Origin of the sequence: Vibrio sp. HI00D65 (assembly GCF_001635455.1) — a bacterium.
Taxonomy (GTDB): Bacteria; Pseudomonadota; Gammaproteobacteria; order Enterobacterales; family Vibrionaceae; genus Vibrio.
Map to the genome: position 1 here is coordinate 1 of NZ_LWEH01000144.1, position 57,671 is coordinate 57,671.

General features: G+C 42.8%; 58 protein-coding genes, 2 tRNA genes and 3 pseudogenes (1 of these 63 running past the window's edge). 17 read left to right on the forward strand and 46 right to left on the reverse strand.

Annotated elements, in window-relative coordinates:
• Positions 1-226: 226 nt before the first annotated feature.
• From A3712_RS12230 to A3712_RS12250, 5 genes are all read right to left on the reverse strand, one after another.
• A complete protein-coding gene (locus tag A3712_RS12230) occupies positions 227-1,222 on the reverse strand; it encodes a hypothetical protein (protein ID WP_063523721.1) in 996 nt (331 codons plus the stop codon).
• 238 nt (positions 1,223-1,460) lie between these two features.
• Complete coding sequence (locus A3712_RS12235; protein WP_063523659.1) at positions 1,461-3,170, reverse strand: methyl-accepting chemotaxis protein; 1,710 nt, start codon at positions 3,168-3,170, stop codon at positions 1,461-1,463.
• A 566-nt stretch (positions 3,171-3,736) separates the two neighbouring features.
• Entirely contained in the window at positions 3,737-4,153 is a 417-nt protein-coding gene (locus A3712_RS12240; RefSeq protein ID WP_063523660.1) for a MarR family winged helix-turn-helix transcriptional regulator, read from the reverse strand.
• Positions 4,131-5,105, reverse strand: a complete 975-nt coding sequence (gene dmeF, locus A3712_RS12245) for a CDF family Co(II)/Ni(II) efflux transporter DmeF (protein ID WP_063523661.1) — start codon at positions 5,103-5,105, stop codon at positions 4,131-4,133. Before dmeF ends, A3712_RS12240 begins: the two co-directional genes overlap by 23 nt.
• 221 nt (positions 5,106-5,326) lie before the next feature.
• Positions 5,327-6,244 (reverse strand): LysR family transcriptional regulator, encoded by a 918-nt coding sequence (locus tag A3712_RS12250; protein WP_063523662.1) that lies wholly within the window; start codon positions 6,242-6,244, stop codon positions 5,327-5,329.
• A 204-nt stretch (positions 6,245-6,448) separates the two neighbouring features.
• Here A3712_RS12250 and A3712_RS12255 point away from each other — a divergent pair, with 204 nt between their 5' ends.
• Positions 6,449-7,708: an adenylosuccinate synthase gene (locus A3712_RS12255; protein WP_063523663.1), complete on the forward strand. Its 1,260-nt coding sequence runs from the start codon at positions 6,449-6,451 to the stop codon at positions 7,706-7,708.
• A gap of 75 nt (positions 7,709-7,783) precedes the next feature.
• Here the strand turns inward: A3712_RS12255 and A3712_RS12260 are convergent, their stop codons facing one another.
• The 15 genes from A3712_RS12260 to A3712_RS12330 all read right to left on the reverse strand — a co-directional run bounded on the left by A3712_RS12260 (position 7,784) and on the right by A3712_RS12330 (position 20,594).
• A complete protein-coding gene (locus tag A3712_RS12260) occupies positions 7,784-8,725 on the reverse strand; it encodes a sensor domain-containing diguanylate cyclase (protein ID WP_063523664.1) in 942 nt (313 codons plus the stop codon).
• A gap of 198 nt (positions 8,726-8,923) precedes the next feature.
• On the reverse strand, positions 8,924-9,553 hold the full coding sequence (locus A3712_RS12265; protein ID WP_063523665.1) for an OmpA family protein: 630 nt from the start codon (positions 9,551-9,553) through the stop codon (positions 8,924-8,926).
• A gap of 8 nt (positions 9,554-9,561) precedes the next feature.
• Positions 9,562-11,100: a TadE/TadG family type IV pilus assembly protein gene (locus A3712_RS12270; RefSeq protein WP_063523666.1), complete on the reverse strand. Its 1,539-nt coding sequence runs from the start codon at positions 11,098-11,100 to the stop codon at positions 9,562-9,564.
• Positions 11,101-11,104: 4 nt separating this feature from the next.
• Positions 11,105-11,662, reverse strand: a complete 558-nt coding sequence (gene tadF / locus A3712_RS12275) for a tight adherence pilus pseudopilin TadF (RefSeq protein ID WP_063523667.1) — start codon at positions 11,660-11,662, stop codon at positions 11,105-11,107.
• A complete protein-coding gene (locus A3712_RS12280; RefSeq protein ID WP_063523668.1) occupies positions 11,652-12,134 on the reverse strand; it encodes a TadE/TadG family type IV pilus assembly protein in 483 nt (160 codons plus the stop codon). The genes tadF and A3712_RS12280 overlap by 11 nt, the downstream gene beginning before the upstream one ends.
• A complete protein-coding gene (locus A3712_RS12285; protein ID WP_063523669.1) occupies positions 12,121-12,858 on the reverse strand; it encodes a tetratricopeptide repeat protein in 738 nt (245 codons plus the stop codon). The genes A3712_RS12280 and A3712_RS12285 overlap by 14 nt, the downstream gene beginning before the upstream one ends.
• 11 nt (positions 12,859-12,869) lie before the next feature.
• The gene (locus A3712_RS12290) at positions 12,870-13,712 is read right to left on the reverse strand and encodes a type II secretion system F family protein (protein WP_063523670.1); all 843 of its coding nucleotides are present in this window, start codon (positions 13,710-13,712) and stop codon (positions 12,870-12,872) included.
• Complete coding sequence (locus A3712_RS12295) at positions 13,709-14,611, reverse strand: type II secretion system F family protein (RefSeq protein ID WP_063523671.1); 903 nt, start codon at positions 14,609-14,611, stop codon at positions 13,709-13,711. The genes A3712_RS12290 and A3712_RS12295 overlap by 4 nt, the downstream gene beginning before the upstream one ends.
• Before the next feature lies 1 nt (position 14,612).
• Positions 14,613-15,884, reverse strand: coding sequence for a CpaF family protein (locus A3712_RS12300; protein ID WP_063523672.1), 1,272 nt, complete (start codon positions 15,882-15,884; stop codon positions 14,613-14,615).
• Positions 15,881-17,122 (reverse strand): AAA family ATPase, encoded by a 1,242-nt coding sequence (locus tag A3712_RS12305; RefSeq protein ID WP_063523673.1) that lies wholly within the window; start codon positions 17,120-17,122, stop codon positions 15,881-15,883. The genes A3712_RS12300 and A3712_RS12305 overlap by 4 nt, the downstream gene beginning before the upstream one ends.
• Positions 17,122-17,601, reverse strand: a complete 480-nt coding sequence (locus tag A3712_RS12310) for a hypothetical protein (RefSeq protein WP_063523674.1) — start codon at positions 17,599-17,601, stop codon at positions 17,122-17,124. The genes A3712_RS12305 and A3712_RS12310 overlap by 1 nt, the downstream gene beginning before the upstream one ends.
• On the reverse strand, positions 17,598-18,968 hold the full coding sequence (locus A3712_RS12315; RefSeq protein ID WP_063523675.1) for a type II and III secretion system protein family protein: 1,371 nt from the start codon (positions 18,966-18,968) through the stop codon (positions 17,598-17,600). Before A3712_RS12315 ends, A3712_RS12310 begins: the two co-directional genes overlap by 4 nt.
• Positions 18,968-19,792, reverse strand: coding sequence for a Flp pilus assembly protein CpaB (cpaB, locus tag A3712_RS12320; protein WP_063523676.1), 825 nt, complete (start codon positions 19,790-19,792; stop codon positions 18,968-18,970). The genes A3712_RS12315 and cpaB overlap by 1 nt, the downstream gene beginning before the upstream one ends.
• A 21-nt stretch (positions 19,793-19,813) precedes the next feature.
• On the reverse strand, positions 19,814-20,239 hold the full coding sequence (locus tag A3712_RS12325) for an A24 family peptidase (protein WP_063523677.1): 426 nt from the start codon (positions 20,237-20,239) through the stop codon (positions 19,814-19,816).
• 148 nt (positions 20,240-20,387) lie between these two features.
• A complete protein-coding gene (locus A3712_RS12330) occupies positions 20,388-20,594 on the reverse strand; it encodes a Flp family type IVb pilin (RefSeq protein ID WP_063523678.1) in 207 nt (68 codons plus the stop codon).
• A gap of 405 nt (positions 20,595-20,999) precedes the next feature.
• Here A3712_RS12330 and A3712_RS12335 point away from each other — a divergent pair, with 405 nt between their 5' ends.
• Entirely contained in the window at positions 21,000-21,893 is an 894-nt protein-coding gene (locus A3712_RS12335; protein WP_063523679.1) for a LysR family transcriptional regulator, read from the forward strand.
• Between the two features lie 616 nt (positions 21,894-22,509).
• On the opposite strand, the gene A3712_RS12340 is transcribed toward A3712_RS12335, so the two are convergent.
• The 3 genes from A3712_RS12340 to A3712_RS12350 all read right to left on the reverse strand — a co-directional run bounded on the left by A3712_RS12340 (position 22,510) and on the right by A3712_RS12350 (position 23,570).
• Positions 22,510-22,586, reverse strand: a tRNA-Val gene (locus tag A3712_RS12340).
• Between the two features lie 77 nt (positions 22,587-22,663).
• Positions 22,664-22,740, reverse strand: a tRNA-Val gene (locus tag A3712_RS12345).
• A gap of 167 nt (positions 22,741-22,907) precedes the next feature.
• Positions 22,908-23,570 carry a DUF2726 domain-containing protein gene (locus A3712_RS12350; RefSeq protein ID WP_063523680.1) on the reverse strand — a complete coding sequence of 221 codons (663 nt, stop codon included), beginning with the start codon at positions 23,568-23,570 and terminating at the stop codon, positions 22,908-22,910.
• Between the two features lie 519 nt (positions 23,571-24,089).
• Here A3712_RS12350 and A3712_RS12355 point away from each other — a divergent pair.
• Positions 24,090-25,196, forward strand: coding sequence for a M20/M25/M40 family metallo-hydrolase (locus A3712_RS12355; protein WP_063523681.1), 1,107 nt, complete (start codon positions 24,090-24,092; stop codon positions 25,194-25,196).
• Between the two features lie 106 nt (positions 25,197-25,302).
• On the opposite strand, the gene A3712_RS12360 is transcribed toward A3712_RS12355, so the two are convergent.
• Both A3712_RS12360 and A3712_RS12365 read right to left on the reverse strand, forming a co-directional pair.
• Complete coding sequence (locus A3712_RS12360; RefSeq protein WP_063523682.1) at positions 25,303-25,725, reverse strand: DUF3859 domain-containing protein; 423 nt, start codon at positions 25,723-25,725, stop codon at positions 25,303-25,305.
• A gap of 78 nt (positions 25,726-25,803) precedes the next feature.
• Positions 25,804-26,172 carry an AAA family ATPase gene (locus tag A3712_RS12365; RefSeq protein ID WP_063523683.1) on the reverse strand — a complete coding sequence of 123 codons (369 nt, stop codon included), beginning with the start codon at positions 26,170-26,172 and terminating at the stop codon, positions 25,804-25,806.
• Between the two features lie 264 nt (positions 26,173-26,436).
• Between A3712_RS12365 and metA the strand changes: the two genes are divergently transcribed.
• Positions 26,437-27,378: a homoserine O-acetyltransferase MetA gene (gene metA, locus A3712_RS12370; RefSeq protein ID WP_063523684.1), complete on the forward strand. Its 942-nt coding sequence runs from the start codon at positions 26,437-26,439 to the stop codon at positions 27,376-27,378.
• 181 nt (positions 27,379-27,559) lie between these two features.
• The gene (gene pilW / locus A3712_RS12375; protein WP_063523685.1) at positions 27,560-28,300 is read left to right on the forward strand and encodes a type IV pilus biogenesis/stability protein PilW; all 741 of its coding nucleotides are present in this window, start codon (positions 27,560-27,562) and stop codon (positions 28,298-28,300) included.
• Between the two features lie 92 nt (positions 28,301-28,392).
• Here the strand turns inward: pilW and rlmF are convergent, their stop codons facing one another.
• Positions 28,393-29,640, reverse strand: coding sequence for a 23S rRNA (adenine(1618)-N(6))-methyltransferase RlmF (gene rlmF / locus A3712_RS12380; RefSeq protein ID WP_063523686.1), 1,248 nt, complete (start codon positions 29,638-29,640; stop codon positions 28,393-28,395).
• A gap of 4 nt (positions 29,641-29,644) precedes the next feature.
• Positions 29,645-30,142, reverse strand: a complete 498-nt coding sequence (locus A3712_RS12385; RefSeq protein ID WP_063523687.1) for a M48 metallopeptidase family protein — start codon at positions 30,140-30,142, stop codon at positions 29,645-29,647.
• Positions 30,143-30,294: 152 nt separating this feature from the next.
• Here A3712_RS12385 and A3712_RS12390 point away from each other — a divergent pair, with 152 nt between their 5' ends.
• On the forward strand, positions 30,295-30,531 hold the full coding sequence (locus A3712_RS12390; protein ID WP_004741645.1) for a glutaredoxin family protein: 237 nt from the start codon (positions 30,295-30,297) through the stop codon (positions 30,529-30,531).
• 488 nt (positions 30,532-31,019) lie between these two features.
• Here A3712_RS12390 and A3712_RS12395 read toward each other — a convergent pair whose 3' ends face one another.
• Positions 31,020-31,892 (reverse strand): LysR family transcriptional regulator, encoded by an 873-nt coding sequence (locus A3712_RS12395; protein ID WP_063523688.1) that lies wholly within the window; start codon positions 31,890-31,892, stop codon positions 31,020-31,022.
• 110 nt (positions 31,893-32,002) lie between these two features.
• Between A3712_RS12395 and A3712_RS12400 the strand changes: the two genes are divergently transcribed.
• Together A3712_RS12400 and A3712_RS12405 are read left to right on the forward strand one after the other, a co-directional pair.
• A complete protein-coding gene (locus A3712_RS12400) occupies positions 32,003-33,202 on the forward strand; it encodes an MFS transporter (protein ID WP_063523689.1) in 1,200 nt (399 codons plus the stop codon).
• A gap of 85 nt (positions 33,203-33,287) precedes the next feature.
• Positions 33,288-33,854 carry a DUF1415 domain-containing protein gene (locus A3712_RS12405; protein WP_063523690.1) on the forward strand — a complete coding sequence of 189 codons (567 nt, stop codon included), beginning with the start codon at positions 33,288-33,290 and terminating at the stop codon, positions 33,852-33,854.
• Positions 33,855-33,871: 17 nt separating this feature from the next.
• Here A3712_RS12405 and A3712_RS12410 read toward each other — a convergent pair.
• Positions 33,872-34,289 (reverse strand): annotated as a pseudogene (locus A3712_RS12410) (GGDEF domain-containing protein); the annotation flags it as partial.
• Between the two features lie 196 nt (positions 34,290-34,485).
• Here A3712_RS12410 and A3712_RS12415 point away from each other — a divergent pair.
• Entirely contained in the window at positions 34,486-35,061 is a 576-nt protein-coding gene (locus A3712_RS12415) for a nucleoside triphosphate pyrophosphohydrolase family protein (RefSeq protein WP_063523691.1), read from the forward strand.
• Between the two features lie 100 nt (positions 35,062-35,161).
• On the opposite strand, the gene A3712_RS12420 is transcribed toward A3712_RS12415, so the two are convergent.
• The 5 genes and pseudogenes from A3712_RS12420 to A3712_RS12430 all read right to left on the reverse strand — a co-directional run bounded on the left by A3712_RS12420 (position 35,162) and on the right by A3712_RS12430 (position 39,287).
• Positions 35,162-35,650, reverse strand: a complete 489-nt coding sequence (locus tag A3712_RS12420; protein ID WP_008217559.1) for a GNAT family N-acetyltransferase — start codon at positions 35,648-35,650, stop codon at positions 35,162-35,164.
• 291 nt (positions 35,651-35,941) lie between these two features.
• Entirely contained in the window at positions 35,942-36,115 is a 174-nt protein-coding gene (locus A3712_RS27790) for a hypothetical protein (RefSeq protein ID WP_197465820.1), read from the reverse strand.
• A 184-nt stretch (positions 36,116-36,299) separates the two neighbouring features.
• A pseudogene (locus A3712_RS27380) lies at positions 36,300-36,404 on the reverse strand (lytic polysaccharide monooxygenase); the annotation flags it as partial.
• A 65-nt stretch (positions 36,405-36,469) separates the two neighbouring features.
• On the reverse strand, positions 36,470-38,281 hold the full coding sequence (locus A3712_RS12425; RefSeq protein ID WP_231891800.1) for a hypothetical protein: 1,812 nt from the start codon (positions 38,279-38,281) through the stop codon (positions 36,470-36,472).
• 775 nt (positions 38,282-39,056) lie between these two features.
• Positions 39,057-39,287: a hexameric tyrosine-coordinated heme protein gene (locus A3712_RS12430; protein WP_082856232.1), complete on the reverse strand. Its 231-nt coding sequence runs from the start codon at positions 39,285-39,287 to the stop codon at positions 39,057-39,059.
• Positions 39,288-39,806: 519 nt separating this feature from the next.
• Between A3712_RS12430 and A3712_RS12435 the strand changes: the two genes are divergently transcribed.
• The gene (locus A3712_RS12435; protein ID WP_063523693.1) at positions 39,807-40,271 is read left to right on the forward strand and encodes a hypothetical protein; all 465 of its coding nucleotides are present in this window, start codon (positions 39,807-39,809) and stop codon (positions 40,269-40,271) included.
• A gap of 538 nt (positions 40,272-40,809) precedes the next feature.
• Here the strand turns inward: A3712_RS12435 and A3712_RS12440 are convergent.
• The 3 genes from A3712_RS12440 to A3712_RS28290 form a co-directional block, all read right to left on the reverse strand.
• Complete coding sequence (locus A3712_RS12440) at positions 40,810-41,850, reverse strand: BspA family leucine-rich repeat surface protein (protein ID WP_063523694.1); 1,041 nt, start codon at positions 41,848-41,850, stop codon at positions 40,810-40,812.
• 26 nt (positions 41,851-41,876) lie between these two features.
• Positions 41,877-42,314 carry a BspA family leucine-rich repeat surface protein gene (locus A3712_RS12445; RefSeq protein WP_063523695.1) on the reverse strand — a complete coding sequence of 146 codons (438 nt, stop codon included), beginning with the start codon at positions 42,312-42,314 and terminating at the stop codon, positions 41,877-41,879.
• Between the two features lie 388 nt (positions 42,315-42,702).
• A complete protein-coding gene (locus tag A3712_RS28290; protein WP_063523696.1) occupies positions 42,703-42,930 on the reverse strand; it encodes a hypothetical protein in 228 nt (75 codons plus the stop codon).
• 165 nt (positions 42,931-43,095) lie between these two features.
• On the opposite strand from A3712_RS28290, the pseudogene A3712_RS28850 reads away from it, so the two are divergent.
• The 3 genes and pseudogenes from A3712_RS28850 to A3712_RS28860 all read left to right on the forward strand — a co-directional run.
• Positions 43,096-43,182: pseudogene (locus A3712_RS28850) on the forward strand (IS6 family transposase); the annotation flags it as partial.
• A 156-nt stretch (positions 43,183-43,338) separates the two neighbouring features.
• On the forward strand, positions 43,339-43,623 hold the full coding sequence (locus A3712_RS28855) for a hypothetical protein (RefSeq protein WP_443083593.1): 285 nt from the start codon (positions 43,339-43,341) through the stop codon (positions 43,621-43,623).
• Positions 43,571-43,831 (forward strand): tyrosine-type recombinase/integrase, encoded by a 261-nt coding sequence (locus A3712_RS28860; protein WP_063523697.1) that lies wholly within the window; start codon positions 43,571-43,573, stop codon positions 43,829-43,831. The genes A3712_RS28855 and A3712_RS28860 overlap by 53 nt, the downstream gene beginning before the upstream one ends.
• A gap of 160 nt (positions 43,832-43,991) precedes the next feature.
• On the opposite strand, the gene btuD is transcribed toward A3712_RS28860, so the two are convergent.
• The 9 genes from btuD to A3712_RS12500 all read right to left on the reverse strand — a co-directional run bounded on the left by btuD (position 43,992) and on the right by A3712_RS12500 (position 52,850).
• Positions 43,992-44,750 carry a vitamin B12 ABC transporter ATP-binding protein BtuD gene (gene btuD / locus A3712_RS12460; protein WP_063523698.1) on the reverse strand — a complete coding sequence of 253 codons (759 nt, stop codon included), beginning with the start codon at positions 44,748-44,750 and terminating at the stop codon, positions 43,992-43,994.
• Positions 44,737-45,732, reverse strand: a complete 996-nt coding sequence (btuC, locus tag A3712_RS12465; protein WP_063523699.1) for a vitamin B12 ABC transporter permease BtuC — start codon at positions 45,730-45,732, stop codon at positions 44,737-44,739. Before btuC ends, btuD begins: the two co-directional genes overlap by 14 nt.
• A 134-nt stretch (positions 45,733-45,866) precedes the next feature.
• Entirely contained in the window at positions 45,867-46,895 is a 1,029-nt protein-coding gene (locus A3712_RS12470; protein ID WP_063523700.1) for a succinylglutamate desuccinylase, read from the reverse strand.
• A 264-nt stretch (positions 46,896-47,159) separates the two neighbouring features.
• Positions 47,160-48,956 carry a M3 family oligoendopeptidase gene (locus A3712_RS12475; protein WP_063523701.1) on the reverse strand — a complete coding sequence of 599 codons (1,797 nt, stop codon included), beginning with the start codon at positions 48,954-48,956 and terminating at the stop codon, positions 47,160-47,162.
• Between the two features lie 129 nt (positions 48,957-49,085).
• Positions 49,086-49,703 carry an alpha-ribazole phosphatase family protein gene (gene cobC / locus A3712_RS12480; RefSeq protein WP_063523702.1) on the reverse strand — a complete coding sequence of 206 codons (618 nt, stop codon included), beginning with the start codon at positions 49,701-49,703 and terminating at the stop codon, positions 49,086-49,088.
• Positions 49,704-49,712: 9 nt separating this feature from the next.
• Positions 49,713-50,306, reverse strand: coding sequence for a bifunctional adenosylcobinamide kinase/adenosylcobinamide-phosphate guanylyltransferase (cobU, locus tag A3712_RS12485; protein WP_063523703.1), 594 nt, complete (start codon positions 50,304-50,306; stop codon positions 49,713-49,715).
• Positions 50,307-50,332: 26 nt separating this feature from the next.
• Positions 50,333-51,139, reverse strand: coding sequence for an adenosylcobinamide-GDP ribazoletransferase (locus A3712_RS12490; protein ID WP_063523704.1), 807 nt, complete (start codon positions 51,137-51,139; stop codon positions 50,333-50,335).
• Complete coding sequence (gene cobT / locus A3712_RS12495) at positions 51,139-52,167, reverse strand: nicotinate-nucleotide--dimethylbenzimidazole phosphoribosyltransferase (RefSeq protein ID WP_063523705.1); 1,029 nt, start codon at positions 52,165-52,167, stop codon at positions 51,139-51,141. Before cobT ends, A3712_RS12490 begins: the two co-directional genes overlap by 1 nt.
• Before the next feature lie 71 nt (positions 52,168-52,238).
• Complete coding sequence (locus tag A3712_RS12500) at positions 52,239-52,850, reverse strand: flavin reductase family protein (RefSeq protein WP_063523706.1); 612 nt, start codon at positions 52,848-52,850, stop codon at positions 52,239-52,241.
• A 643-nt stretch (positions 52,851-53,493) separates the two neighbouring features.
• On the opposite strand from A3712_RS12500, the gene A3712_RS12505 reads away from it, so the two are divergent.
• From A3712_RS12505 to A3712_RS12520, 4 genes are all read left to right on the forward strand, one after another.
• Positions 53,494-54,189 (forward strand): NAD-dependent epimerase/dehydratase family protein, encoded by a 696-nt coding sequence (locus A3712_RS12505; protein ID WP_063523707.1) that lies wholly within the window; start codon positions 53,494-53,496, stop codon positions 54,187-54,189.
• 185 nt (positions 54,190-54,374) lie between these two features.
• Complete coding sequence (locus tag A3712_RS12510; protein ID WP_063523708.1) at positions 54,375-55,748, forward strand: L-cystine transporter; 1,374 nt, start codon at positions 54,375-54,377, stop codon at positions 55,746-55,748.
• 213 nt (positions 55,749-55,961) lie between these two features.
• A complete protein-coding gene (locus A3712_RS12515) occupies positions 55,962-56,723 on the forward strand; it encodes a YdcF family protein (RefSeq protein ID WP_063523709.1) in 762 nt (253 codons plus the stop codon).
• Between the two features lie 409 nt (positions 56,724-57,132).
• Positions 57,133-57,671: the 5' end (the start) of an aerolysin family beta-barrel pore-forming toxin gene (locus A3712_RS12520; protein WP_063523710.1), read on the forward strand. The gene runs 934 nt beyond the window's last position; the window shows 539 of its 1,473 coding nt (coding positions 1-539); its start codon is at positions 57,133-57,135; its stop codon lies off the right edge, out of view.

Sequence of the window (57,671 nt, forward strand, 5' to 3'; positions counted from 1 at the left end):
AATATATTAAGCACCGTTAATTCACGAGTAAAATTAAGAATTATATACGGATGAAATATCTTTAATTGAACTGAATAAAAGCTCTAAAGATTATGATATTTAAGGTTTTTTATTTTGCGAGTGATATCACCAAAACCTGAAAATAGCTTAATTGGAGATACAAAGCCAATTAAATCCTACATATAAATTTCCATACTGATAAATAAACAAAAATATAACATCGTAATTATTTCGAATGGTCTGAATAATAGCTCTCTACTCGTTCAATCAGACTCAGCTTGTCTACTTCTTTAAGCGAATTTATTCCGGCAGCGGCTTTCCTTCCGCCCCCAGTATCAAAACTCGAACAAATTTCATCTGCGCCAACTCTGTTTGATAAAGGCGCTCGTAAACTCACAGTGTAAGACTGACCATCTGCATTTCTCGTTAACACCGCTTGTGCTCGAGCTGGGTCTTGATTCACTATTTCATTGCTAAACACACCACTGATTCGTCTTGCCCAAGTCTCTGCAGGCAATTCGAACACGCGCGCGACTTCACTCTCATAGATCGGAGTAAGGTCTGATAATTGTTGTTTGTCAGTTTTGTAAGCGGCGCGAAGTTGATAAAACACGGATTCTTTATCACCCAAGAGATCGAATGGGTTAGAATATTGATACAGCGCCCGGTAAAGCTCAGTCGGTGAAAAGTGCAGATCACTCAGTGACGCGCCATAGCCGTTATAATTGACTAGGGTGCCTAGCTCTTCCAAAAATTTAGTTTGATATTGATCAAAACCATTTGTTAGCGCTAACCGAGCAGCCACCGCTTTTAAATTATCACCAAACGCTGCTGCTATTGCCCACGCCACATATTCTCCCTTGAGTTTTTGGTTGATCAAAAGACTAGTGCAACATTCCGGCGCTGTATTAATGAGAGTCTCAAGGTACTCAGACTTGGGGATGTCCCCTATAAGATGGTGATCGCAGTAAAAGACATTAATCTCATCAGCAAGCAGTGATTGTAATGCGGGTAGATTTTTCTCCATCGACACGTCTAAAACAGTCACCGATGTAACATCACTTTGGGGATTCTGTTCCGCTAGCTGGGTAACAACCTGCGAGACCAGCTTGATATCGCGTTTCACCCCCGTAATTAAAGTGCTCTGTTTAGGCTCATGTAAGCGTAGTTGAAGCAATGCGATGATGCCATCTGCATCTCCGTTGAATACGTCGTAATGCATTTTGTTCCTCTTCATGTGAGATTCAGCCATTCACGATAAAGTAATGTGTCCAGATTGTGTCGTGAAGGTATAACTAAGCTTAATAGACGATGATTATTTTAACCCTATTTCATAGATACTTAAGTCCGATTTGGAATGCCTTATTCTTAATCCTCTACCTTCGTATTTGTCCATACCTTTCAAAAACAAAAAGGCGCAGATAGTCTGCGCCTTTGGTTTAAGTTATTTTGGTACTTGATTAGGACGTTTTGAACTGTGCGACTGCGTTATCCATCTCATGAGCTTGTTCAGCCACTTTGTCTACTTCGACTAAACAGTGCTGTGCTGAGGCATTGTTATCGTGTGAGATGGCATTGAGTTCCGTGATGGAGTCACTCACTTGTGCCATCACAGCACCCTGCTCTTCTATTGCAGACGCAATGCGTTCAGAGTTACCTTGAATGCTCTGCATGTCGCTTAAGATAAGCTGCAGGCTAGCATCCAGCTCTTCCGAATCTTTGAGCGTTAACTGACCTTGCTGGTTACACTCACCAATTTCAGTCATCGATGCCTGCATCTGGCTTTGAATTGCACTTACCACAGAGGTTATTTCTGTCGTCGACTGGTGTGTTCTGCTTGCTAGTGCGCGTACTTCATCTGCTACAACGGCAAAGCCACGCCCTTGCTCACCGGCACGTGCAGCTTCAATTGCAGCGTTCAATGCTAGTAGATTGGTTTGTTCAGCAATGCCTTGGATGATGTTGACTGCATCACCGATTTGATCTACATGATGGTTCAGTGAGCTGATTGAATCTTGGCTGCTTGATAGACGTTCAGACAACTGAGTAATGTTATTGATAGTATCGACCACTACTTCACGCCCCTTGTCTGCATTCACTTTCGCTTGTTGAACGCCTTCTGCAGCAACAGAGGTGCTTTCTGAAATTTCACCAATCGTTAATACCATCTCTTGAACAGATGTAGTCATGGTTGATGTGTGGTTAGCTTGAACTTCAAACTGTTTTATTACCGACTCAAGCTCGTCGTGCATGTTAGACGTACTTTGAGTCAGTTGTAGAGACTTAGATTGAGAGGCAGAAATCAAGCCTTCAAGCTGATCAAGCAACTGATTGAAGTATTGACCTAGCGTGCTTAACTCGTCTTTACCATCAAGGTGTGAACGAATCGACACATCGTTGGAATCGACAATATTGCGGATCACCGAAAGCAGTGATTCAATTTTGCCAATGATAGAGCGAACAATTAACCAGCTGAACAAAATGATCGATACAAGCAATGTAACGCAAAGGATGTTGTTAATCAGCGATAGTTTATTCATCTCCTTTTGAGTTTCTTGGTCAAGCACTGCAGAGAACTCTTTAAACTGCGTCTCTATCACGTGAGAACCTGAACGCGCTTTGCCCATTAAGCCTTCATTATGCTTCAAACCAATGAGTTGCTTTTGTTCGACCACCAGCTTTGCTGTTTGAAGCAAAGCGCTAGTACTTGATGAAAGCATGCTCGGATCAAAGGTACCCTTTTCAATCAGGTCATTAAAAAGATAAAGCTCAACTTTTTGCTCTGGGCTTGCGTTAGCACTCATGCTATCTAGTACTTCATGAAACTGCCCTAATAAACCTTTGTCCCTTGCCAGTCCATAGACTTCCGTCGCCTTGACCAGCTCTACAAAACTCGTGTGGTAAGTTTCAATGTCTTCACGTAAGTGTGTGCTGTTTACTAAACCTAAATCGTTCAGAACCACATTGAGTTGGGATTCGGAAGCCAAAAACTTGTTGTAGTTTATGTCGAACTTATCAAGGTACTTCATATCATTTCGCAACAAGAAGTCTTTCTCATTACGGCGGAGATTGAGCAGGCGCACCTCTAGTTCTTTAGTGATTTGTTTCGCTTCGCTCATTTGAGCAGTCGTATCTGCGAATTGCGAGGTGGTAAATAGCAATGAACTCATGCCGAAAATGGAAAATATTCCCAATGAATAGAGTTTTTTCTTTATATTCATAGATGTGACTCGTCTTTACTAAAGTTAGGTATCTAAGGCTGGGCAATTAACTACGTTATATAGCCCATGCTATTCCGTGATTTTTATCGTATTTACCAATAATGCGTACATTACAAGGAGAATGGCTCCTCTAAATCTCACCATTTCGCATTCATATAATCTGCCAATGGGGGGAACCCACTAAGGTTAGAATTATCAATAGCACAAATTGGGGCAATGCACATTAGCAAGATGATAGAATTGGGATACAAAGGTTGCTCATGTTTGATACAAACGTTAAAAACAACCCAGACACCTTTAAAATAAAGGGGTCTGTAGGTTTTCTAATCGGCCCTTTTGTTTAGATGAGTTCCAAGTGATAAGTGCTTCATTTAAATAAATAAATCACTAATCAATGAGCGTCGTAACCGCTCACTAAATAACAAAAAGCCGACATCAACTGTCGGCTTTGTAGATTCATCTCGTGACACACAAATTGTCCTACCCTTGGATAGGAGCTGATAACCTGCAACGTGTTAAAAAGCTTTCACCATTTTAGTTAAGCACTTCAATAGCACCGCTTTATCTTGTTCTTCTATGCCTTGGGTTAGCTCATTGACGAGATTTAGGTGAAGCTGGTTATGGTGAACATGGATCTTTTGCCCTTCATCAGTCAAAGCAACCACAATTGCTCGGCGATCGGTTGGGTGTTGATGGCGTTCAATCAACTCTGCTTTAACTAACTTCTCAATTTGAACAGTAAGTGTGCCTGTTGTGATACCAAGCTTTTCGGCAAGCTCTTTCATTCGCAATGCGCCATGCATGCCCAACACTTCAATCGTATGGACCTGTGCGAGTGAGTAACCCGTTTCTTTAACAACGGATTGTTCCCACGAAGACATTTTGTCGTAGAACTCAGTCAATATTTGGTTAAGCTGTTCTATATTTTGCATGGCCGTTTGAGTGCACTTCAAGAGTAAGATGATTTATCTTATCAAACTTGGCGAGCATTTGTTTATATTCAGAAATAGATTTATCACTGATTGATTCAAGAGTAATCGCTGCTGAATAATGATGCCCACTCACCTTCCACATGTGAAAATCTGTCACTGCTGCATGAGGCGATAACATTTCGATCACCGAATCACGGTATTCCTGGTGAATATTTTCATCGAGTAAGATTGGGCTCGTCTGCTTCATGAGATTCATAGTCCACTTGGCGATGACTAGCGCGCCGACCATCCCCATCACTGCATCTAACCAGTTCCAACCATAAAACTTACCAAACAGCAGCGCGACAATCGCTAGTAACGACGTAAACGTATCCGCTAGAACATGCATATACGCTGCGCGCAAATTGTGATCATGATGTTGCCCAGTGTGACTATGATGATGCGTATCTTCATGGCTATGGGAGTGACCATGCGAATGCCCGTGAGCGTGTCCATGATCATGGTCGTGATGATGATCTCCCAACAAAAACATGCTGACAACATTCACTGTAAGACCAATACAAGCGACGATAATCGCTTCATTAAATTGAATGGCTTGGGGGTTAAACAAACGATGTACCGATTCCACCAGCATCAACAGAGCCACAATACCCAAAGCAATAGCACTGGTGTAGCCCCCTAACACACTCACTTTACCTGTACCAAAAGAGAAACGAGCACTATCGGCATGTTTCCTTGCATAGCGATATGCAAACAAAGTAATGCCAAACGCTGCTGCGTGCGTCCCCATGTGCCAACCATCTGCAAGCAATGCCATCGAGCCATAAACAGTGCCTGCGATTATTTCGATAAACATCGTCGTTACAGTCAGTAGCAGAACATAAAAAGTGCGCTTTTCACCTTGGCTGTTATGTGAAGAGAAGTTGTGTTGGTGATAGGTTGTAAAGCTCAAAATGGTATCCTTAGTCTTATGCTCAAAGTTGATATAACTGATTATCCAAACTAATTTGACGAACAAGTAGTTTGACAATCAAATCAATATTGCTAAACTTAGTTTGATTATCAAACATTGTCAATGTGGTATTTCCTGTGACGTATATTGCAGCGACAAAAAGCCCACATACAGTGGGCTCAGATTCGGTTATTGCTGGTTATGGGAGTTTTCTACAGACGCTAGTCAACGCTTTTTTGAAGTAATGTAATCTCATCATTCACCCAACCCAATAGTTGCTTTGTGGCTTTCGATAACACCTGGTTCTGCCTGACAATGTAACCAAGACTGGTGCTAGAGAAGTTAAGTAGTGGCGTGACTTTCGATTTTAAGTGTGACTTGGTTAATATAGCGAACTCGGGAATGATGGCAACGCCAAATCCCGCTTCAGCCCAGTCAATTTGTGCATCAACACTGCCAACCTCCATCACTCTGTAATTAGGAAGATTAAGGCTAGGAAGTCCTTCGTCGATAAAGTCTCGAGTTCTTGTATCGTGACCTAGTAGGATCAAGGTCAGTTCAGGCTCGGCTTCATCATTCTTATGACCATTATCCTTCCAATTATCAGTGCCTTGAGGCTCTAAACCATCTCCTAAAGCACACCATGATAGTTCTTGTAGCTCAGTAAAATATAGAGACTCATTGTGCTGCTCTTTCGCAATAACAAAACCAAGATCTGCCTTGGCATTCTTTACCAAACTGGATGCTTGAGATGAGGTGGTGTTAAGCAAGGTGAGATCGATGCCCGGGTACTGCGCTTTAAATTTCTGGAAAGGGCGAATCAATAAAAATCTTGAGATAATGTCACTAACCGCAATGGTTAGCGTACCGATTTTTAGGTCATTAATCGCATTAAGATCAGCCTGACATACCTGTAACTCTAGCAAGGTTTTTTTGCTCGTTTCTAATAGCCTTTCGCCCGCTTGAGTTAGCTGAAATGGGCTTCTTTCTATTAGTTTGATGCGTGTTAGCTGTTCAAGTTGCTTTAGATGCAAGCTCACATTTGGCTGTGTCATGTGCAGAGCACTGGCCGACTTACCGAAATGTTTGTGTTCAGCTAATGTCACAAACGTGTTCAACAAATTGATATCAAGCATCATGTTCTCTCATGTGTTACTTCCATCTAGTAGTTATACCCCACTTCGTCATTCACTACAGTGAGGGAAGAACGTGATAGGGAATCTCGCTTATGGTTAGGACTTTAGAGTTATATGGAATCCTTATCAAGATAATAAAGATAATTAATTTCTCTTATCTAAAATTCAGCACTAACATGATTTCTCAATCAGTCAGGAGATAAACTTATGCCATCTATCGTTGTTGTGGGTGCAAACTGGGGTGATGAAGGCAAAGGCCGCATCGTCGACTTTTTAGCAGCAGAAGCATCTGCAAGCATTCGTTTCCAAGGCGGAAACAATGCAGGCCATACCGTAGTTAACGACTTCGGTACATTCAAACTGCACCAACTTCCAAGTGGCATTTTTAACCCTGACTGTACGGCTGTACTTGGCCCTGGCATGGTGATTAGCCCAGCTGCATTAAGCGAAGAGATCGCAGAAGTTCAAGCAGCAAATGTTGACGTTAAACTTGCTATTTCTGATCGTGCAACACTGTGTCTACCTATACACGCTCTTGAAGATACGCTTGAAGAAGAACGTTTAGGCGATGCTGCTTACGGCTCGACTCGACAAGGTATTGCGCCGGCATACGGCGATCGCGTGATGAAAAAAGGCATCCTTGTGGGTTGGCTTAATCAACCAGAGGTTCTAGAGCAGCGCATTCAATTCATGCTTGATTGGAAAATGCCTCAACTAAAAGCCCTTTACCCTAGATGTGACTTTACTCAGACCGCTTCAGAAATGACTGAATGGCTACTTGAAGTGACGAAAGCTTGGCGCCCGTTCATTTGTAACGTGACTGAGCCTCTTAAGGCACTTCAAGTACAAGACGAAAACCTACTGTTTGAAGCTCAACTCGGTGCAGGTCGCGACTTGATTTACGGTGAATACCCTTGGACAACATCATCAAATGTGACTGCAGCTTACGCGGGTATTGGTAGTGGCTTACCTGCCCTTCGCCCTGAGCGCGTTATTGCAGTGGCTAAGGCATTCAGCTCATCAGTTGGTACAGGTACTCTGGTTACAGCAATGGAAGAACAAGATAGCTTCCGTGAGAGCTCTAACGAATACGGTGCTACTACAGGTCGCCCACGTGATATGGGTTACTTTGATGCTGTAGCAACGCGCAACGGTGTTGAACTGCAAGCAGCGACAGAAATCGCTCTAACTAAGATTGATTGCCTGTCTGGCTTGGCTGAGTTGAAGATCTGTACTGCATACGCAGGTGAGCACAGCGAAAACCCAATTTGGCCACAAACGGCTGAGCTGAAACCAGTTTATGAAGACATGGCGGGTTGGGATGAAGACATCACAGGTTGTCGCACTTTTGAAAGCCTCCCTCAAGCTGCACAGGATTATGTTACTCGTATTGAAGAACTGATGGGCGTGCCAATTGTAATGGTATCGGTTGGTCCAGAACGCGACCAAATGATCATTCGAGCTTAGACAAGTCAAATAAGCAAAAAGCCCTCACTAGTGGGCTTTTTCGTACCTGTTACCGGCATATAAAAGCGGTATAACCTACAACTTATTTTTCTTGTTACGATACATGTTTTCGTCTGACGACTTGATCAAATTTATGATGTTCAAACTTTGAAAATCAGAAGTTCCACACCCATAGGAAAACCCTAATGAAACATCATCATCGCCACGAAACCCTTCAATGAAATCATGAAAATCTGAACGAATTTTACGAACTAATTCACAAGCATATCCGGGCTCTTCTGAATGAATAACAACAATGAACTCATCACCACCGACTCTCGCCGGTATCATGTTGTATTTGATGTTGTTTCTTATGCACGAAGCAAAGCCAGAAATATAGTCGTCGCCTTTAAAGTGCCCATAAGTATCATTGATGTACTTTAAATTATCCAAGTCAAAATACAGACAAACGATCTCTCCCTCATCAATGTTTGCTTTGTTGAACTCATGAAAGAACCCTCTTCGATTTAGCAACATCGTCATGATATCGAAGTGGCTGTTTTTATATAAAATCCGGCTCTCTTCTTTCAAGAGGATTTCAGAGCGTAGCAAGGTTGAAATGTTCTCAATCAGGTTCACTTGGCTTTCCGTATACTCGGTTGGATTCAAGTCAAACACAAACAGGATGGCAAACACTTCTCCATCTGTGCCGCTGATGGGGACGCCACAAAATGATTTATAGTCGTCAGGCTCCTTCTCGACAGTTGCCTCACCACAAGCACATCCACTCAAATAAACCGTGCGGTTCTCTTTGTATGCATACTCACAAAAACAACTGATCTTACTTTTGTGCTGCTCACATAGTTTGGTTGACGAACATAAAACGCTCTCAAAACCTAAACGAGTAAAATCGGAGATCGTGATGATCCCCGCATTCGATGCGTCCATAATGTCGCATATGTTGTCCAATATAGATATCCAAGTATCTACGTCGATATTTTGTTCCATCCCTTCAGAAGAGACTCTGTCAAATAGCATCAATTATTCTTTAGTATCAGATAGTTAATTTTAATTGAATATTCATTAGCATCCGTTATAACAAAAATTCTAAGCAAGATAATATTGAGTGGGGTTCCGACAGATTGATGGCTAAGACTTTTTCTTAGCCACATCAAAAGCCACTGACTCCATTAACTATTTATATTGATTGAACGCTAAGATATGCTCTTAGTTCACTCATTCCGTGGCATCATACATCGACGTCCAGATCTCGGCTCGTCTGTTCTTTGCTCGACCTTCACTCGTTTCATTAGAAGCGATAGGCTTACTTTCACCAAAAGAACGAATAACCAAGCGATTCTTCTCTACACCATCAGCAACCAAAGCATTCGAAGTAGTGAGTGCTCTTTGTAACCCCAAAGCTTGGTTGTAGCCTTTATCACCAGTGCTATCTGTGTGCCCATCAACAGTGACCGAGTTGCCACTCGCCTGCAATTCGCTAGCTAATTGAGTTAAGGCTTTGCTAGCCATTGGTGTTAAGTTGTGTTGATCGAACCCAAAGTGAAGACGAGCCAATAGCCCGTGACGGTCTTGGTTACTAATCCAAGTCTTACATCCTGATTGATTCATACCTATGTTGGACTGACTGGCTAAGGCTTGCTTCAATTCAGTACTATCAGATCGCTGCTCGATCTGTAAAACGCCCTGTCTGTGCTGGGCAATACCCACCACATCATCAACCCTAACGCTATATTGATATTCACTGAATGCCGTGTCGCAATAAACACTGACACCTTGTTCCGCATTAGCGATAACGCTAAATTGCAATGTCGATAGAACAATGGAACCTATCATTAACTTTTTCATAATTTCCTCTAATACAACTTAGTGATTCCGCTTGTTTTCGAGCCTTTACGGATGAGTTCTTCTATTTTTGCAATCAATTCATCTAGGTTAGATACGTCGATAATGTCTTCATTCGGATCAACAACGCAGTCTTGGAAACCACTTTGCTGAGAGGCACGAAAATCGATACCAATGACTCCTATGTATAAGCCCGGTATTTCCTCTCTTGCTTTGTTACACATACCTCTGTCGACTAGCCCTTTTAGAATCCCGTTATTAGGGCTTTCCTGCCCATCACTCAAAATAAGCAACATCTTAATTTTCTTGTTATACGCTTGCTGTTCTTCATCATCAGAGCTGTTTGGATCACCGTCATGGAGAATCTGTGCCCCTCTCAATATGCCTTGAAAAGCCGCGGTGCCCCCATCTGCCCACATTGAGTTGATAGGGTTCAAATCAGCCAACCTGTTCGACAACCGAATGTTTTTAAACTGGGAAGAGTTTGAGGAACCATGCGCGTTGAATAGCTTTGCTCCACTAACACCATAGAAATCAGACTGCAATCCCGACTTGTCCGTGAACATCGTCGACACTGATTTCGGTAAATCTACATAGTTATAAACATCGGCAACGGCGTATCCATCTGCATTGATGACATCCTTTATACGTTTGGCATACTTTTGATTATCCGATTTGGGATTTGAACAATATGACTGCCAACGGGCGCAATTAAGAACCTGGTTCTGTGAATAGTAACGCCAGTAATCCCAGTTAACATCATTGTACGAATACGGTGACACATTAGGCTTGTAGTTATCTTTGTAACTCAGCTGGCTGGTTGCATTTGCTCTACCACCCGAGACGATTTCTCTTGTACGCACGTTAAAAGGCACAAAGCCAACTCGGTTAAGCAGTTTGTCTCCAGTCGTGTCTTCACCGGGTTCGTCACACACCTCTTTCCACTCGCCATCGACATAGTCTTGTTTAGTTCTAGTACACAGGATCTTGCTAGAAATTTGATCGATAGCTGTTTTCAAATCGTCTATTTTTATGTGTCGACTTGAGCCCCACCGATCATTCATTGAGCCGGAAAAGTCCGAAACGAAAACGATATCTATGTTGTTATCGCCAAGGTAGACCGGGTACTTTCGCGCTAATGAGCGACCCGCGAGATCTTGTTGCTCATCAAACGAAGGAATAAAGCTACTCGCGAACCAAGAGTCGTGAGTCGTCTTTGCATTAACCGTATACTGAATATATTCAAGAATGCCGGCCCCTTCATCTTCTGCTTGGTGAAATCTTTGAGCAGTAAGGTTGGTGGATTTAATATCCCTCACGTAGTTCTCGACATATTGAGTCGCTAGATTACGAGCTAGGTCGGGTTGATCTTCTATGGTTACCGCTATCGCCGCTGCCTCAGCGGAATCTCTGAGTCGACTGGTTTCTTGTACATAACGTGTCCCTTCCACGGCCCAGAAAGTCACACCCATGATAGGAACAAGTAATAGACCCATCCATACTGCTGCCACTCCTTCTTGGCGTCGGAGGCTTGAACACTGCATTTTCATTTCGTTACCTCCCAGGCATGATTGAAGACGAAGCGATCTTAACGGAGGTACTGGTGCCACCATTAAAGAAAGGCTTAAACCAAGAACTTTCTTCTTCGCAAAGGCTTACCCGATACAAGGGATAAACAACGCCTTTATCAACCGGTGCTAATTCAGCGTGGTCAACAATCGAATCAGTGTCGCAATTTAAGCTTCTGAACTTGCTGCTAGTAAATTCAGCAACACTACTTTTATTCGTAAGTGACTCTATCTTGATTGCCACATTGTCTACGGGCGTATTGAGCATTCGGCTGGCTACCTTCGTCATTTCTTGCAACTCGCGATTAGTGACAGATAGGTTTTGTCCCGCAAGCACATCCGCTTCAAAATAACGAGTGCGCTCTTTGATAACGTTCACCAGAGCAAAGCTTGATCTATCTAGCTTTGCTCGCGTGAGCAGTTGATAGCTCAAATCAGCAGCAAAAAGATAAACACCCCATAGCGCGACTAAGATAAACAGCAATTCAACGGTAAATGAGCCCTGTTGACGAAACGAAGAACAGGCACGTTGTTTAGAGCTCATCATCTTTCCACCCCTCATGCTCTAAGTTTAAAACCATAGTGCGTGAAATATCTCTATCAGCCGCACCGGCCAATTTAATGATCGGAGTGTATCGGTATGTCACAGTGATCTCGGCAAGGTCATAGTTAAAGTTCAAATCTTGGTTTGAATGCCCTCTGTTAGCCACGAAATCATCGTAAGTTTTGAAGTACTTTCCTGCTATAGAAAACCTTGAGGCATCAATTAAGAAGCTCCATAGACTGTCATCGTCTTCAATCAAGTCTTTAAACTTCTTCTCGTACTGCTCGTTAACCCCTTTACCTTCATAGATCTTGGTATTCCTGATGGTTTCTCTAAGGGAATACTCAGTCATGTTGACGACGTAGATTTGATAACTCGATTCAAAGATCGCAAAGGTAGCGAAGAACAAAACCAGCGCTCCAAACACAAACTCGATAGCCGTCACTCCTTTCTGCCTATTAAGACGCGCCATCAGTGATTCCCGGTTGAGTTAGTTCAGCTGCAATGTCATGTATTTCTCGTGCAGAAAATTCACCTTTGAGTAGTTTTTGAGCCGACTCTACCTGCTGAGTTTTCATCAATGCTATCGCTAAGTTCGCTTTTACAATCTGATTAGCGGGGTCTTCCTTTAGTACTGGTGCTAAGGTTTCAATTGCCTGTTGATACTCACCATTGGCCATTTGAATCATCGCGATATTGTTCTTCACCACAATGTCATCATAGCCACGCAAGCGAGCAAGATTCAGCTCATGATATGCCTTCCCATACTCACCCAACTTTGTGTATGACACGCCGAGTAATACATGAATTTGACCCGTTTTATTTCCCGCCTTAATAGAAGCAACATAGGAAGAAATTGCACTCTCAATATCGTTTTTTGCGTCGAATACTTGGCCTTCTAATTGATACAAATTCGGATTTTCTACACTCTCTTGTTGAAGGTGTTGAACATAGAAATCTGCCGATTCGATGTCACCTTTATGAAAGTACGCCCAGGCCAGTTTCTCTTTCACCGCAGGATCTTGAGAACCTTGTTCTAGCTCGGTTTTATAATGGTGAATTAACCCATCATAGTTTTTCACCTTCTCCATGTTGGTGACATCAGCACGTAGTTGGTCTTGTTCAGAAGGTGTAGATTGGCACCCAGCTAAAAGACTTAACGTTAACATCACGAAGAAAATACGTTTTCTATTCATTCGTTTGCCCTCTAGATGCTCAATGTCATTTGCATGATGCTCGGTGCGAGAATCAAGATAACGATCGGAAACATGATGAAAAGGATCAACGGCACACTCATCTTTGCAGAGAGCTTACCAACCTTCTCCTCAACCGTGAGGATTTGGACTTTTCGCATATCCTCAGCTAAGTCGCTGAGTGTCTGTGCGACGGAAGTACCGTATTGCAAGTTCTGAATGATTGTCAGCACAAAACTTCGGATTGCGGGAGTTGGAATACGCTCTGTGAGATCATTCAAAGCCTTCTCAACGCCATGTATCTTGGCAGAATCTGAGGTGCGTTTTATTTGGTAACAAAGGTCAGAATCAAACTCCGCAAGCTCTTTACCCAAATACGCTAAAGCCGCCTCTATAGTCATACCGGTTTGTACACATACCGACATCATGTCCAAAAGGTAAGGAAGTTGTGCCGAGGTTTTACTTATCAGCATTTTACGGCGCATTTGCAGCAAGGTATCTGGCACCACAATCACCACAATTAGAGAGACAATCACTACCAGCAATTTGTTGGTCGATGTCATATCTCCCAGCAAGACGAGCCCTGAAATAAGGCCGAGCACCAATACCTTGGCGGGAAAATAGAACTTCGCCCATTCAGTGTTGTAGTAACCCGCTTCTATAAATTTCTGTTCAAGTTCATGGCGATGCTCCTTGCCAAATCGAACAAAAAATCGATTCACACGTGAAGGTGGTTTAATGGCGTCGCCACCAATATACATAGCGACTTTCTTTTGTCTTTGGTCAGCACGCACCGATTCGACAATTAAAAAGAGCAGCGAAAAAAACAGCACAATAAGTGCAGCCAATATCATCATGCCCGCACACCTCTCACTAATAGCCAAACGATGAATAAGCCGAAAAGCTCACTACCCAACACATAAAACAACACCACACGGCCCGACTCGTCATACAAGACATAGTTGACGTTGTCAGGATTGATATAATTAAGGATGACCATGAAAACCAAAGGAATAGCCGCAACGATCTTGGCTGAAATCCTCGCCTCCGACGTCATTGCCATCTTCTTTTTTTCTAACGTTCGAGCATCCACCAACACACGAATTAATCGGGCCAGCACGCCTTTAAGTTGTCCACCTCGCGCAATGTTGGCTCGAATCGTTACAGTAAAAAATAGAAACTCTGGATATGGGTAGTTTTTACAGGATCGTTTAAGCACCACTTCCGGAGATTCACCTAACTTCAATCGGTCGCCCATCAACTTGAATTCGCGTCCGATCGGGTTGTGCATCACTTCACCTACATAGCTAATGGCTTGCATTAGACTGTCGCCCGCAGTTACTGCACTCATCAGAATATTCAACGCATCAGGAAAAGTGTTCTCGAAATCTCGACGTCGTCTGGTCACCAAGAAACGGTAACCAAAAAAGGTAAAAACCAATGCTAATACCGGCACCCACCAATCGTTAGTCATCGATAGCAGGTCAACCACGATGTACCAAGAAGCGATAAGGCTAATCGTTATGTACAAGGCGATATATAAAGTTGAACGTGGGCCAAGCACCATTAAGGTAGGCGAAATCGACTCTTTAAACCTGTGCCAGCTCTGTTTACGAACTAGTGATTTCACATTAATGGCGTTAAAGTTTTCAACTTCCGCTTCTTCAATATTGAAGAATTGATTGACCTTTTTTACCTTTGAATCCCTTATCAAAAACAGCACAAAGGAGAATAGAATCAATGAAATCCACAGCATGCTATGCCCCCTTAAAGGATGCGATAAGCTCTTCATAGAGCCCGAAGAATTGCGCTTTTTTCACGAGCTCAGATCGCTGCATGATGCCGTTGGTGACAAACTCCCCTTTCACGTTTTCGCCATAGTGAGCATCGTCGTAACGGAAGCGGTAGATCTCCTCCATCACCACGCTATCGCCCTCTAAGCCAACGATTTCCGAGATACTAGTAATCTTTCGAGAGCCATCACGCAGCCTGTTGACTTGAACAATCATCTGCACGGCACTTACGATCGTTCTTCGAATCGCATCCAGCGGCTGATTTAAGTTCGCCATCATCACCATAGACTCAACACGGGCAATCGCATCTCTTGGGGTATTCGCGTGGAGCGTAGACATCGAGCCATCATGCCCCGTGTTCATTGCTTGCAACATTTCAAACGCCTCAGAGCCACGACACTCACCAAGGATAATTCGATCAGGGCGCATACGCAGTGCGTTAATTACCAAGTCTCGCTGAGTGACCGCCCCTGTTTGCTCAACGCTCGAAGTTCTCGTTTCAAGTCGAACTAAGTTAGGCTGTTGCAAGCGCAGTTCTGCCGCGTCTTCTATTGTGACAATACGCTCATCTTCTGCGATGTATTGAGACAGTGCGTTGAGTAGTGTGGTTTTACCCGAACCTGTGCCGCCCGAGATTAGAACGTTGATGCGGCAGCGAGACGCGATCATCAACACTCTTGCCATATCAGGAGACATCGAACCAAAACCGATCAGGTCTTCAAACCCGATATTCTGCTCTCTGAACTTACGAATGGAGATCGAGGTACCGTCTAATGCAATCGGTGGGATCACGATGTTCACACGGCTGCCATCTTCTAGCCTCGCATCGACCGTGGGAGAAAGCTCATCGACGCGTCTTCCTACACGTGAAGCAATACGCTTAGCAATGGCCAATAGCTGCTCTTCATTCACAAACGAAACTTCGGATTTTTTAACCTTACCGTGGCGTTCGAAGAAGATATTGTTGGGCCCATTCACCATAATGTCTGAGATAGACTGATCTTCGACCAATGGTTGTAAAGGACCAAGACCAAACAACTCGTCGATTAAGCTTTTCACCAGACCCGACTTCATCATGGAAGTGATAGGTCTTTGGTAGCTGTTCGCTAATAAATCGACCGCTGCTTGTATCTGAGACTCTAAATCTTTACGACTCATTTTCTGAACCGCTTCAGCGTCTAACGCCTCAAAGATCTGGCCACGAAAAGCGAGGTATAAGTCTTTATTCGAACTCATTTAACGCGCACCTTTTTTAACCACGAGTTCATCGTTTTCTGGTCGATCGGTTGTCCATTAATCAGCTTGACCAACTGCTCCATAGAGCGACTAATATGACGGTCATGTTTGTGGCCTCGCTTTCCATCAATGATGATGTGAGCCAACGACTTACAGTAGTCGACTTCTAGATCAACGTTCGCGCCTAAATACTTGGCTAGATCAGGCTTTTGCAAGACATAGGCATTTTGTGGACGATGATAGTTAGCAACCATGAGGATGCGAGTACACGACGATAATGTCAGCTGTAAGTTCGCTATCTTTTCATACAGTCGTTTTGCACTTCTCACCGATGACACCGACGCATCGAAGACCAAAACGACGACATCAAAGTTTTCTGCCAAGAGTTGTGGTTCAACTTTGAAATCCACCGCCCCGGAAAAGTCTTCAATGATGAAGTTGGTGTTTCGAGCCAGCAGCTCACATAAGGTCTGGTTGTAATTGAGAACATCGTTTTGGCTCATGTCACCATTGATGGCTAATAGGCGCAGGTTCTTACGGGCGTTGGACAGATAACTTAATGCGCCCTCTTCATCCATTTCGTGCAGCGGCGCCGTGAACTCATCGATAGTACGTGGTTTAAAGTCTTTTAACCCAAGTAAGACATCTATGTTTGTATCAGCGTATTGATGATCGACAAGGATGGTATCTGAGCCTTGTGTCGACAAGAGTGAGCCTAGCTCAGTAGAGAGGAATGACGCTCCTACACCGCCTTTAGCACCGACAATGGCAACGCGTTTTGCTTTACGCTTCTGGCTCACACCAGAAAATGTTTTTAGGTTCTTACTCACGTGAGTTAAGAAGTCTGCAAATTCCTGCTTATTCACTGGCCAGAAAACGTAGTAAAAGCCCATCTCCTTAAGAGAACGAAGCGTCGAAATGGCGTCTTCTTTGCCAATGACTACCACGCCCTTATGCGTCGGTAACTTGCTAGCAAAAGCTTTTGCATCTTCCACTACATTGCTCGACTCATTTAGCTCTAAAATGACGATATGGCTACTTTGTTGCTCAGTAAGCTTGGTCAAACCGGCAGTCGCTTTAACACAAGCAGGATCGTTCCACCCTTCAAAGCGAAACACTTCTTGAACCAGGTTTAAACACTCTTGTGATTGGTAAAACAACGTACATCCAGCAACACCTGTCGACGCAGCCTGAGCTGGCTTAGCCTTTGTGGTTAATGCTTTTGTTAGATCAAACATTATGGTTCTCCTACCAATCTCGACTTGTACGCCACTTGCTTCAATCGCATCGACTCAACGAAGCAATCAGACTGTCTCAAGCGAACATGTATCTGCGCTGGTTTACACATTTGTATCTTTAGACGCGTTAAGGTCACCTGAATATTTAGATCGCTTGGTAATAACTGTGCATTGCGATAAACCACTCTTTGAGGGGCGATCAAATGGGATGGATACTGCTTAAAGATCTCCTTTAACATCTGCTTGCTAGCGGCTGATTTGTAATCCACCACATAAGTCGCCTCCTTGTCCGTCGACTCAATCTCCTGAATCAAGGCATCAAGCTGCTGAGCCGTTTTAGCGCTGTTTTTAATCTCGAACTCAAAATTGTGATGTTCTTTGTACGCCAATGCCTCAGCTCCCTGACCAATAAAATATTGTTCAGAAGCACAACCGAATAGTGAGGTCGCGAACAACGCCATCAATACTAATTTCTTCATTGGATAAATCCTCCTTGCGACAGCAGGCGAATCGTTGCATCGGACGAGGTAACTTGTTTGCCATCCCACTTAATGTTTAACCAACGTGCCAATGTAGATGTCTTCTTAATGTACGGAAGTTGAATATCTTTCGGCTTCACAGGCTCAACTAAGTTAACGGTGGCAACGATGATCAATTCGGTACGTTTTCTTTCGGTGGTCGCTTTCCTAAACGCGGCACCAAGTACTGGAATATCGCCAATAAATGGGATTTTTTGCATTTTTTCCAAGTCTGCGCTGCTCATCAAACCACCCAGAACGAAACTGTCGCCATCGGCAAGCTCTACGGTCGTCAAAGCACGTCGAGAAGCCAACTGGGGAACCTTAATGCCTGCAGCCTCAACGTAACCCTCTACCTCACTCACTTCTGGTGCGAGTTGCATGCGGATTTTGTCTTGGCTTAACACTTTGGCGGTCAGATCCAGCTTGATACCAAACTCTTTAAATGAAATGTTTACGTTACTGCTGGTAGAGACGATGACTGGCACTTCACCACCAACGAGAAAACTTGCAGATTCTCCAGACAACACGGTCAAGTTTGGTTCAGCGAGAACCTCAGCCATTTGATCGTTGCCTAAGGCTGTAATCAAGGTGCTTAGATTAGCGGCATCAAATTGGTCGAAAATAAACTCACCGACACTTGAACCCACGGAACTCCAATCAACACCAACGGTTTGACCAAATGATTCTGTCACTTGAGCGACTGATATTTTTACGTTTACTTGTTGAGTTGTGGCGACTTCAATTCGTTCGATGATCCCTTCCCACGTCATATTGCGGGCAAACACCATGCTTTCAGGCTCTTCATAGTCTGAACTATCTGATTTAAATTCTAGTTTTTCGATTTTATCCCATTTCTCGGTTTTGTTTCGTCCGAGTAGCGTCGCGACTAAACGATAAATGTCATCACGTGTTGCCTCTGAGTCGACAATGCCGCTCACTGCGACTTGCTCTCCTACAGACTGAACCTTTACTTGAGCATCGGGGAAATGGAATTTAATTTGGCGTCTAATGTCCGTTAAATCCAAGTCGACAATAATGCGGTCGGATAGCAGCATTTTGTCATCAATACCGTAAACAATCAGTCGCGATTGACCAATGTTGTTGGCAAACACGACAAGGGTGTTATCGTTGATGATTTTGTAATCAACGATACTAGGATTATTCACGAACACTTGACCAATTGGACTTTTAAGCTGAATGTGCTGACCATCATTGAGCGTAATAGAGCGATCCGCGGCAAAAGTGCATGTTGCAGAAAATAGTCCAATCAACGTTAATAAAATTGGAACAAACAGCGCTCGTTTGATTCGATGGATAATTGTCATCACAAAGCCTCTCTTGGATTGTTCTCGTTACCACGTAACTCTACGATACCTGTATAGTTATCAATGATATTGCGCACCTCTGCGAACTCCGGCTGCATATAAGTTTGGCTGCGATAAATTTCGATATGCATCGTTCGCTGTGCTAATGCGAGTCTTGGTAATTCATCAGGGCTAACTTCAATGACAACGGTTGTCAGTCCATCTTCCTTACTTGGAGAGCGAGCAGTGATAGAGCTATCACCCGTGTCATCATTTCCGATATTAAGGACCTTCACGTGTTTCAAAAACATCGACGCCTTCACTCCTCTAAAGCGCGTCGGCTTATCGATGTTGCCAGCCAAGTTGGCATTTGGAGAACTTACCGTTAGAACATCAATGAACGAACCCGGTCGGATGTAATCATTAATCAGATTTTTGTCGCTAACCTTTAGTGGGTATAACGTCATGCCCTCTGTAACTAGAAGGTCAATGTAGCCAGGCTTGCCAGGGCTAACTTGATATTCAGGTAATATAACGTCACCTGCAATAAGGCTTCGGTTTAACAAAGTGGAAGGTGAGAAACTGATTTGCGAATCTTCTCTAACACCAAGTGTTAGCGCCTCACTCAGAGGCAATTGTTGTTTCACTACCCCCTGTGAGTTGACTGCACGCCCCTTTTCAAAGGCTTCGGTAGCAATCCATACTCCCACATGCTGTTCGCTTTTTTCAGCGACCACTTCATCAGTTGTTGTTGGTTTAGGTTCACTTTTGAACAGATCGATAACGCCTAGTGCGCCGATGATTAAGGCGACAATGGCGATAAGTAATACCAGTCGAGATCTCATAATGTGCTCATATTTTGAGGATTATATATATGGCGTAGATTGAATTAAAATTACTAAGTAAAAACCGATGCTAATGGCGATCCCATATGGAATACCCTCTTGAACACCCACTTGATTTCTTATTAATTTTTCACTCACTAGATAAGAGATAGCTAAAATACCACCAGAAAAAGCCGTCAGAATAAACGCCAATAATAAGTCATCAACAGGGATAGCAAGCGACAAAATAACGACGTATTTAATATCACCCGCTCCAATCCAAATCAGCTTATAAAGAGTTAGTCCTATACCTAACATCAGTAAAAAACTCATAATTTGAAGATCCAGCGGAGAAAAAAAACACTGCAAGAAGAGTAATAGGTACAAGGCGTAATTTTGTATCTTACGATAGAGAAAATCAGTGGCCGACACATATGCACTCAATACTGCCAAAGTCACTAAATACAGTTCATGACTAGAAATAGGGAATACCGCCTAAACTTGGTGAGAATTAATCTTATTTAACATCATAAATCAACTAAGCCAGACCAATGCAAACACAGGTCTGGCGCAAATATCTTTCGATATCATCTACACTAGCCAATAAGGCTAAATATTAGCTTCCTGCAGTATCAATAGCGGTTGCTACTTTAGCGAAAGCTGCTTCTAGCTTACCAATAAAGCCGTCAGCACCTACTGCTGTCGTTACTAGTACAGCCATTGCCACAGCAATGAGACCATATTCAATCGCAGTTACGCCGCGCTCATCGTTCTTGAATTGAGATAAAAACATGGTTGTTTTCACGTATAGCTTGGTAATCATTATTTATTCCTATAAGGGCTGTTGAAAATTCGTCGCCATTATAATTAGCAGGTCAAGGTTAATAAAAATCACTCCTATCTACTTTATCAATAACATGTTCAATAATTAATCAAAACAAAATACAATTTAGTAATCATCACCAAGGTAAAACCATAATTAACAACAAGTTAGACTTGACCTTCGTTCCAAACTTTATTATCAGCTAAATTTTATAAACTCTAAAAAGTAAGACGCGGATCAATATTTTCTCTTATATATCCTTAAAATATAAAAAGATTAATATTTTTTGATGCCTTATTATTCATTATGAAAACTGTTGAAATACGAAGATCATCACGCTATTGTTCTTCGAAACAGGAAACCAAAAAAATTATAATTTCTTTGTGTCAAAGGGTTCGTCGAATCATGAAACTACATTTCGAAAATATTGTTTCGTTCATTGCAGTAGTTGAAGAAGGTTCATTTAGCTCTGCTGCTCGAAAACTTGGGAAGTCACAATCAACAGTTAGCACAGCTGTTCAAAATCTAGAATCAGACTTGGGTTTCAATGTATTTAACAGGGAATACTCTAAATTTTGGCTAACAGAGAAAGGAGAACGTCTATTCCAGTTATCTTTACCCGTAGTATCAAAATATCGAGACCTAGTCACCGCTGCTCAACAAATGAACAATTCAGACCAAATTGTTTACAGAGTCGGTATCGATCCACTAGTGTTTGATAAAAACGTAAAAAGAACATTACTGGCATTTTCAGAAGCATTCCCCAACGTGGATTTACTGGTAGTAACCAAACCCAGTTTCGTTTTAGGTAACTATATCAATGAAGGTAAGATAGATTTAGCGCTAGGTAACGCCTACCACAAGACAAGTTATGACTTCAACATAGAAGAGTTATTTTACGTTAACTGCTGGTGGGTGGCTCATAAAGATTTGGGGCCTATAAAATCCCACACGCCGTCTCAGCGTGTTCTATTGATGGATGGGTCTGAAGAACTGCTTAACTTATCCAGTATCGCCGGATATAACCTATGGCGATTGGATGATCTAGGAACCATTATAGATTTATGTAACGCCAAAAAAGGCATCGCTTTTTTACCCAGTTTTTTAATCGATACTCATGCAAAAGATAACAAACTTAAGGTCATTACCGACCATCCTGATTTTTTTGGTAAACGAGTTATTGCCTCCCTTTTCTGGAAAATACATTCTGACTTTAGCTTGTTTAATCAATGGATAAAAAAAGAACTGAAGTCTAGTACTAACTACCAGCAAACATTTGTTGCCGATTTGGCTCAATAACGCCCTCTTATAATCGGGTAATTATGCTCTAGTACATTCAACTTCTTCGGAGTAGGTATTAATAAAACCAAACACCTTGATATATTCTCGCAATGAAGAATAGATAATAGTTATTACCCTTTTAAATTATCATTCATTTATTATATAACTCATGACCTATAGCTCTACTTTACACATCGCCTTCTGATATGTATTTAATACGTCATATAAACAACTTAAACGTGTGAGCTTGGCGCATATCATTTAGCAAGTAACAAATATGAAGTTAAGCGTGTAGGGCTCATACCCAGAAAAGAGCAATACCATCCGGTATTTAGGAAATGAGCTTATTATGAATTATATTACGGTAACGTAAATTCGAGCCATGCCGATGCGCTATGTAGCCCGACATATAATACATGCTTCTTTACGGCTCTCACGCCACGTTATCCCTAACAGAAACGCATATGTGGTTTGTAAGCAGAAACGCCACACATGGCATTATGCGTTGTCTATAGAGAGACCACTCTAAGGAGAGAGGTGGCTGCGCATCGATGAACAAGTAAAACCTGCGAATTTCAGACACAAAAAAGCCCACACTAGGTGGGCTTTTTTGTTTGTTCCTAAGAACGAATAATGGTGCGTCCGAGTGAACTCGAATCACCGACCCCCGCCATGTCAAGGCGGTACTCTAACCAACTGAGCTACGGACGCACAATGCTCTTTATCTTCTTTATGACGATTGTGACTAAATCAAAAGCCGCTACTTTGACAAAAAGTAACAGAAAGAATGGTGGGTCCGGGCGAACTCGAATCGCCGACCCCTACCATGTCAAGGTAGTACTCTAACCAACTGAGCTACGGACCCATTCCTTAAGAACGAGGAAGATATTAACGACTGATTTATTGTGGCGCAAGTGTAAATTGCACTTGAATCAACTGTTTGCTCTTATTCGCATCAATACGTTGATTTTTTAGACGTGAAACAGAAATAAACTTGAGTTAGGTCACACTGAATCTATGCCCTATTGTTTGTTACTCTTCTTCTACACCGAAAACAACGTTGTAGTTTTCAGTGTAAGTACAGTTCGGCTGACGGCTACACGTGAAGAAACGTCGTCCTTTGTAGTCACCTTGGCTAGCCAGCTTGATGATCATCGGGCTGCCACACTTCTTACAAAATCTCACCTCTTTGTCCGGTTCAATCAGGTCAATGTGAGTCGCCAACAACCTTTTCAAGCGGCTAACCTGATAGCTATGCTTAACAGAAGCACCAATAAGTGGTAAGCCAGCGGACTTACATACATGAATAAGTAGTTTCTCTCGGTCAACTTTGCCTTTATTTAACTCTTTACCATTGTCAAGCTCGATAATCACACGTGGCTCCAGCGTTCTTGGGTCGCACACCACAAAGTCAAAATAGCTACGAGAGATCTTGTTATTCGCGATAAACCAGTTCTTCTTAGTATTTGTTTTCGCAGGTGCCAACACGTTTGACATGTTCACTTTGGCAAACACAACACCGTGAGAACCAACCGCCGTGGTCAGTGCATTATAAAACGCGGCTTGTTGCATGTTGAGCAACGCGCCTTTCTTTTGATAGGCGTGGTCCTTGGTGTCGTCATGTTTGAATACGTACTTCTGAATGAAGTAAAAGAACACAACAAGCACCACTACAACGATAAATATATTGGTCATTCGTAAAACACAGTTAAGGATTCAGGGAGATAGAGAATTTGTAGCGTAAGTAGAAAACAACAAACTGGCAAGAAAAAGCGAATCAGTTGTTAACGATAGTCACGTGTTTTTGATGACACCTGTTAGCTGCCTACTTGACTGTAGGTAGATACAGCGCTCAATGTAAACCTTTTTCAATTGTTCACACTCCAGATTAGCTCAGTTTAATTTTTGTAATTTCCGCCCCAATACTCAGAAAATCGTCAAATAAATATTAAAAATGGCGCTCTGACGAATGAAACATAAAGTGAAACTTCAAGAATCATAGGTTGGTTTACCCAGCTTAACTGTTACCAGATAACAATAGACCTCATCACGTTTTAGACTGATAGCTAATTCTATTTTTAGCACTATCAAGAGTAATAAGGCGGTTTTCTTGATTTAACTCAGGCAATCATCCTACAAAGAGGCGTTATAGTGATTTTCCTGTTCCTACCTCCGTGGTTTTTATAGCTAGCGGACACATAATGAGAATTAACAATGCCCCAAATTAATGAACAACGTCTAGTCGACCATTTCTGCGATCTTGTGAAAATCGATAGTGAATCTCGCAACGAAAAAGCGATTGCTGAAGCGCTGGCTGAGCAGTTAGGCGAACTAGGTTTTGACGTACAGAAACTGGTGGTACCTGAAGAAGTATCGAATGGCTTCAACATCTACGCGCGTTTAGACGGCACGCTACCGGGTAGCACAGTATTCAGCTGCCACATGGACACAGTAACACCGGGCAGCGGCATTGAGCCAATCATCGAAGACGGTATCATCCGTTCAAAGGGCAACACAATCCTAGGTGGTGACGACAAGTCTGGCATTGCGGCTATCATGGAAGCCGTTCGCTGCATTCAAACTGAAGGTCAAGCACACAAAACAATTGAAATTGCATTCACCGTGTTCGAAGAAGGCGGTCTATTCGGGTCTTTGAACTTCGATATGTCTTACATTCAATCAGAGCACGCTATCGTTCTAGATACAGGCGGCCCTATTGGCACTATCGTAAATGCTGCTCCTGGCCAACAAAAGATCGTTGCAACGATCAAAGGTCGCCCTGCTCACGCTGGTCTAGCACCAGAAGAAGGCATAAGCTCAATTCAAGTAGCGGCAGACGCTATCACTAAGATGAACCTACTTCGTATCGATGAAGAGACAACTGCGAACGTGGGTATGGTTGAAGGCGGACAAGCGACTAACATCGTAATGCCTGAGCTTAAAGTGGTTGCGGAAGCTCGCTCACTAAATGGCGACAAGCTAACAGCGCAAGTTGAACACATGATCTCAACTTTCGAAGAAAGCGCAAACCAATTCGGTGCTGAGGTAGAAATTGAATCAACCCGTGCTTACGATGCATTCGTCATTGCAGACGATCACCCGCACATTCTTTCAATTAAATCAGCGTTCGAGAAGCTAGGTGTAACCGCAAACACCAAGCGCACTGGCGGTGGTAGCGATGCAAACAACTTCAATGCGAAAGGTCTAACAACCGTTAACTTATCGACTGGTATGACGAAAGTTCACACAACTGAAGAGTACATCGCAGTGAAAGACATGGTTGCTATCACTGAGTTCGTTGTCGCTTACTTAACACAATAATCTTACTTCTACGCTGGATGAAGAATATCGTCTAGCTAATACCAAAAAGCCGAGCCTATATAGGACTCGGCTTTTTTGTTGTTTAGATTTGTCTAGAAGTTTGAGGCTAGAACCCTCTGCGCTTCCAAAATTGGCCTTCGTCTTTTGCTACTAGGTCGAATGTCTTGTCTGCGATGATGTTGCCTTTGAGTTCGACCGTCATGCGCCATTTACCGATCTTGTTTGAGACTGGCGCCCAAATAGTGTCGCCTAGATAAAAATCCCAATCGTTATTGCCAACGTACTCTTCACCATCGAACGGCTCAAGCACTTCGCCTTTGTCGGTCGTGATATCCGGGTGAAAAATGCAGTAACGGATTTTTTCGCCTTTGGCTTTTTTGATGTTCAAGATATAGCCAAACTCAACGTCGATTTCAGCGTCAACGATGGTGGTGAACTCTTGGATTTTAGGCAGGTCTTTAGACTTAGAATCCCACGTGGAGTAGATACCGTAAGAGGTCATCTCTACGACAACAGAACGTTTTGCCATTTCAATCGTTACCTTGGAATTGTTTTGTTAGTTTAATATGAGGGCTTACCCAGCCTATAAAGTGACATCAGCGTAGCGCTAATCTTGCCAATCTCTACCCATGCGCTTGATCACTGATGGTTCAATGTCGTGGATAGTGCCGTAATTTTCTCGGCAAACTTCAATCACTAAATCCGCCTTGTATTTGAGAGCAAGCTGACGATAAGCCTTCATTTCCCAGTGTTTGATGAAGGTATTCGATACGACAACGTCCTTCCCTTGCTTTAGACCATTTTCAGCGGCGTTCTGGCACCAATCATGGGCCAGTTGTAATTGTTTAGGGTCAAAGCAGTACTCACCTTGTTCGTTAACAAAATACATATCGGCCTCGACATGCAAGGCGTCATAAGTTTTAGCTTTTGTTGACTTACCCGAACCTGGTAGCCCTCGAATGAGTATTAACTTCATTGATACATTACAGCTTAATTCAAAAGCATGAGTTTATCGTAAATAGTACTCTGTTGCTCTGATTACTACCGATATCAGCACTCAATCACTCTTCTACACATTTTTGCATTGATAAGCGGATACAATAACCACAAGATGACTAAGTGCTCTCTTGATAAAAACACAAATAATTTACAACTATCCACTTTGTATATCGACAAGCGTATCAAACTATTATAGATTTAGATGTATAGACGTCTACATATCTAGCTTAGGGAGAAAGCTGTGCCTATCCGCATTCCAGACCAATTGCCAGCGAGCGATGTTCTTCGTGAAGAAAACATCTTTGTTATGCCACTATCAAGAGCATCGACACAGGAAATCCGTCCACTCCGAGTCTTGATCCTCAACCTAATGCCGAAGAAGATTGAAACCGAAACTCAATTCTTGCGCCTTCTATCGAACAGCCCGTTGCAAGTGGATGTTGAACTGCTTCGAATCGATGACCGTCCAAGTAAAAACACACCGACTGAGCACCTCGATAACTTTTACCGTCAATTTGAGGTGGTAAAGAACCGTAACTTTGATGGATTGATCATCACAGGTGCACCATTGGGTTTGGTGCCGTTTGAAGATGTTATCTACTGGGACCACCTTAAAACCATCATGGAGTGGGCTAACAAGCACGTTACCTCGACTCTTTATGTATGCTGGGCTGCTCAAGCGGGATTGAAATTGCTGTATGACTTACCGAAGCGTACTCGCAAAGAGAAGCTGTCGGGCGTCTACAACCACGAGATCCACAAGCCTTACCACCCTATTCTGCGTGGTTTTGATGACACCTTCTTAGCGCCACACGCCCGCTATGCGGACTTCTCGCCTGAGTACATAGCAGAGCACACCGACCTAGATGTGCTTGCGACTTCAGATGTCGCCGGTGTGTATCTCGCAGCAACGAAAGACAAGCGAAACGTGTTTGTGACCGGTCACCCTGAGTACGATGCGCATACGCTTCACAACGAATACATCCGTGATTTGGGCGAAGGCATGGAGCCAATCATCCCTATTAACTACTATCCAAACAATAACCCAGACAACAAACCGATCGCGAGCTGGCGAAGTCACGGGCACTTACTGTTCTCAAACTGGCTAAACTACTGCGTTTACCAACAAACGCCTTACGATTTAGATCACTTCAGCGAAGAGAACTTCACCAAAGACGATTAATTATTCGCGGATTTATCAAAGATACATTGTTGCGCCCAACAAGCTGTTTACTTCTATGGCGTTGAAAACATGCTTATTGGGCGCAGCTTTTTTATGGAGAGTGGATCGCATTCCACCATAGATTAACCACCTTATGTTTACTAATTTCATATGATTGTCTGGTGTTCATAAGGAGCTTCATATGTCTGCCAAGTCATTGTTTTCAAATCCCCTATCCTCAGCTCTAATTGCCTCTATCTCATTGTCTGGCTGTGTATCTGTAACAGAAGGACCACCGAAAATAGAAAGCGATCCTATTGCGATGTCAGAATCTCGCATTGAATTAGGTTTGGGGTATATGGGCCAAGGCAACATGGTAAGGGCACGTGAAAACCTAGAACTTGCTATCAAACATGCACCGAGTTATTACCGTGCTCGGCTCTCTATGGCCCATTACTACGAACAAGTGGGTGAAGTCGATGAAGCGAGATCTGCGTATCGAAAAGCGTTAAGCCTAGACTCAAGAAACGGCAACGTGCTCAATAACTACGGGACGTTTTTGTGTAAGCAAGGCGAGTATAAACAGGCCGATAAGTACTTTAATCGCGCCATTGACCAGCCATACTACTACTTAGTATCGGCCAGTTATGAGAACGCAGCTTTTTGCGCATTCAAGGCAGGTAATACAGAACAAGCCAAGTACTACTTCACCCGCGCCATTGACCATGACCCGAACCGAGTAAAGTCGATATTACAGCTATCTAAAATTGAAGTGAGCGAAGCCGATTATAATGACGCTAGACTTCGTCTGTTTAAGTTCCACCAGCGGTATGGCTATCAAATTCCATCGCTTCAAATCTTAGTCGATCTCGAAAAGAAAGCCGGAAACCATTCGCTTGAGAAGAAGTACCAAAATAAATTGGATGAATTGCTCTCTGCTTAACCCAAATCTGGTAAAAAACGGGCTTGTTAATTGAACAACAAGCTCGAATTCAATAGAGTTAAAGATACTTTCGAGTTTTGACGTGTGAACCGTTATTTAAGCGCGATCCACTGTTGTCTTTGCTCGTCGTCCATAAAAGTCCATGCTACAAAGCGACTCACTTTCTGGCCTTGAGACATCTCTACCACTTTCACTTGTTTCGCTTTGAGCTTGCCAAGTTCTGAACGAATCATATCGACGTTGTCTTTCTTCGAAATCAGCGTTGTAAACCACAGCACTTGAGTCGCAAACAGTTGGCTCTCTCTTGCCATTTTCATGATGAATGCCGCTTCACCACCTGGGCACCATAACTCCGCTTTTTGGCCGCCAAAGTTTAAGGTTGGCTTATTTTGCTTGGCTTTTTTCGCTTCAGGTTTGAACGTTTGACCCGCTTTCTTAGCTCGGTTTGACGCAAGGTTATCTAATTTGCGCTGTGTCCCCTTTTCCGCTTCCTCTAGAGAGCTGTGGAATGGAGGGTTGCAAATAGTGACATCGTAACGTTCGTTATCTTTGATTACACCCTTAAAGATTGATTCAGAGTCTTTTTGCAGACGTGCTTTGATCTTACCCTTTAAATTAACGTTACTTTCAGCAATGAAATTCGCGGCCTTCACCGACACTGGGTCAACATCACTACCTGTGCAACGCCATTTGTATTCTGTGGCACCAATAATTGGGTAGATACAGTTCGCACCAACACCGATGTCTAGCGCTTTCACTGATTGATGAGTATAAGGTTCGCACTGACCATCGCTATTAAGGATGTCTGCTACTCTGTGAATGTAGTCCGCTCGACCAGGAATTGGCGGGCACAAGTATCCAGCCGGTATATCCCAGTGCTTAACACCATAGTGATGCGCCAATAACGCTTTGTTGAGTAGTTTAACCGCCAAAGGTTCAGAGAAATTGATCGTATCTTCACCTACTGGGTTCTTAACTAAGTGAACTTTTAATTCTGGTAAAGCTGCAACCAATAGCTCGAAGTCGTAACGCCCTGTATGTTGGTTTCTTGGGTGTAAACCCGCTGCTGGCTTTACGGTATTCTTATTGCGTTGTGAACCAGCAGTGCGCTTCGAGTCAGAAGGCTTTTGAGAGCAGCTCGATCTTTTGGGTGCGTTCATATTAGAAGTGCCTTTTTTAAAGGGAGCTTTGCCCTTCCCGCCTTTGTTGTTGCTTGGTTTACCAGAAGCTCGCTTGGCTTTGTTCTGTCCAGTCGCTTTTGAATCCGCACTGTTACGGTTTATATCAGAAGCACTGTTTTTTGATAGGCTTAGCGTGGTTCTTTTTTGTGATTGGCTCATTGGGCTACTTCTTTAAATCTAGATAAATCATGAACAAACGGGCATCTAACTCTAATTGATGATATTCCGGTTCCATGTGACAGCATAGTTGGTAAAAAGCTTTGTCGTGGTCTTTCTCTTTGATGTGTGCCAGTTCATGTACCACCAACATTCTCAACAAAGGTTCAGGGGCATTACGAAACACATTGGCAATACGAATCTCATTCTTCGACTTGATCTTTCCACCGTGGTGCTTGGCAACATAAGAATGCAGACCTAACGCATTATTGATTAGGTGGATCTTGCCATCATAAATCACCTTACTAATGGGTGGTGTTTTCTTCATATAGCGATTTTTAATCTCAATCGCATAATCAAACAGGGCTTTCTCGCTTTTTATTTCGTGATTCTTTGGATAGCGAGCTTCAAACCACGGCACCAATTTTCCTGACTCAACAAGCTGAGTAACAGGATCGATAATGTGTTTAGGATAGCCTTGAATATAGCGTATTGAAGGATGCATGCTGAAAGACCGTACAAGTTGCGTCACATCAAAACGTTGTGACGTCGAAATTGAGCCTCATAGTGTAACTGATCACACTTTTCTAATCACCTAGGATTCGTTACACTTTAACGAGATTCACCAAGAGCTAGACTCAAAAAGAGACTGTATAGATGAAACGTGTTGTATTGTACGTGGCAGACAAATGCCCGCACTGTAAAGATGCCCAAAGATATTTGGACTCTAAGAAAATTGTTTACCGCTTAACGAATGCCAAGATGCAACGCGGCCGTAAAGAATTACAAGCGATGGGCGCTCGCTCTATCCCGGTGCTTAAAATCGGTGACCAGATTATGGTCGGATGGAACCAAAAGAACTTCGATAAGATGTATAACTCAAAAAACACTTAACACTATGTAAGTTGCTATACCTCTTTACAACAAAGCCCGAATATCTCACCCAAGATATTCGGGCTTTGTGCTATCAGTATCGGAAACCAAGGTCTACCTTTTCCTTTTCGCCATTATCCTTTTACCTTCAGGGGGCTAGGCTTGCCTAATTGATTAATTTAAGGGTAGCTAATATCTCCCAGCCAAAGCTTGTCAACCATATTGTAAAGCACACATTTTTCATAGAACAATATAATCGACGAATTAATTTTCAAACGGGCTCATTACTCTCATCTCAATAACTAGCCTTTTATTTTAAGGCTAGTATTGCAATTGCTGCATTTATATCGGCCTTTGATTCCAAACACTCGTCGAGAAACGTTCTACGAATTTGTATTGATTTTTGCTCCGTTCATCCGCATTTCATAGTCCCTCAGTAACTACAAAAAGTACTGGTATCATTTAACCGGAATTCACAACAAATAAATTAGAAACTGTTAATATCTGCGTCACACATGTTGTTTAACGAAATCGATAAAGGTTCTGTCAGCCTTAGACAAATAACCCTCTTTTCGCCACGCCAAAGATAGATTGAGTTTTACAGGGTCTTTAAATGGCACACCAACCACGTCGTCCTCATACTCTGTTACCAAGCTAAGCAATGCGGTAATGGCGAACTCGCGCTTTACAATAGAAAGAATCATTGGCAACAAGTTAGTCTCGAATGCGATGGTCATATCTAAATCGTATTTTTTACAAGTCGCGTCGATGAAATCACGATGGAAGTACCCTGATTTAAACATTATTAGCTCTTGCTCAAAAAACTCTTCAAAGGTGATGGATGACTGTGACGCCAATGGGTGTTCTTTACCGACAACGGCTAACATTTCAGAGCTGAGCAAATGGTCGGTTTCTAGGTCATCCGGTACATTTTCATGATTGATAACACCGATATCGAGTTCTCCGTTTAATAACATTTCGCGAATCGAAGCCGTGCCCGCATCAATCAACGTCAACTTGAGATTTGGGTACTGGCTTTTAAATGCCATAACAACTTGTGGAAAGAAGTAACTCCCCATCATACTTGGCGCGCCTAAACGTACCTCCCCTTTTTCCATGCCTTTCAATTCATTCATCGCCAACTCGGCGTCATCAAACTGCTGTGCGATACGCTTGGCATGCTCAAGCAGTACTTTTCCTTCTTCCGTTAGAGTGACCGATTTATCTCCTCTTCGAAACAGAATCAGATCAAGTGTTTCCTCGAGTTTTTTAATGGATATGCTTAAAGCTGGCTGAGCAATATGTAACGCTTTTGCTGCTTGGGTAAAGTTGCCAAACTGAGCTACGGTGAGAAAATGTCGAAGGGGTTTTGATTCAAGCATAGTGATATATTAAATATATGGATATGATATTTTTAATATATTTCTTTAATCATCATTGTGCTGATAACTTGTTCACAAATAGCTTAACTCCTCGCATAGGCACAAGATAAATGTTCGATAAAGGCAGCACTCAATACAAACGGATCACTCAATCATTAGCGATTGGTTCATTTACCATTTTCTGTAATCTTTATGTGTTTCAACCTATCCTGCCGCACATGGCTCAGCACTTCCAAGTGTCTGAAACCCAAATCAACTGGCTATTTGCTGCAACCACACTTGGGTTATCGATTAGCTTAGTACCGTGGGCAATCGCTTCAGAGTCCTTTGGTCGAAAACCTATCATTCTATTTAGCCTTTTTGCCATTCCAATGATTGGTTTAGGCATGGCATTTACCACCACGCTTTTACAACTCGTGATTGCTAGAGCATTAATGGGGATCGCGGTCGCAGCTTTCGCCGGTGTTGCTGTCGCCTATATGGTGGAGGAGCTCACGCCCAAAGCCTTTGCAGTCGCGATTGGTGGCTATATTGCTGCCAACTCATTGGGAGGGATTTTTGGTCGTGTATTAGGCGGATTACTGACAGACTATTTCGATTGGCACGCTACCGTGCTGATTTTTGTGGTGGGCTCGCTATTAGGCGCTTTATTTATTGCCTATCGACTACCAGACCAGCAAAACTTCAAGCCGCAAAAAGGGCTGTTCTTTCATCATAATCGCTCAGTTATGATGCATTTACGCAACCGTACCATGTGGCTTGCTATGTTGATTGGTGGAGCCAACTTCGCTCTGTTCGTTAACCTGTATTCCGTAATGGGCTTTCGATTGGTGTCAGAACCTCACTCCGTTCCAGTTGGCTTAGCATCACTGATCTTTCTCTGCTACCTAGCGGGTACCGTCAGCTCGAAGCTGTCTAACAAATGGACGCTACGTTTCGACCCGTTAAATGGAATGCTGCTCGGTGTGTGTGTAAGCTTGCTGGGAATGCTGGTCTCTGCGGTTGATGAAATTCCTTTCATGCTTGCAGGGTTATTGCTGATAAGTGGCGGGGCTTTCTTCTCGCATACCCTAGCCTACTCTTGGGTCAGTCAAAAAGCACCAAGCGCCAAAGCGACGGCAACAGCGCTATACCTTGTGCACTATTATATTGGCGGCAGCTTAGGCGGGTTCTTACTCTTATACAGCTGGCAGTTATTTGGATGGAATGGCGTGATTGCCGGAGGCTCAGTCTTCTATGTCGCGATATTTGCTTGGGTCTACCAGTTGAAACAACTACAAGTTTCGACATCTAAACTCGCTGAAGCTTAGAAACAACAGCATTTTTAAGACAATTAGTGCTTTTGATCAACAACCGTTCTGATATCCTACGCAAAATTTCATTTCGGAACCTGTTATGTCGAACACTCAAAACACTGATCTTCAAACCATCCATCACCAAGTAAAACAATGGTTAGACGATGTTGTTATTGGCCTAAACCTGTGCCCATTTGCAGCAAAGCCACAACGTAATAAGCAGATTAAGATCTTTGTGAGTGGAGCAGAAACCGAAGAGGCATTACTAGAAGATATCATGACTCAATTTGTGGAGTTGGATAACACACCAGTCGCTGAGCTAGAAACGACTCTGGTGGTTGTTCCTAACATGCTGCAAGATTTCTTCGACTACAATATGTTCATCGATTGGGTAGAAGCTTTAATTAAGCAGCAAGACTGGGAAGGCGTTTACCAAGTGGCGACCTTCCATCCTGATTACTGTTTTGGCGGTGCGGATCCTGAAGACGATGAAAACCTAACCAACCGCTCCCCTTATCCGGTTTACCATTTAATTCGTGAAGCGAGCATGGAAAAGGTGTTGAAGCATTACCCTAACCCTGAAGCGATTCCAGATACCAACATCGCTCGTGTTGAATCGTTAACGCCAGAAGAGCGACGTAAACTGTTCCCGTACCTGTTTAGTTAAGTTCTCAGCTCTCAAGATTAATCATCTAAATATTGGTAATACGGACGAGACACGAACTGATCTCGTCCATTTTTTTGCAACATACAAACACTCATCGGCCACTTTAATCAATGAGTCTAACGCCGACATTCGTTCATTCCTTGTTTCATCAAAACTTAATTCGAAATGGCAAGCACCAATAGAGATAGTAATAGGCTTTCGATCAAGATTAATCTTCTTCACTTCCTCAAGCAGCGTCGCAAGCTTATCCTCAACCGTGTTGACTGGCGTACTCGGGTACCAAATCACAAACTCTTCACCACCAAAGCGAGCAACAAACTCACCTTCTTGAGCATTACTACTCAACACATTGGCCACTTTCTTTAGCACAACATCGCCCATTTGATGACCATAGCCGTCGTTCACTGACGTAAAGAAATCAATATCAACCACGGCTGCCTAAGTGAGCGACAACATTAATATTTCTAATATAAACGAGAGTAAAAAGTAGAAAATCATAATCATCAATTGATTTGCGTGGAAAATACCTCATTGGTCCAATGAATAAAAATCGAGTTCTTCGACTTTGCGTTAGCACCCTATTCCTACCTTTGTTAAAATAACCCATTAACGAAACAGAATGGATAGGAATATGAACCTTTCTCAACTAAACCAAGAAATCTACGATCACCTTTACCGCGATATTGAAGAGTTCCGCAATACTTTTGATCTGCCTGTTGCTTCTCCTGAAACAATGGATGAAAAAGGCGATACGCTACATACCTCTCTAGCGATCGAAGAGCTGACAGAATTGGCAGAAGCTGACTCTAAAATCGAACAAGCGGACGCTATTGTAGACAGCGTTTATGTTTTGATGGGACGTTTGGTTCACCTTGGTCAATCTAATGTAGAAGACAACCTAGCGATCAGCTACCTGATCGATCTTCTGTTGAACGTTGCTAAAAACCGCTCAATCGACTTCTTACCTTGCTGGGATGAAGTACACTCAAGCAACATGAGTAAAGTATGTCGTAACGAGACAGAATACGCAGAGACTGAAGCTTTCTATGCTGGACAGAACATCAAGCTATTGGCGGTTCAAAAAGGTGAATACATCATCGCTAAATGTGCGGAAGATTTCGTATCTGAAGGTAAAACAGTTCGCCAAGGTAAAGTTCTGAAATCAGTGCATTACCGCCCAGCAAACCTTGAGCCACTAACGGCTTAAGTGCATCAAATATTGGCTTTTAAGTAAGCAGCCAACTGAAATAGCAAACGCCACGTTATAACAACGTGGCGTTTTATTATCTATTAATCGAACCTAGACCTTATACCAGTCGCGCCATATGGTAAGCCGCCACATATTCGCCATTTCTGAAGGCAAACCCTGCTGACTCCCCTTCAATCACGAAGCCAAACTTCTTATATAGGCTGATCGCTCGTTCGTTATCGGTATAGACGGTGAGTTCCAGTCGTTTGATGTTAATCCAGTTGTCACATAAGTCGATTGCCGTTGCGAGTAATTGACTACCTACACCTCTGCCTAAAACATCGTCTTTAACACCCATACCAAAAGAAGCGACATGACGCCTTCTTGGGTTTACACACACTTCTAAACCTAGGTTACCAACAATTTCTCCGTCCAATAACGCGACATAAGAGTACACATTATCTGGAACATTTGAGATTCGTTTTTGCCAAGTTTCCAAAGATGGATTTGGGAGTTGCAGCGTACCGGTATAAGCATTAGTGCATTCGTAAACTTCTTTTATTCCCTTTGCATCTGACGGTTCAGAGCGTCTCACTACAATACTCATCGCAACTCCTACTGTTATTATTTTTTGCTAAATCTGAAGTACACTTTTTTGTGCACCTAGACACACTATCAAATAGTAAATATTTAACAATAGGTTAGATAAAATTGTTTCTATTTAACAATTTAGTAAATATGAGTATCAACGAGGCGAGCCAATGATTTGAATGAAACATTAATGGTTGATGCTAAAAAGTTAACTCAGAAAGGCTACATTGCGCTAATGGTATATACACAGATGAGGCAACATGGGCACAAACTTCTGTGCCCAGTGCTTATAAATTATATCTTGAGGTTAGTCACGCTCGCATTGAACTTGCATGACTTTTAAATCGGTAGTGTTTAACTTCTTAGCTAGAGCTGCACCTTCTTGGTTACATTCTTCAAGGCTCGTGAATTGCGTGTTCACTTCCATTTCAGCCGTAGCGCCACCCATCATTAAGCTAAGAATTAGTGTTAGTTCGTACATTATTAGCCCTCTTTCGAGCTAATAAGCATCCATTTAAATAAGATAAAGTGACTCATGTTTTTCCTATGCACTTGTCGCGTTTGCATAATTCTAGTCAATCCTTCCAACTGAGTTTTACCATTTCGTGCTACGAGATCATAAACACCTTGAACAAAAAATGACGCTACATCTCTGTAGCGCCATTTTGGATAAGATCTAAGTCACCCCAAGCCAAACCTTTACTCAGGTCTGCATTTGGTTTGGTTAGGTAAAACTCCCAAAATGAAGGGTTGTGCGGGGCGTTAGAATTGATAGACCGTAAGAAGCACAAGGCTTATACTTCAGCGCCCTGTTAATGAAATTATCAAATTGGGACTAAAGTAACGCTACGATACCAGCAACCTCCAAAGCTTCCATTGCTGCTGCAGAAAACTCTTCTGCAGTCATCCCGACTTGGTAGGAACTATGAATGGCAGTAGTTGCAGCCTGACTTACGTCTTCTATGACTGAACTCCAACCAACACCTGCGAGGCTTGTTGAGTTGTAGATGAACGGCAGACTATCAACGATAGACTGTTCAAAACCGTTGGTAACCGCAAACCTGGCAACAAATTCGCCTACTCCCATAAGACCAGCATCGCCAGCTTCAAACTCACTAGCACTGTGAAGAATAATTACAGATTCATGCTCAGCTACAACTGCATTTGCTTCATCAGTACCAACAATGACACTTATACTATTCACATACTGACTGATCCCTGGGATAGCGTCTTCTTCCCTCAATAAGTACGAATCTAACTGCCTAACAAAACTTGCAGCAGCCTCTTGAGAGTCAAACTTGATGACAGTTTGTTCTTCTATAGGCGCGATATCTGAAACCGTTTTTGTGATGTATGTCGCGCTCTCATCAAATGGGAGCTGATTGGCTGGCAAACCAGTGTGGAGTTCTTTAAATCCCATATCAGTCATAAAGTTAAGATCGGACTCTGAAATCTGATTCTCAAAATATTCAGCGCCATACTCTCTAGTAGGAAAGGTTAAATAATTTTCTAAAGCTTGCTTACCACCATTTCCTTGCAGGATCTCATACATATCATCGAAAGCAGCATTCAGTTTCATAGCGTCAGTACCAGGACCAACTGTAGTTGCAGAATATCCAAGAGCTTGGAATACATCTTGAAAAACACCTTTGCGAGCCAGATAAACTGTCGTCCCAGCAAGCGCAGCAACGCTCACGCCAGCAGTGGCGATAACCGCAACTTTACCTGGCTGAAGGCCTTTATCTGCTGTCACATCATCATAAACCATTATGTTAGAGAGCATTGTTGGTGATGTCTGCTGACCACTGTTCGTTCTAGCAAGATTTGTGAAACTTAAGATAGTTTGTTCTTGCGTTGCTACAAACTGCAGTTCAACCTTTTCCCAATGATTTCGGCCGTTTTCGTTGTTATCCCACGGTGCATCTACAACCCCATAAACGCCCCCAGACCAAAACTCTTCTTGAATTAAAGGATGCGCTTTAGTGATTAGCGCATCCTCCCCCCCTATGGACACACGTGTATTTAGTGGTTGATATGTATAAGAGAGTCCGGGATGCTTAACAAATTCACCAGTGATGTCAAAAGAAAGCGTATAGCGCTGCCCAGGTACGGTTTGAAGTATCGTTTTAATTGTTGCTTGGCTATGAGGTTTGCCGACAATAAGTGTAAAACCACCCGAAGTTGCCATTGCACTATCCAGGTGTGCCAACTGTCCAAATGGCTCAATCGGACTTACACAGGTAGAGTCAAGTGCCTCCAAACACCACTCCTCAACTTTCCCGCCCAATATAGCGAACCTTGGGTTCAACACTAACTGATGCTTTAAATAATATTGTATTGATTCAGCTACCTCTTGTTTTACTGCATCACGGTTAACACGGTTTTCATCATAAAAAGGATTATTCTTATCAATAGTTTCAATTTGATTTAAGTAAGACTTAGATAAAGTATCTAACTTATTTCTAGGACCATTATTTAACACGAAGTTGAAAGTTAATTCAGATTCTCTAGAAAGCTGACTATTGGCTTTAAACTTATGTTCATGTGAACTGTTGAGTGTAGGAAAGGTATTGTGATCAGCAAATGCAGAATACTGGACCATGGCTAATGATATGCCCAGTGCTAGCTTATTTATAGTAATATTCATATGTTTTCTCAGTATTTGATTTATTGGATTGATTACAGTGCAAACACAAATTAAAAGTATTTATGCTAATAAGGGTTGTTTTTAACGAACAAATCATCAAAAAAACAACCCAAACACCCAGAGGCATACAAAGAACATATGCAACGCAAACATCACACAAATAAATCAATATAGCGAGGTAATTATTTTATTTTATGATAAAATAACTGTCACCTTGATTTTTTATGCATCCAAATAGCTTTGAAGTAAAACAATTGTTATCAAATACAGACTGTTGTTAACATTAAAATTTCGAGAAGTAGTATATAAAAGAGAATAAGATCGGGTAGAAATCGGCGATAAACCCTCACGCGGAAATAAAACTTAGGGTTTTATTGATTGATAAAAATAACAATTTAAAACAATGATTTGCAACTAAATCAATTGAGAAGTGGCGACAATATGGCGGCGACTTTATTGCCCATCTAACCACTCTATATCTGATGTTTGACGTGCTCTAACATCAATCGGGATAGTTAATACGAGGCCTGAAAAAGGGTTAATTTGTCATTTGCCAGTTACAAACATTTGAAACTCATTTTTGGACAAAAATGTGCTAGCGCTTTCTCTAAATTAGAAAACCTATTGCAAAGCAAGTTATTAATAGCCAGTGCGATGAGTAAAATCACACTAGCGAGAGGATTGGTTTATGTTAGGTGCGCACTAAGTATCGTTTGGCAAACCGAACCACCAATGGGTAAAAAACGTTGTAAAATGGCTTATACAACCATAAGGCTTAACTATCTCTCCAATAGTTATTGGCTTGAGATACTGTCTGAAAATGCATTGCGATTGTCTTTGATGACTCGATAAGCAACGATGCACTTTCTGAGTATTCAGGCCTTAATTTATGTAAAACCTCCATATCTGGTTGAGTTTTCTTCACCCCCATTCTGCTCAATTTAATCGCCAGTTCAAAACCCTCACTAGGCGTTGCCGTCATTAAGCTAGGTAACCATTGCTCCATTATTTATTCCTTTGTTATTAGATGATGGAGGATTATTAATAACACCCTTAAACTGATAACGCCAGCTTTAAGATTAAGCGTACCACATGAATGAACGTTCATTCACCTCGAACTAAGTGAATTATGAATAATGAATAATGAATGATCGCTCATTCGTTTCGCACTAATTCCTATTATGGTAAATGTATGTGTTTGCTATCAAAAATTGCCATAAGTAAAACTTCAGCTCTATCAAGCCTCTGGACAAAACTGAGTTGGGCGCTTCGGCCCAAATCCATCTTTCGGATAAGTTACAGCAATGCAAAACGCAGAACGGTACCGTTTGCTAAAGTGCCGTTAGTGAACAGAAACACACAATAACGAGCGTTGCGCAAATGGATTTTTTAAATTTTGATTGCCTATTTTGTCAAGATAAGCCGCTAGTTATGCAAGGTAGCTCGCAAACTGAAGTCTATGGGCAATACTGTTATCATTCTGAATATAGGTGATAAATTAACAATTGATTAGGTAATGTCGATTATGGATGAGTTAGAAATTATCCCTCTTTGTGGTGCTGGGAAAATTCGTCTAGGTATGAATAAAGTGGAGATAAGAGAAGCTATAGGTAGTATCCCTGAGAACATTCCTGCTCACTCTAACTCTGGGATTGAGTTCCCAGAAAACGACTATTTTCTTGAAAGCGCGATTCAAATTACATACTCCAAGGATACTGGCTTAGTGGATTGGATTGGCTTCAACGACAACATTCCGCTTAAATTACTTTTTCAAGGTGTCGATTTGTTCTCACTAGAGGTGAGTGATGTTATTACACATGTAAAAAAATACGGAAAGCTCGATGAAAGCGACCCAGAGATTGGCTACTCGTATAGCTTTCCTGAACTAGGCATCTGCTTTTGGAGATCTTCAATAACTGAAGAATTGATACAAGAGATGGCTGAAGTTGAAGAAGGTGACAAGGAATGGTTGCAGATGGACATAGAATAATCTAGGCACTTCCAGCAAGTATCTATTTTTAAATAGCTTTGTATAGATAACGCCCCCCAAAAAAAGTTAGGTTAAAAATTTAGCCAACGTACTCCAAGCCCAAGATGAATAGCAAGTTAGCTCTAAATATTAACGGGTGAACGAAATTGGGAGAAACTTTCCAACTCGTCTCGGCTTACTTTCAAGCTTGGATGGTCGAGAAGGTAGTGACAAGATTCATCGGCTGAAAATCTCGTAAACTCAGAAAGGGTTATTAGTCACTATGGTAGAAGTCAGAATTATTGCGCTATTCAGGCGTAACTTCGAATGGGGCACTTCTGAGTTACGAATACCACCTGTGAAACTTTTGGACAAATCTTATTAGGGCAATTACTCAAGCTAGAAAAATACAGATAATTTTTAGTATTTGAAAGTCACTTCGTGATATGTCCGGTTCTGTGGGCACGGATCACTCTTTTTCCTGAATAACTCAACCAACAAAAAAGCCAGTGCTGAACCAATCAACACTGGCTTTTGTTTAGTTAAACCGATGAGAGGGTTAGTCTACAAAATACGGTAGTTGTTCTTCAGTCAGAGTACTGTCTCTCGCAAAATCAGTGTGGTCTGTTACCTTATTCACATTCCAGCGGGTTAAACTTTGGGAAAAAACTTTATTCTGTTCAAACATTTTTTTCATACTAGTCACATTCGATGTATCCCAATAACCTATATTTTGGTTGAATGATTTTGTGGCTTCGAACATCCAGCTCATATCCGTCACATTTGACGTATCCCATTCACCGATATCTTGATTAAATGCTTGTGCCTTCCAGAACAGGCCTCCCATATTGGTCACATTCGATGTGTCCCAATCACCGATTTCTTGGTTAAATACTTGTGTACTCGCGAACACGCCATACATATATTTGACATTCGACGTATCCCAATCACCAATATCTTGGTTAAAGGCACTTGCACTATCAAACATCACATCTATCCTCGTAACATTCGATGTATCCCAATGTCCTATGTCTGCATTAAAAACTCGTGCACTCTTAAACATCGCAGCCATGTTCGTAACATTCGATGTATCCCAGTGGCCTATATCTTGGTTAAAAGCCCCTGCATTGTTAAACATCATAGCCATATCCGTCACTTTCGACGTATCCCAATGACCTATATCTTGATTGAATGTACTAGCTCCATAAAACATTTGGCGCATTCCTGTGACATTCGATGTATCCCAATCACCAATATCTTGGTTAAAGGCTCTTGCATAACTAAACATCCCAGCCATCCTCTCAACATTAGATGTATCCCAATCGCTAATATCAGCGTTAAACGCTTCGCGATCTCTAAAAACGTCTTTCATATCCGTAACCTTTGTGGTGCAAAATCCTATGAGGCCTTGCTCTAATTTATCGAGCAACGTCTCGTTTTTTATCAGGGTGTTATCCACCACCACATAGACTTGACCATTTTCAAGCATCACTGAGTTAACGGCTTGGTCGGGGCATTTTATTGAGATATCAGCGGCAAATGCGGTTTGGCTAGCAAGCGCGACGGCGCCCACGAGAAGTGAGGTTATGGTTCTTTTCATTGTATTTTCCTAGGGTTGAGTAGACGTTATTGCTTAAAAAGTGGGAAGCTTTCTTTAGACAGGCCACTGCCTTTAGCGAAGTCGGTATGACGAGAGACGCGCCTGACGTCCCAGTAGGTTAAGTCTTGGTCAAAGCGCTTGGCACCAGAGAACATTCGGTCCATATTAGTCACACGAGAGGTGTCCCAACGGCTGATGTCCTGATTGAAGTATTGGTCTTTAGAAAACAGGTCACTCATGTCTGTTACGTGAGTGGTGCAGAGCTTCATGTTGCCATCCAGAAAGTTTTGCCAGTAGTCTGAATTGCGAATGAGTGCGTCATTGATGACAACAAACAATTCATCTTCTTGAACCATGACGGTTCCTGGTTTATTTGATTCGCAAGTCACCGTTTCAGGCTCACTAGCAAAGGTGTGGCTACAACTCAGCAGCGCGCAGGCGGAAATAATCGAACGTAAATTCATAGTTAAAATCATGATTTAATTAAAATAAGTTCGAAATGATACAGAAAGATCGCTGATTCTTTTCACTTTTTCAGATGGAGGATACCCCCAAATTTATAAATTGAGCCCCTCTCCCATAAAATTACCCCTATTAATAACAATTGAGTTATCAATCAACTTAAAGAATCAATGGGGTTGATCGCACGTTAAGTTTGGAGCTATCCGAGCCATGATCACGAATGCCACTTTCTTGCATTAGGGCTTGGGTTGTTGATGACCCAGCTACAACACCGCTATGCGTGTGGCCGGCCAGCATGTCCGCGAGTTCTTTTACTACCTACATAAGTTCAGTCAGCAAAATCAGCACATTCTCTTCTTTTGAGCCAATCCATGTTTTGAGTACCTGTAGTCATTGGTTTTCTGCAGCAATACTTCGACGTACTTTGCCAATCATATCCACTAATTCGCCTGCGGTAGCTGTCTGCATGTTTCCTAAACTGCCTAGCACAATGTCATCACCTGCTAATAAGTTAATCGCGCCTAGTGCCTCAATGAGCTTTTTGCCGATCACTTCTTCAATACTGTACTCATCAACCAAAATATGGCGATGACTAAATTCACCACGATAGCGTCCCACTTGGTCCAGCTTTTCAAATGATCTTTGGCTTTGCGTTTTGTCAGTTTTCTTGCTGGTGTTTCCTGCTGCATCAATTCGGTTGCTGAATTCTTCACGTTGCTGCTGCAGTTGTTTCCTACCAAGTGACTTTGTCGTTAGCCCAATAACCGTGGGAAATTAAAATTATTACGTCGTGACGAGCCTAAGCTGAGGGTGCAGGAGAGATCCGCCTTCCTCAATGAACTCTTCAATATCTTTGGAATTTATGCATGAAAGGAGGTGCTCAGTTAGGCACCTCAGACACATCTTCAATTTTTGCAACAAGTCCATTTCTATTTCACCAAAAGTACGGATGTACCCCAATCCTTTAGCGGATATTGAACTCGTCAAATTTCAGAGAAAGAACTTAGCTACTTAACAAAAGAGCAAATTCCTACCGTTCTTAGTGCTTTAGCTGTTGATAATAGCCTTCCAGTAAAACAGATTCATGTTGTAGCTAAAGTCTGTTTGGCTACTGGATGCCGTATAGGAGAAGCTCTTTCACTCAAACATTCACAAATAACAAAATACAAGCTGACCTTCACTGAAACGCAAGGTAAGAAGAATCGATCCATTCCTATTTCCCCTACTCTATATGAAGAGATTTTAAGGAACTCCGTAAGTGGTCACGCCAGTATTCAATATCAATTACCAAAAGGCTTGGATGTGTGTTAAACGAGCATTACCAAACCATGTACCCGTAGGGCAAGCCACTCATGTTTTTCGACATACCTTTGCTAGCCACTTTATGATGAATGGTGGCGATATTTTGGTGTTACAGCGTATTTTAGGTCACCAGAAGATAGGGCAAACTATGGCTTATTCGCACTTCGCACCAGAGCACTTAATACAAGCCGTTGAACCAAATCCACTCGAAAATTAGTGGCGACAAATCTCGGTTATAGTTTGATTTAATCGGCTTTACTCGTTTTTTCACGCTTCTCCAACAACAATAAAAGACAACAAAATCAACAATTTATTAAAGAAAGGTGTTAATATCGATAAAAATTAGGGTTTTATTTTTCAATTGACTGCCCCTTGGTTTATTGAAACAGCAATACCATAATTCCATCAACAGCCACACTTTTCACTTGAGTGTTGAATACAGACTCAAGTTGCTTTGGAGTCAGTACTTCTGCCGCGGTACCAGAAGCTTGTAAAACGCCTTTGTCGAGTAGTAGCACTTGATCGGCGTGTCTTAGGGTACGGTTAAGGTCATGGTTTGCCATGATTACTGCGATGCCCTTTTGTGCCACTCTTTCAATAAGCTTATAGAGTAACGCTTCTTGCGCAATGTCCAACGGTGCCGCCGGTTCGTCTAAGATCAGTAACTTCGCATATGGGTTAAGTGTTGGCCAAACTTGTAGACACATGCCTGCCAATCGAACCCGCTGCCACTCACCACCAGACAAAGCTTGAATTGAGCGATGAAGCTTATCCGCTATGTCGAGCATCTGGGTTATCTCTTCCAAGGCTGCATTGATTTCAGCATCAAGCCCCTGTGATGAGCTTGGTAGCGATAGTGCCAGGTATTGGAACACTTCTAAGTTGAAAGCCGGTCTTGCACTCTGACACAAGTACGCACGGTGCAATGATAGGTCCTGTAACGATAAGTCAGATAGGTCTTTTTCATCGATCTTGATATCACCTTTATAGCTGTCACCAATACCCGAAATGGCTTCCAGCAAAGTACTCTTGCCACTGCCATTAGGCCCAATAACATGAGTCACTTGACCCGGCTTGAGCTCAAATGATAGGGGTAATAAACGAGCGCCGACGCTCAGGCTCTTAATTTGAATCATGATTTTTAATTAACATCCAAATGAAGATAGGCGCACCGATACTTGTGGTCATCACACCCAAAGGTAATTCTGCAGAATCAAGTAAGGTTCGTGCGCAAATATCAGCAAACACCAGCAGCGCAGCCCCCGCAAAGGCAGACAAAGGCAGTAGATATTTATTATCGGTACCTATTGTTAAACGCAGTAAGTGTGGCACAACCAAACCAACAAAGCTGATTACACCGCCCAACGCCACTGCACAGCCAACCAAAATAGATACTGCGAAGATTAAGCGCCAACGTAACTTTGGCACATTCACGCCAAGTTGCGCCGCATGGATCTCACCAATCATCAGTTTGTCGAGCTTACTGCCTTGCAGACACAACCAGATAATCACAGGAATCATCACTAATGTCAGCGAGTGTTGATACCAATTCACGCCGCCTAAGCTACCCATTAGCCAGTACATCAACAGACGAAGGCTCATGTCATCACTGAAATAGAATGCCCATGTCACCATCGAACCAGAAAGAATACCTAGTGCTACCCCCACCAGCAGCAGCTTGGTCGTGGTAAGCCGCATTGTTTTTACCATGCTTACCAAAATCACTGTGAAACAGAGTGACCCTAACACCGCTGCGACCATAAAGAGTTCAGGGGTAGGAGCAAACGGCAAGAAGAACAACACAATCACCATAGCGAGACTTGCGCCGCCAGAAATGCCGAGTACACCCGGTTCTGCGAGTACGTTCCCCAACAATACTTGTAAGCTTGCGCCAGAAACAGCTAGCCCTGCCCCGATGGCAATAGCCGCCAATAGTCGAGGTAATCGTAAATCAATAAGTAGTTTTTGTTCTAATGTGGACAAAGTGCCCAGAGGGTAAATGAAGAGATCGCCAACCATTAGGTAAATAGCACTCAGCGCGATAAGCAGTGCTGCCATCAGATAAATGGCTCGCGTCCATTTACGCTGTTTTTGGTGAAGAAGTTGTTGGAAATCCATATCAAGCTACTTTGAAATTGTTCGCGTCACCTTACCTGTATCCCCAAATAAACTCAAGGTTCACACCGTAATGTGAACCTTGATATTTAAACCAGTTGAGCGGTTAATCAACGAACCATGAGCGCTTCTACTGATTAATCGTAAACCAACTGACCATGGTCGAATCGCGTTTCCACTTCACACACCATTAATGCTGCTCGTTGACCGATAGCAACATTACGATTAGGAAACACCACCGCTTCGTTTTCGTTCTTCGCCATCAATGGTTTGTCACCATCATGACCAAAGACTTCACCGTGCTTAAAGGCAGTAAAGTTCTCTACAGAGTCTGAGAACATGAAGTCGAAATCATCATGTAAACGAACAATAGTACGGCTCACTCGATAAGTAATGGTTGGCTTAGGTAGATGCTCTGGCTCTACTTCCGCGATTAAATTGCGCATTGCTAAATCAAAAGCGGTTAACTTATCCAATTGGTTCTCACCAATTCTTGCAACCTGCCCGAGTTCCATAGTCAGGGCTTGCGCTTCGAAGTTTTCTGCGCTGTACCAACTGAAAGTGCTGGTTGGCGCGTTTGACAGCAACACGGCTTCAACGTGAGCACTGTTGATAAAGTCGAATAACTCTTTGCTACGTACTTCGTGGCGAACCTTGGGGCTCACTGCAAATGAATAATGCTTAGATAAACGGATTGCACAGTGTAGATCTAAGTGCCAACGAGTTGCTGGCTTGGTTTCTTTGTAAAACTCTGTCACCAGGAACTTTAAGTTCTGGGCGATATCCACTTCTCGATTACTTTCGTACTGTTTGTCATCAAACAGACGGTTCATATTCACATCAAGAAAGCGGGTATGCGCGTTGGTTGCTTCTGGGTGAGCTATGATGAACAAGCATCTAGCGTTCACTGCCTGAAAGCCTGTTTCAATATCTTCAACGAGCTTATCAATCAGCTCCATTGGTGACGTTTCATCGCCATGTACACCGCTTGAAAAGATGATGTTCTTGGTTTCAGAATTGTAATCCGCGGGAATGACTTCCAATACACCACGTTGATGAAGCTTAATTTGAACACCGTTACCCAGTACGGTCTGTCCTGCAAACACTTCTTGCTCAAGATCTAGGCTGTCAAAAAGAAATGATTGGCGAAATAGGGTCTTCGTCATGCGCTACTCCTTAATTGCACGGCCGTATGTTAATAAATTGTACATAGAAATTGTGTTGCTAGGATCGCACTTATCAATAGAAAACCCGTTATCACTCACAAATACTACCCATATATTTATATTTCCTGCTTATTAACAAACCGAGGCCTGTGCTAAATAACTTTCTCATTTAAAGCGATTTTTCGTTATTTCAGGTTAGTTCAGCAAGATAAGAGCCACGTAAGCTAACACGACTCTGACCTACCATGAACAGATTGAGATCAATTAATCTTCCTGATTGAGCAATCTTTCAAATTCATCGATTTGAACTTTGACCATGTCGATACTTTGTTGCCAGAAATCGGCTTTAGTCAGGTCCATTCCAAGATGTTTTTGAACCACTTCTTCCGCCATCATGCTGCCGGTATCACGCAACAAAGACACATAGTCGTCATAGAACTGTTCGCCCTTAGCATCACGTTGAGCGTATACGCCTTTACTGAACAGGTAGCCAAATAGGTACGGGTAGTTGTAGAAGCTCACCTGAGAGATGCTGAAGTGCAACTTGCTCGCCCAGAAGTAAGGATCGGCCTCAGTCATTGCATCGCCGTACCACTCTTTCCAAGTGTGCTCCATCAGGTCACACAGTTGTTGAGCCGTCAGTTCACCTTTTTCACGCTGCTCATAGAACGCTTTTTCAAACTCAAAACGTACTGGGATATTTATCATCAAAGCTAACGAAGAAGACAGTTCTTCCCATAGCATTTCTAATTTCTCATTGCGTGTTTGTGCTTGTTTAAGTAAGTAATCGCGCACGATGTTTTCAGCAAAAATAGAGGCGGTTTCAGCAAGCGTCATTGGGTAACGTGTCTTACACAACGGCATATCTTTCATTACCCAGTTGTGGAACGCGTGACCAAGCTCGTGTGCCAGTGTCATTAAATCAGAGCGGCTCCCACTCCATGTCATAAACACCAGTGGTGTGCGTGTCGCAGCAAACTTTGTGCAGTACGCGCCTAAGCGTTTGTTGGCTGATGGTGCGGCATCAATCCAACCATTCTCGACCATTAAAGCGACAAAATCAGCCATCTCTGGATTCACTTCAGCAAAAGCGGTTTTGATTACTTCAATCGCTTCACCAAATGGGTAAACCTTTGATTCGCTCTCACCTAGTGGCGGCATCGCAGCTAAGTGATTCCATGGCTTCATTTCATCTAAGCCATGAACTCTTGCCATTAATAGACCCGCTTTCTGACCTACTACGCGATTCGCTTTAGCAACAGACATCATAGTGTCTAATGTTTCAGGCACGATGCGGCTGCCATGCAAGCTAGGATCTAAGAAATGTACATCGCTGATTTTCGAACGCTTTTTATTTTCTGTCAGACGCCAACCTGCCAGCGCATTTAAGATCGAAGCAAATGACTCTTGGTGCGTCTTCATGGCCCCCTGAACAGCGCGCCATGCTGGTTCTTGTTTGTCGAATTCACTGCCATAAAGCAAGCTCGCAGCTTGCGAGAAACCGAGCGCTTCTTCTTCACCATCAAGTTTTAGCGACAGTTTCAAAGAACCGGTTAGGTTGTCATACAAACGCCCCCATGCATCACGACCATCAACTTTCATCGCTGCTAATAACTGCTCCTCTGCAACGCTGAGTCGACTACTAGCTAATTTACGTGAGCTTTCAATCGCAAAGCGCTGGCCCGCAACATCTGCGCTCTCGTGTTCTAAAACGGCATCAATAAACTCGGGTTCTGCGTGAATCAAAGTGTCTTCGTATGGGCTAAATGCTTGTGACATTTCAGAGTTCAGCTTTGCAACACGGCCAAGCAACGCTTTTGCTTCTGTGTGTGTCGCATCCACTGACGCGTGGCAATTAGCGAAGGTATTGATAGTGCTAAGCAATGTACCAGCCGCTTCTGAAGTTTGGATGGCATTTTGCATCGCCAAAATGATGTGGCGTTTTTCAACATGAAGATGTAACAGTTCAATACACTGTTGAATCAGTTCAATATCCTTCTCAATTTTTGCATCATCAAGACCGCGGTAAGCAATGCTTAAATCCCAACTAGGTGTTGTCATGACTAAATTCCTTTCACGTAGGTAGTAATACTAATCTGGTACAGCGGTTTTAGACACCGCCTTTTACTTCTATCTTTATTTCTGTTTATACGTTTAAAATTATTGTTTGTTATAACTGTACTTTGGCACTCAGAGTACGGGCAGCCCTATCGCTTTAACACTGATAAAGCTTTGCGCGAACTGAGTAACTTGAATATGGGTTATCGACGCATTATCGATCGACAACTTTGAGTACAAACTCGGATTTTTCCAATCAATATCAAGGCAATACGCCAATAACATACGAATAACGCCACCATGAGTAACCAACAATAGATTGTCACTTGGATCGTTCAAAAGTTGCGACCAAGCTTGAGTTACTCTTTCGTGGAAGTTCTGTAAACTTTCTGCACCACTCAGCTTATGGTTCGATGGGTCTTGCCAAAAGGTGTCGAGCATTGCCCACTTGTCTTTGAGCTCATCAAATGCGATGCCATCCACTTCGCCAAAGTTCATTTCTTGAAATTCAGGAGCAACAGACAAAGGCACAGACATGCGCTCCGCATACAAGTTAGCTAAGTCGTTGCAGCGTCTCAACGGTGAAGTGATGACAGAGTCAACTGCTATACCTTGATGTACCATAGCGTCACAAATCTGTTGTTGAAGCTCCGAATTTACCAATACGTCAGAGACACCGTTTAGCGCAGCCTTCCCTTCCACTTTGCCATGTCTGAGCAAATAGATGTTTTTAGTGGTTCCATTGACCATATCAGTAACCTAGCCTTGGGCGTTGATAGAGTGACTTGAAGGCTTTAGATGCAGTGGCAACCCTGCGGCTATCAGAGTGACATGTTCGACAACGCGAGCGAGTGCTTGGTTCATGCGACCCGCATTATCAACAAATAAGCGCGATACTTTACCTAGAGGAACAACCCCTAAACCCACCTCGTTCGACACCATGATTATCTGTGCTGAGCTTTGCTCTACGCTTGCAACCAAGGATTCAATCACGGACTCAACCTGGTCATTAGTTGCATCATGCCCCAATTCGAAGATGATGTTATTGAGCCATAGTGTTAAGCAATCAATCAGTACCACATCGTCTTTCTTAAATGACTGCAGTTTAGCGGCTAATTCGACAGGTACCTCATGTTCTATCCACTGTGTACCACGGCGGTCTTTATGATGAGCGATTCGCTCACGCATTTCAGCGTCTAGATACGTGGCGGTCGCAATGTAATGTAAACGACCATTTGAACATGCTGCGAGCGCACATAATGCTTGTTGTTCTGCAAAGCTCGACTTACCCGAGCGTGCGCCACCTAAAACAAGATGTCGTTGACTCTGATACGCTTGATTATTCGTTGTCATGTATGACCTCTAATCACCTGAATGCGTTACATAAAGCTGTTATAAAAAGCCGCGGCAAACACGATATAAATCAGTAGTTCCATTAACTGTTGAGCAGCGCCCAAGCAGTCTCCGGTGAAGCCACCGATTCGCGCGATGAGCCACTTTTTGAATCCTATCCTGAACACGTAAGCAACGAGTGCTAATACAAAGGTAAACGCCAAACCAAACCACAAGCTTGGCAACAAACCAATCAGCATAAGAAAAACCAGTTCGCCCTTAGTTTGCTTATTGGCGAGAGGCTTGCTCTTGCTAGTATCCAAATCGCTGACATAAGGCATGTCGTAAATAAGAGATGCCGCAATCGCACGACTGAAGGTGTAGCCGGTTACAATGACCATGAACAATCCGGCCATGCTGACCAATTCATTCAACAGCACCCACTTACCAAGCAGCGCCATTATCAAAGCAGATGCGCCATAAGTGCCAATTCGGCTATCTTTCATGATGGTCAAACGGCGTTCGAGCGTCATGCCACCACCAATGCCATCCGCCATATCGGTTAGGCCATCTTCATGGAAGGCGCCAGTGAGCATCAAGCTGAAGCTCATCATCAAAAAGATGGTGATGGCACTTGGTAGTACTGCATCAAGCAACAAAAATACGCCACCGCACAACACACCGAGGAGTAAGCCAACAGTAGAGAAGTAACGGCCAGAGCGGTTCATGCGCTCTTCTGAATAGGGTGTATTCTTTGGCATCGGTAAACGAGAAAAGAAACCCATGGCTAACGAAAACAGTTCCCATTGATAAGTTGCGCGATCTTTTAACGATCTTCGTGGCGTATTACTCATTAAACCGTGACTCCAGCGCTCTCAAAACTCGCCATATTGTTGTAAAACTCAGCCGCCGCTTGGAGGATTGGCATGGCCAGTGCGGCTCCAGTCCCCTCACCTAGCCTTAAACCAAGGTCGAGCAAAGGCTCAGCATCGAGCAGGTCTAGTAAAATTTTGTGCCCTGACTCTTCAGAGCGATGTGCGAAGATCATGTAATCGCGACAATTCGGCTCAATCAAGGTCGCAACATACGCCGCAACTGACACAATAAAACCATCGACCAATACTGGTGTTCTGTTGTGGTATGCACCAAGGAAGGCTCCGACCATTTGCACGATCTCGTAACCACCGACTTGAGCTAAAATCGATTTAGGATCGAGCCCTTTACAGCGCGCAACACCTTGTTCAACCAGCGACACTTTACGTGCGAGTTGTTCGTGATTGATGCCTGTACCTACACCAACACACTCTGCCGCAGTTCGCTTTGCTAGTGCGCTTAAAATCGCTGACGCGCTGCTGGTATTGCCGATACCCATCTCGCCAAACATGATGATATTGGTGCCATTCGAAATGGTTTTAGATACAAGATCTGCACCCAATTCAATCCCACGTTCTACCGTTTCTAAACTCATTGCGGCTTGGTTGGCAAAGTTATTGGTTCGAGTCCCTAAGCGTTGTGACACTAGCATTGAAGAATCGGCTTCAACGGGTAATAAGATACCTGTGTCGACCACCGTAATGTCGATGTTGTTCAATGTACAGAAACAATTGATCGCCGCGCCACCATTTAAGAAATTCAAGACCATCTGTTTCGTGACGGCGCTTGGCGCAATACTCACACCTTCGTCAGCGATGCCATGATCGCCTGCGAATATAATGATGCTGGGCTTGTTCAATTCGATATGTTCAACCGCCGACTCTTGTCCTTGGCTTTGAATTAATGCTAATTGAAAGGCTACTTTTTCAAGTAAACCCAATGCCCCAAGCGGCTTAGTTTTTTGATCAATACGGTGTTGGATTTGCTGTGAGTATTTGGTATCTAACATAAAATTATTGGTACTTAGATTGCAAAATGGGTTTGGCGTTATTATTCGGTTGACGCCCAATAGAATAACGCTTACTTAGGACGAGCCACCGAGAGCACATTAGATAGCGTGGCATATTCACCACCACCAAGACGAGACAAAGGATCCAGTTCGAGCGCATCTATCTTCAGGCGGTCGCTCTCTTTATCGATCACCTCTTCAGCTATATATACCTTCTCGATTTGCGCAAAGATAAGGCTTTGTGGCACCTCACCAACTTCTTTGACCTCGTAGAGTGTGCAACCAAAAGCCACAGCGCACTGATTCACTCTCGGTAAAGAAAAACCCTCAAATTCAACTAATTCAATGTTATTCGCGGTTACTTCTGACTCATTATGCTCAAGGGTAGCGGCCGTAGCGGTCATCACTTCAGCTGAACTCGACGATGCAATATGTATAACTAGCTTACCCGTCTCATGAGCATTACGAGTGGTATCTTTGATTTCTCCCGATGGCTTCTTCCCGACCGATAACATCAGCAGTGGCGGATTACTTGAAACAGGCGTGAAATAAGAGAAAGGCGCTAAATTGTATTCTTGGTCAGCAGATTCCGTTAATGCCCACGCGATAGGACGAGGGACAACGGTTTGCGTCATCAGGTGGTAAATCTGAGTAGGAGCGAGAGTATCTAGCTTGAGGTTCATAGCACATCCTTGGTCTATGGGATTACGATTTAGTTTACGTGTTAAGTGAGGCTGTATCTATCTTTATATCAACTAAAGCTGAGAGGATGTTCTTAATTTAAGCAGTTTAAACCGACATTTTCTCAATTTGAGAATCAAAAATACTAACAGATCGAACTTCGTTAGCCATGACAACAAAGAGTCAATAACTTACGTTTTGGCACTCTTTATGCTTCACTTAAAATGCTTGTTAATCTCTCCATTGATAAGTACCCATACAGTGAACACCCTCACTGTTAGCTACAAAATGCAACACCAAGCAACACAACCGGTTGTAAAAAGTAAAGTTCAGTAAATTGATTTAGGAGGTGCGATGATTCCAAACTCAAGCAAAAGAAATCCAAATAAATCAAGCAAGAAAATTAGCAAAAAGGTAAGGAAAATCCCGCTGTCCTTCACCTGAACTGTGCGAAGAAAATAACAAGCCCGTCGTTAAACGGGCTTTGTTATTTTTGGGAGGCACCAATACCGGATCCAGCTCCTTACTCTAGAGAATACATCACTAGCAACTACGCATTAACCCCTCATTTATCAAACTTTAATTCGCTTAAAATTCGTACACTGTTTATATTAAACAAGCACTTGCAACGGATTAAGGATAGTTATGAGCATTTCTGGAGATAAGACATCAATCATAGTGGCTGGTGCTACTGGGCTAATTGGTCGTCATGTGATGAGCCTGCTTATCAACGAGCCTGCAATAGAGCACATTTACGCTTTGTCCCGAAGAGCGCTCAATTCACAGTTCCACTCAGAAAAGCTCCACACGCTGGTTCATAGTGATCTGCAAGTCACCAGTTGGGACGAAACCAAAACCACACCCAAGCTCGGAGTCATCTGCTTAGGCACAACCAAGAAAAAAGCAGGCTCGAAAGAAGCATTACGAAAGGTAGATGTTGAGCTTGTCAGTCAAGTCGCACAATCGATGAAGTTCTTAGGAGTGCAACGGGTCGCGGTCGTATCGAGCTATGGAGCATCCGTCGATTCCTATTCACACTACCTCAAATGCAAAGGTCAAATGGAGCAGAACTTAAAGCGTATCGGCTTCAAGCAACTGTTCATTGCACGCCCCGGACCATTGGTTGGCGAGCGAGAAGAACCAAGAACCGACGAAAAACTGCTACAAAGCGTGTTTCCCCTTCTATCGCCTTTTATGTTTGGGAAATACAAAAACCTACGCCCTATTCAATCGAAAGATGTCGCTCAGGCCATGTTGTTCCGATTGTTCGAAAATAATTTCCAAAATATCGAAATTTACTCATCCAATGACATGCTCAATTTATTGGCAAAATATCGCTAAAAAGCTCACCTATTCTCCATAATGTTGAATATCCACTCATACCATTCAGTGGATATTACCTATTGTTCTATTTAATTACTTTTCCTTATTTTACGTTTTGTTATAGGTCGCTACTGTAACCAACAGTATTTGCGCCCATACATCTAAGCGCCCTGTAGATTTAAAGAAATTCATAAGGAAAACAAATGTCATTTTCAGCTATCGCTGCCTTAGCGGTATTCACTGGTATCCTCTTCTTTCTCTATGGACAGCAGAAAAAAGAAACCACGTTATCACGCTTGGTTCTATTAGGTTTAGTTTTCGGTAGTGCTTTTGGTCTTGGCCTTCAGTTGCTATTTGGTGAAGGTAATCCTGTTATCAAATCAACACTAGACTGGGTAAACATTGTCGGTCGTGGTTATGTTGGCCTGCTGAAAATGGTGATCATGCCATTAGTATTGGTTTCAATGATTGCTGCGGTAGTGAAACTTGAGAAAGGCGGCTCACTGGGCAAGATTTCTGGCATCACGATTTCTGTATTGCTGGCGACAACGGCAATCTCTGCGATTGTCGGTATCGTTGTGACTCAAGCATTTGGCCTATCTGCTGAAGGTTTAACAGAAGGTGCACGCGAAACAGCGCGTATCGCAACATTAGAAAGCCGCATTGGTACTGTTGCGGATCTAACGATCCCACAAATGCTAGTTAGCTTCATTCCAACCAACCCATTTGCAGACCTAACCGGTGCTCGCTCTACATCTATCATCGCGGTTGTTATCTTTGGTGTGCTAACGGGTATTGCAGCTCGTAAAGTAATAGCTGAGAAAGAAGAGCTAGAATCTCCAATTCGTACGTTGGTTGAAGCGGCTCAATCTATCGTGATGCGCTTAGTTAAGATGATTATGGCACTAACGCCATACGGTATCGCAGCGTTAATGGCGAAAGTAGTAGCAACATCAAGCGCTTCTGACATTTTAAGCCTACTAGGTTTCATCGTGGCATCTTACGTAGCAATTCTACTGATGTTCGTTGTTCACGGTGTGTTGGTTTCTTTTGTTGGCGTAAACCCGAAAGAGTACTTCCAAAAAATCTGGCCTGTTCTAACGTTCGCTTTCACTTCGCGTAGTTCTGCTGCAACGATTCCACTGAATGTTGAAGCTCAAATCACGAAGCTAAACGTGCCACCAGCAATTGCTAACCTATCTGCATCTTTCGGTGCGACAATTGGTCAAAACGGCTGTGCGGGTATCTACCCTGCAATGCTAGCAGTGATGGTTGCACCTACGGTTGGCATCGACCCGATGGACATCAACTTCATTCTGTCTCTGATTGCAATCGTTACAGTGAGCTCTTTCGGTATCGCAGGTGTAGGTGGTGGTGCAACGTTCGCAGCACTTATCGTACTGCCAGCGATGGGCCTTCCAGTAACTATCGCAGCACTGCTTATCTCGATCGAACCACTTATCGACATGGCTCGTACAGCGCTTAACGTATCTGGTGCAATGACAGCCGGTACAATTACAAGTCGCTTGTTAGGTAAGAAAGACAAGCAACAAGATTTGGAACAAGCGAACGCTTAAATTCTGAGCCAAACAGTTCATCAAATAAAAAACCGATGCCCATGCATCGGTTTTTTATTATCTATTTGCTGCCGGAGTTGCTTTTTAAATGTTGAGCATGCATTTGTGCAACAATACAATGAGTTACCTGGGATAGTTTTATAAAAATGATATATATTGCACCACTTCAAACATAGCATTTGCCCATAGCAAAAGTTCGATAACAGGATTCCAATGAGCTTTATTATACTTTTACTCCTTCTATTATTCGTTTTCGCGACTCGTTTACTTCAGTGGCGAAAAACCTCTTATTTTCTTTCCTTTTTTCTTTTATCGTCATTTGTGCTGATTGGCACGGGTTTAATTCCTCGTTACCTATTAGATGATCTTCAAGCAAATTACGAAAGTAAACCAGATATACAATGGTCGGATAATAATGCAATTGTTCTTCTCGGTGCTGGCACTCAGTTTATTCAAAGTACACAAGGTTTCGAACCTACATTTTTCTCCTATGGTCGAATCAGTGAAACAGCAAGCCAATATATAGATTGTGCAAAATCGGACATTAAGTGCAAAGTAATCATCAGTGGTGGCGATGCACAAGGCAATGGCGTGACAGAAGCGGAAATATACGAGCAACAATTACTGAGACTTGGCTTACCAAAAGCTGATATCATCCGAGAGCCTAGCAGCGTGAATACATGGAAAAATGCACAACTAACCAGCGACCTGATGAAGCATCACCAATTCGACAATATTGTTCTGGTTTCATCTGGCCTGCACATTCGCCGCAGCGAGCTTTACTTCAACCACTTCGGATTAGAGGTAATTCCGGTTAGATCCGATTACATGGCGGCTCAGATTTCGTGGCTTCCTTTGTGGTACAACTTTGCTGTCACTGAATTCGCACTGCACGAGCAAATCGGTTTCGCGAGGTACACTATCTACAACTTTATGGGTTGGAACAGCAAACGGGAGAAGCCTAGTGATGCATAATGCATTACTCTCTGATTAACGAAAAGCTCTAACTAGAGTAAGCAAATGGATGAAAATGAAGCGACGACCCTAGGGTTGTCGTAGCATTTTTTATGCCAGTGATACTCCAAAGTAAGACTCTCTCCCTTCAAATTTTAGAATACTCAACACTAGTTACTTTCTAATCCAACCTATTTACTCATCAAAATAGAACACAAAAAGAAAAAAGCTTTATCAAGAGGCGCTCGTCTAATCATAAAGCTATGAAATATAAATGGATTTATTTTCAATTCATTTCAGTATTTTTGCGTTCCTTTTATGTGACAGAGTACACGCCGCTAGGGGCCCTCGGCTTCACACCACATATAAAACAAAACTAAAAATAGAATCTAATAAAAATAGTCAAACAATGGCCATTAGGAACTCATTCATGTTCAACGTCAGTAAAACTGCACTAATTAGCGCTGCCATATCGTTAACGTCTTATTCTGCTAACGCAAAGATCTACTCAGACCAAGTCGTCATAGACAACCTTGGCGAGGATAATTGTCGTAATGACTATCGCCCACTTAATTACTCAGAAGCACAGGAGCACAAAGCCGCTATTGTTTCTCGTATGAACGTTTGGGATATCATCGGCCTTCAAGATGATTGGGTGATCATGGGCTCTGGCTACCACGGCCTTATCAAGCATGGTCAGCCAAATCAAAAAACCTGGTGTTACCCTAATAAACCTGAAGCGGGCTTGCCATACTATGAAGCACAAGCTATCCCAGAAAGCAGCAATATTGAGGTTCAAAGAACCCTAGTCAACGACAATGCGAACTTCGTTAGACCATTAGCATACCTGGCAAACAACCTTGGTTACGCATGGATGGGCGGTGATAATGGACGCTACGTTGGTCAAGATATGGGGATCAATCAAGTTCGTAGCGGTTGGGAAATCAAAGGGAACAGTAATAGAAGCTG

Coding starts and splice junctions, on each gene's coding strand:
- A3712_RS12365 (WP_063523683.1), bottom strand. CDS start 26,172: ATGAAGTTAATACTCATTCGAGGGCTACCAGGTTCGGGTAAGTCAACA.
- A3712_RS12470 (WP_063523700.1), bottom strand. CDS start 46,895: ATGACGAAGACCCTATTTCGCCAATCATTTCTTTTTGACAGCCTAGAT.
- A3712_RS12315 (WP_063523675.1), bottom strand. CDS start 18,968: ATGACAATTATCCATCGAATCAAACGAGCGCTGTTTGTTCCAATTTTA.
- A3712_RS12500 (WP_063523706.1), bottom strand. CDS start 52,850: ATGAACCTCAAGCTAGATACTCTCGCTCCTACTCAGATTTACCACCTG.
- A3712_RS12265 (WP_063523665.1), bottom strand. CDS start 9,553: ATGAAAAAGTTAATGATAGGTTCCATTGTTCTATCGACATTGCAATTT.
- A3712_RS12490 (WP_063523704.1), bottom strand. CDS start 51,139: ATGAGTAATACGCCACGAAGATCGTTAAAAGATCGCGCAACTTATCAA.
- rlmF (WP_063523686.1), bottom strand. CDS start 29,640: ATGAGCCAATCACAAAAAAGAACCACGCTAAGCCTATCAAAAAACAGT.
- A3712_RS12420 (WP_008217559.1), bottom strand. CDS start 35,650: ATGAGTATTGTAGTGAGACGCTCTGAACCGTCAGATGCAAAGGGAATA.
- A3712_RS12415 (WP_063523691.1), top strand. CDS start 34,486: ATGAACCTTTCTCAACTAAACCAAGAAATCTACGATCACCTTTACCGC.
- btuC (WP_063523699.1), bottom strand. CDS start 45,732: ATGGATTTCCAACAACTTCTTCACCAAAAACAGCGTAAATGGACGCGA.
- pilW (WP_063523685.1), top strand. CDS start 27,560: ATGTCTGCCAAGTCATTGTTTTCAAATCCCCTATCCTCAGCTCTAATT.
- A3712_RS12350 (WP_063523680.1), bottom strand. CDS start 23,570: ATGACCAATATATTTATCGTTGTAGTGGTGCTTGTTGTGTTCTTTTAC.
- A3712_RS12250 (WP_063523662.1), bottom strand. CDS start 6,244: ATGATGCTTGATATCAATTTGTTGAACACGTTTGTGACATTAGCTGAA.
- A3712_RS12285 (WP_063523669.1), bottom strand. CDS start 12,858: ATGAATAGAAAACGTATTTTCTTCGTGATGTTAACGTTAAGTCTTTTA.
- A3712_RS12280 (WP_063523668.1), bottom strand. CDS start 12,134: ATGGCGCGTCTTAATAGGCAGAAAGGAGTGACGGCTATCGAGTTTGTG.
- A3712_RS12295 (WP_063523671.1), bottom strand. CDS start 14,611: ATGCTGTGGATTTCATTGATTCTATTCTCCTTTGTGCTGTTTTTGATA.
- A3712_RS12305 (WP_063523673.1), bottom strand. CDS start 17,122: ATGTTTGATCTAACAAAAGCATTAACCACAAAGGCTAAGCCAGCTCAG.
- A3712_RS27790 (WP_197465820.1), bottom strand. CDS start 36,115: ATGTACGAACTAACACTAATTCTTAGCTTAATGATGGGTGGCGCTACG.
- cobC (WP_063523702.1), bottom strand. CDS start 49,703: ATGGTCAATGGAACCACTAAAAACATCTATTTGCTCAGACATGGCAAA.
- cobT (WP_063523705.1), bottom strand. CDS start 52,167: ATGTTAGATACCAAATACTCACAGCAAATCCAACACCGTATTGATCAA.
- cobU (WP_063523703.1), bottom strand. CDS start 50,306: ATGACAACGAATAATCAAGCGTATCAGAGTCAACGACATCTTGTTTTA.
- A3712_RS12255 (WP_063523663.1), top strand. CDS start 6,449: ATGCCATCTATCGTTGTTGTGGGTGCAAACTGGGGTGATGAAGGCAAA.
- A3712_RS12385 (WP_063523687.1), bottom strand. CDS start 30,142: ATGCATCCTTCAATACGCTATATTCAAGGCTATCCTAAACACATTATC.
- A3712_RS12330 (WP_063523678.1), bottom strand. CDS start 20,594: ATGATTACCAAGCTATACGTGAAAACAACCATGTTTTTATCTCAATTC.
- A3712_RS12230 (WP_063523721.1), bottom strand. CDS start 1,222: ATGCATTACGACGTATTCAACGGAGATGCAGATGGCATCATCGCATTG.
- A3712_RS12355 (WP_063523681.1), top strand. CDS start 24,090: ATGCCCCAAATTAATGAACAACGTCTAGTCGACCATTTCTGCGATCTT.
- A3712_RS12290 (WP_063523670.1), bottom strand. CDS start 13,712: ATGATGATATTGGCTGCACTTATTGTGCTGTTTTTTTCGCTGCTCTTT.
- A3712_RS12400 (WP_063523689.1), top strand. CDS start 32,003: ATGTTCGATAAAGGCAGCACTCAATACAAACGGATCACTCAATCATTA.
- A3712_RS12510 (WP_063523708.1), top strand. CDS start 54,375: ATGTCATTTTCAGCTATCGCTGCCTTAGCGGTATTCACTGGTATCCTC.
- A3712_RS12360 (WP_063523682.1), bottom strand. CDS start 25,725: ATGGCAAAACGTTCTGTTGTCGTAGAGATGACCTCTTACGGTATCTAC.
- A3712_RS12515 (WP_063523709.1), top strand. CDS start 55,962: ATGAGCTTTATTATACTTTTACTCCTTCTATTATTCGTTTTCGCGACT.
- A3712_RS12260 (WP_063523664.1), bottom strand. CDS start 8,725: ATGCTATTTGACAGAGTCTCTTCTGAAGGGATGGAACAAAATATCGAC.
- A3712_RS12445 (WP_063523695.1), bottom strand. CDS start 42,314: ATGAATTTACGTTCGATTATTTCCGCCTGCGCGCTGCTGAGTTGTAGC.
- A3712_RS12475 (WP_063523701.1), bottom strand. CDS start 48,956: ATGACAACACCTAGTTGGGATTTAAGCATTGCTTACCGCGGTCTTGAT.
- A3712_RS12390 (WP_004741645.1), top strand. CDS start 30,295: ATGAAACGTGTTGTATTGTACGTGGCAGACAAATGCCCGCACTGTAAA.
- A3712_RS12430 (WP_082856232.1), bottom strand. CDS start 39,287: ATGGAGCAATGGTTACCTAGCTTAATGACGGCAACGCCTAGTGAGGGT.
- A3712_RS12395 (WP_063523688.1), bottom strand. CDS start 31,892: ATGCTTGAATCAAAACCCCTTCGACATTTTCTCACCGTAGCTCAGTTT.
- A3712_RS12435 (WP_063523693.1), top strand. CDS start 39,807: ATGGATGAGTTAGAAATTATCCCTCTTTGTGGTGCTGGGAAAATTCGT.
- A3712_RS12440 (WP_063523694.1), bottom strand. CDS start 41,850: ATGAAAAGAACCATAACCTCACTTCTCGTGGGCGCCGTCGCGCTTGCT.
- A3712_RS12235 (WP_063523659.1), bottom strand. CDS start 3,170: ATGAGTTCATTGCTATTTACCACCTCGCAATTCGCAGATACGACTGCT.
- A3712_RS12425 (WP_231891800.1), bottom strand. CDS start 38,281: ATGAATATTACTATAAATAAGCTAGCACTGGGCATATCATTAGCCATG.
- A3712_RS12300 (WP_063523672.1), bottom strand. CDS start 15,884: ATGAGTTCGAATAAAGACTTATACCTCGCTTTTCGTGGCCAGATCTTT.
- cpaB (WP_063523676.1), bottom strand. CDS start 19,792: ATGAGATCTCGACTGGTATTACTTATCGCCATTGTCGCCTTAATCATC.
- A3712_RS12405 (WP_063523690.1), top strand. CDS start 33,288: ATGTCGAACACTCAAAACACTGATCTTCAAACCATCCATCACCAAGTA.
- A3712_RS12270 (WP_063523666.1), bottom strand. CDS start 11,100: ATGAAAATGCAGTGTTCAAGCCTCCGACGCCAAGAAGGAGTGGCAGCA.
- A3712_RS12505 (WP_063523707.1), top strand. CDS start 53,494: ATGAGCATTTCTGGAGATAAGACATCAATCATAGTGGCTGGTGCTACT.
- A3712_RS12335 (WP_063523679.1), top strand. CDS start 21,000: ATGAAACTACATTTCGAAAATATTGTTTCGTTCATTGCAGTAGTTGAA.
- btuD (WP_063523698.1), bottom strand. CDS start 44,750: ATGATTCAAATTAAGAGCCTGAGCGTCGGCGCTCGTTTATTACCCCTA.
- A3712_RS12240 (WP_063523660.1), bottom strand. CDS start 4,153: ATGCAAAATATAGAACAGCTTAACCAAATATTGACTGAGTTCTACGAC.
- A3712_RS12310 (WP_063523674.1), bottom strand. CDS start 17,601: ATGAAGAAATTAGTATTGATGGCGTTGTTCGCGACCTCACTATTCGGT.
- tadF (WP_063523667.1), bottom strand. CDS start 11,662: ATGAGCTCTAAACAACGTGCCTGTTCTTCGTTTCGTCAACAGGGCTCA.